At 42.9% G+C, this 57671-nt stretch carries 47 protein-coding genes and 1 pseudogene (2 of these 48 cut by a window edge); 23 read left to right on the top strand and 25 right to left on the bottom strand.

Annotated elements, in window-relative coordinates; all coding sequences use genetic code 11:
• The 10 genes from clpA to ACT3TH_RS01565 all read left to right on the top strand — a co-directional run.
• Window positions 1-1228 carry the 3' end of an ATP-dependent Clp protease ATP-binding subunit ClpA gene (clpA, locus tag ACT3TH_RS01610; RefSeq protein ID WP_444754103.1) on the top strand. The gene continues 1340 nt to the left of window position 1, outside the view, so only the last 1228 of its 2568 coding nucleotides appear in the window; its start codon lies beyond the left edge, outside the window; it ends in the stop codon at window positions 1226-1228.
• A gap of 113 nt (window positions 1229-1341) precedes the next feature.
• Window positions 1342-2079 carry a uracil-DNA glycosylase gene (locus tag ACT3TH_RS01605; RefSeq protein ID WP_444754102.1) on the top strand — a complete coding sequence of 246 codons (738 nt, stop codon included), beginning with the start codon at window positions 1342-1344 and terminating at the stop codon, window positions 2077-2079.
• A 3-nt stretch (window positions 2080-2082) separates the two neighbouring features.
• On the top strand, window positions 2083-2655 hold the full coding sequence (tadA, locus tag ACT3TH_RS01600; protein WP_444754101.1) for a tRNA adenosine(34) deaminase TadA: 573 nt from the start codon (window positions 2083-2085) through the stop codon (window positions 2653-2655).
• A 171-nt stretch (window positions 2656-2826) separates the two neighbouring features.
• A complete protein-coding gene (gene cmk / locus ACT3TH_RS01595) occupies window positions 2827-3594 on the top strand; it encodes a (d)CMP kinase (RefSeq protein ID WP_444754100.1) in 768 nt (255 codons plus the stop codon).
• A gap of 312 nt (window positions 3595-3906) precedes the next feature.
• A complete protein-coding gene (gene rpsA, locus ACT3TH_RS01590) occupies window positions 3907-5595 on the top strand; it encodes a 30S ribosomal protein S1 (RefSeq protein WP_444754099.1) in 1689 nt (562 codons plus the stop codon).
• A 346-nt stretch (window positions 5596-5941) separates the two neighbouring features.
• Window positions 5942-6247 carry an integration host factor subunit beta gene (locus ACT3TH_RS01585; protein WP_444754098.1) on the top strand — a complete coding sequence of 102 codons (306 nt, stop codon included), beginning with the start codon at window positions 5942-5944 and terminating at the stop codon, window positions 6245-6247.
• A 117-nt stretch (window positions 6248-6364) separates the two neighbouring features.
• Entirely contained in the window at window positions 6365-6769 is a 405-nt protein-coding gene (locus ACT3TH_RS01580) for a lipopolysaccharide assembly protein LapA domain-containing protein (RefSeq protein ID WP_444754097.1), read from the top strand.
• A 75-nt stretch (window positions 6770-6844) separates the two neighbouring features.
• Entirely contained in the window at window positions 6845-7543 is a 699-nt protein-coding gene (pyrF, locus tag ACT3TH_RS01575) for an orotidine-5'-phosphate decarboxylase (RefSeq protein WP_444754096.1), read from the top strand.
• Window positions 7544-7765: 222 nt separating this feature from the next.
• Window positions 7766-8563, top strand: coding sequence for a metallophosphoesterase (locus ACT3TH_RS01570; protein ID WP_444754095.1), 798 nt, complete (start codon window positions 7766-7768; stop codon window positions 8561-8563).
• Window positions 8564-8726: 163 nt separating this feature from the next.
• The gene (locus tag ACT3TH_RS01565) at window positions 8727-9530 is read left to right on the top strand and encodes a histidine phosphatase family protein (protein ID WP_444754094.1); all 804 of its coding nucleotides are present in this window, start codon (window positions 8727-8729) and stop codon (window positions 9528-9530) included.
• Between the two features lie 110 nt (window positions 9531-9640).
• Here the strand turns inward: ACT3TH_RS01565 and rpsT are convergent, their stop codons facing one another.
• Window positions 9641-9907 (bottom strand): 30S ribosomal protein S20, encoded by a 267-nt coding sequence (rpsT, locus tag ACT3TH_RS01560; RefSeq protein ID WP_010200097.1) that lies wholly within the window; start codon window positions 9905-9907, stop codon window positions 9641-9643.
• 619 nt (window positions 9908-10526) lie between these two features.
• Between rpsT and ACT3TH_RS01555 the strand changes: the two genes are divergently transcribed.
• The 5 genes from ACT3TH_RS01555 to ACT3TH_RS01535 all read left to right on the top strand — a co-directional run bounded on the left by ACT3TH_RS01555 (window position 10527) and on the right by ACT3TH_RS01535 (window position 18241).
• A complete protein-coding gene (locus tag ACT3TH_RS01555) occupies window positions 10527-11228 on the top strand; it encodes an NAD-dependent epimerase/dehydratase family protein (protein WP_444754093.1) in 702 nt (233 codons plus the stop codon).
• A gap of 94 nt (window positions 11229-11322) precedes the next feature.
• Window positions 11323-11856 (top strand): ribonuclease E activity regulator RraA, encoded by a 534-nt coding sequence (gene rraA / locus ACT3TH_RS01550; protein ID WP_444754092.1) that lies wholly within the window; start codon window positions 11323-11325, stop codon window positions 11854-11856.
• 293 nt (window positions 11857-12149) lie between these two features.
• Window positions 12150-15854, top strand: a complete 3705-nt coding sequence (mfd, locus tag ACT3TH_RS01545) for a transcription-repair coupling factor (protein ID WP_444754091.1) — start codon at window positions 12150-12152, stop codon at window positions 15852-15854.
• Window positions 15855-16079: 225 nt separating this feature from the next.
• Window positions 16080-16511: an HIT domain-containing protein gene (locus tag ACT3TH_RS01540; protein ID WP_444754090.1), complete on the top strand. Its 432-nt coding sequence runs from the start codon at window positions 16080-16082 to the stop codon at window positions 16509-16511.
• 311 nt (window positions 16512-16822) lie between these two features.
• Window positions 16823-18241: an adenylate/guanylate cyclase domain-containing protein gene (locus ACT3TH_RS01535; protein ID WP_444754089.1), complete on the top strand. Its 1419-nt coding sequence runs from the start codon at window positions 16823-16825 to the stop codon at window positions 18239-18241.
• A gap of 106 nt (window positions 18242-18347) precedes the next feature.
• Here ACT3TH_RS01535 and fdx read toward each other — a convergent pair whose 3' ends face one another.
• From fdx to ACT3TH_RS01495, 8 genes are all read right to left on the bottom strand, one after another.
• Window positions 18348-18686: an ISC system 2Fe-2S type ferredoxin gene (fdx, locus tag ACT3TH_RS01530; protein ID WP_444754088.1), complete on the bottom strand. Its 339-nt coding sequence runs from the start codon at window positions 18684-18686 to the stop codon at window positions 18348-18350.
• A gap of 82 nt (window positions 18687-18768) precedes the next feature.
• Entirely contained in the window at window positions 18769-20649 is a 1881-nt protein-coding gene (hscA, locus tag ACT3TH_RS01525; protein ID WP_444754087.1) for a Fe-S protein assembly chaperone HscA, read from the bottom strand.
• 213 nt (window positions 20650-20862) lie between these two features.
• Entirely contained in the window at window positions 20863-21444 is a 582-nt protein-coding gene (gene hscB / locus ACT3TH_RS01520; protein WP_444754086.1) for a Fe-S protein assembly co-chaperone HscB, read from the bottom strand.
• 111 nt (window positions 21445-21555) lie between these two features.
• Entirely contained in the window at window positions 21556-21876 is a 321-nt protein-coding gene (gene iscA / locus ACT3TH_RS01515; RefSeq protein ID WP_058024184.1) for an iron-sulfur cluster assembly protein IscA, read from the bottom strand.
• 204 nt (window positions 21877-22080) lie between these two features.
• On the bottom strand, window positions 22081-22485 hold the full coding sequence (iscU, locus tag ACT3TH_RS01510) for a Fe-S cluster assembly scaffold IscU (protein WP_444754085.1): 405 nt from the start codon (window positions 22483-22485) through the stop codon (window positions 22081-22083).
• Window positions 22486-22670: 185 nt separating this feature from the next.
• The gene (locus tag ACT3TH_RS01505; protein ID WP_444754084.1) at window positions 22671-23897 is read right to left on the bottom strand and encodes an IscS subfamily cysteine desulfurase; all 1227 of its coding nucleotides are present in this window, start codon (window positions 23895-23897) and stop codon (window positions 22671-22673) included.
• Window positions 23894-24403 carry an Rrf2 family transcriptional regulator gene (locus ACT3TH_RS01500; protein WP_444754083.1) on the bottom strand — a complete coding sequence of 170 codons (510 nt, stop codon included), beginning with the start codon at window positions 24401-24403 and terminating at the stop codon, window positions 23894-23896. Before ACT3TH_RS01500 ends, ACT3TH_RS01505 begins: the two co-directional genes overlap by 4 nt.
• A 428-nt stretch (window positions 24404-24831) precedes the next feature.
• Complete coding sequence (locus ACT3TH_RS01495; protein ID WP_444754082.1) at window positions 24832-25476, bottom strand: hypothetical protein; 645 nt, start codon at window positions 25474-25476, stop codon at window positions 24832-24834.
• A gap of 520 nt (window positions 25477-25996) precedes the next feature.
• Between ACT3TH_RS01495 and ACT3TH_RS01490 the strand changes: the two genes are divergently transcribed.
• Window positions 25997-26269, top strand: coding sequence for an HU family DNA-binding protein (locus tag ACT3TH_RS01490; protein WP_045445077.1), 273 nt, complete (start codon window positions 25997-25999; stop codon window positions 26267-26269).
• A gap of 391 nt (window positions 26270-26660) precedes the next feature.
• Window positions 26661-28535 carry a SurA N-terminal domain-containing protein gene (locus tag ACT3TH_RS01485; RefSeq protein ID WP_444754081.1) on the top strand — a complete coding sequence of 625 codons (1875 nt, stop codon included), beginning with the start codon at window positions 26661-26663 and terminating at the stop codon, window positions 28533-28535.
• A gap of 156 nt (window positions 28536-28691) precedes the next feature.
• Here ACT3TH_RS01485 and purH read toward each other — a convergent pair whose 3' ends face one another.
• The 6 genes from purH to mrcB all read right to left on the bottom strand — a co-directional run bounded on the left by purH (window position 28692) and on the right by mrcB (window position 36739).
• Window positions 28692-30272, bottom strand: coding sequence for a bifunctional phosphoribosylaminoimidazolecarboxamide formyltransferase/IMP cyclohydrolase (gene purH, locus ACT3TH_RS01480; protein ID WP_444754080.1), 1581 nt, complete (start codon window positions 30270-30272; stop codon window positions 28692-28694).
• 152 nt (window positions 30273-30424) lie between these two features.
• Window positions 30425-30787, bottom strand: a complete 363-nt coding sequence (fis, locus tag ACT3TH_RS01475; protein ID WP_444754079.1) for a DNA-binding transcriptional regulator Fis — start codon at window positions 30785-30787, stop codon at window positions 30425-30427.
• 189 nt (window positions 30788-30976) lie between these two features.
• The gene (locus ACT3TH_RS01470; protein WP_444754078.1) at window positions 30977-32170 is read right to left on the bottom strand and encodes a DUF3426 domain-containing protein; all 1194 of its coding nucleotides are present in this window, start codon (window positions 32168-32170) and stop codon (window positions 30977-30979) included.
• Between the two features lie 182 nt (window positions 32171-32352).
• Complete coding sequence (prmA, locus tag ACT3TH_RS01465; RefSeq protein WP_444754077.1) at window positions 32353-33279, bottom strand: 50S ribosomal protein L11 methyltransferase; 927 nt, start codon at window positions 33277-33279, stop codon at window positions 32353-32355.
• Window positions 33280-33398: 119 nt separating this feature from the next.
• Window positions 33399-34226, bottom strand: a complete 828-nt coding sequence (locus ACT3TH_RS01460; RefSeq protein WP_444754076.1) for a tetratricopeptide repeat protein — start codon at window positions 34224-34226, stop codon at window positions 33399-33401.
• Between the two features lie 32 nt (window positions 34227-34258).
• Window positions 34259-36739 (bottom strand): penicillin-binding protein 1B, encoded by a 2481-nt coding sequence (gene mrcB / locus ACT3TH_RS01455; RefSeq protein WP_444754075.1) that lies wholly within the window; start codon window positions 36737-36739, stop codon window positions 34259-34261.
• Between the two features lie 372 nt (window positions 36740-37111).
• Between mrcB and ACT3TH_RS01450 the strand changes: the two genes are divergently transcribed.
• Window positions 37112-39925 (top strand): heavy metal translocating P-type ATPase, encoded by a 2814-nt coding sequence (locus tag ACT3TH_RS01450; protein WP_444754074.1) that lies wholly within the window; start codon window positions 37112-37114, stop codon window positions 39923-39925.
• A 142-nt stretch (window positions 39926-40067) separates the two neighbouring features.
• On the opposite strand, the gene ACT3TH_RS01445 is transcribed toward ACT3TH_RS01450, so the two are convergent.
• The gene (locus ACT3TH_RS01445; protein ID WP_444754073.1) at window positions 40068-40790 is read right to left on the bottom strand and encodes a Bax inhibitor-1/YccA family protein; all 723 of its coding nucleotides are present in this window, start codon (window positions 40788-40790) and stop codon (window positions 40068-40070) included.
• A 322-nt stretch (window positions 40791-41112) separates the two neighbouring features.
• On the opposite strand from ACT3TH_RS01445, the gene ACT3TH_RS01440 reads away from it, so the two are divergent.
• Entirely contained in the window at window positions 41113-42117 is a 1005-nt protein-coding gene (locus tag ACT3TH_RS01440) for an NAD(+) kinase (RefSeq protein WP_444754072.1), read from the top strand.
• Between the two features lie 40 nt (window positions 42118-42157).
• Complete coding sequence (locus tag ACT3TH_RS01435; RefSeq protein ID WP_444754071.1) at window positions 42158-42469, top strand: YeaC family protein; 312 nt, start codon at window positions 42158-42160, stop codon at window positions 42467-42469.
• A 212-nt stretch (window positions 42470-42681) separates the two neighbouring features.
• Here ACT3TH_RS01435 and ACT3TH_RS01430 read toward each other — a convergent pair whose 3' ends face one another.
• From ACT3TH_RS01430 to ACT3TH_RS01410, 5 genes and pseudogenes are all read right to left on the bottom strand, one after another.
• Complete coding sequence (locus tag ACT3TH_RS01430) at window positions 42682-43056, bottom strand: HopJ type III effector protein (RefSeq protein ID WP_010199421.1); 375 nt, start codon at window positions 43054-43056, stop codon at window positions 42682-42684.
• Between the two features lie 202 nt (window positions 43057-43258).
• Window positions 43259-43426, bottom strand: a pseudogene (gene csrA / locus ACT3TH_RS01425) (carbon storage regulator CsrA); the annotation flags it as partial.
• A 412-nt stretch (window positions 43427-43838) separates the two neighbouring features.
• Window positions 43839-45125 (bottom strand): aspartate kinase, encoded by a 1287-nt coding sequence (locus tag ACT3TH_RS01420; RefSeq protein WP_444754070.1) that lies wholly within the window; start codon window positions 45123-45125, stop codon window positions 43839-43841.
• Window positions 45126-45428: 303 nt separating this feature from the next.
• On the bottom strand, window positions 45429-48101 hold the full coding sequence (gene alaS, locus ACT3TH_RS01415) for an alanine--tRNA ligase (protein ID WP_444754069.1): 2673 nt from the start codon (window positions 48099-48101) through the stop codon (window positions 45429-45431).
• A 157-nt stretch (window positions 48102-48258) separates the two neighbouring features.
• Complete coding sequence (locus ACT3TH_RS01410) at window positions 48259-49842, bottom strand: TIGR00341 family protein (protein ID WP_444754068.1); 1584 nt, start codon at window positions 49840-49842, stop codon at window positions 48259-48261.
• Window positions 49843-50132: 290 nt separating this feature from the next.
• On the opposite strand from ACT3TH_RS01410, the gene ACT3TH_RS01405 reads away from it, so the two are divergent.
• Window positions 50133-50345 (top strand): hypothetical protein, encoded by a 213-nt coding sequence (locus ACT3TH_RS01405; RefSeq protein ID WP_444754067.1) that lies wholly within the window; start codon window positions 50133-50135, stop codon window positions 50343-50345.
• 98 nt (window positions 50346-50443) lie between these two features.
• On the opposite strand, the gene ACT3TH_RS01400 is transcribed toward ACT3TH_RS01405, so the two are convergent.
• The gene (locus tag ACT3TH_RS01400) at window positions 50444-51838 is read right to left on the bottom strand and encodes a L,D-transpeptidase family protein (RefSeq protein WP_444754066.1); all 1395 of its coding nucleotides are present in this window, start codon (window positions 51836-51838) and stop codon (window positions 50444-50446) included.
• Between the two features lie 383 nt (window positions 51839-52221).
• On the opposite strand from ACT3TH_RS01400, the gene prmB reads away from it, so the two are divergent.
• On the top strand, window positions 52222-53397 hold the full coding sequence (prmB, locus tag ACT3TH_RS01395; RefSeq protein WP_444754065.1) for a 50S ribosomal protein L3 N(5)-glutamine methyltransferase: 1176 nt from the start codon (window positions 52222-52224) through the stop codon (window positions 53395-53397).
• 99 nt (window positions 53398-53496) lie between these two features.
• Entirely contained in the window at window positions 53497-54600 is a 1104-nt protein-coding gene (aroC, locus tag ACT3TH_RS01390) for a chorismate synthase (protein WP_444754064.1), read from the top strand.
• A 136-nt stretch (window positions 54601-54736) separates the two neighbouring features.
• On the opposite strand, the gene ACT3TH_RS01385 is transcribed toward aroC, so the two are convergent.
• From ACT3TH_RS01385 to ACT3TH_RS01375, 3 genes are all read right to left on the bottom strand, one after another.
• Complete coding sequence (locus ACT3TH_RS01385; protein WP_444754063.1) at window positions 54737-54937, bottom strand: hypothetical protein; 201 nt, start codon at window positions 54935-54937, stop codon at window positions 54737-54739.
• A gap of 172 nt (window positions 54938-55109) precedes the next feature.
• On the bottom strand, window positions 55110-56855 hold the full coding sequence (creC, locus tag ACT3TH_RS01380) for a two-component system sensor histidine kinase CreC (RefSeq protein ID WP_444754062.1): 1746 nt from the start codon (window positions 56853-56855) through the stop codon (window positions 55110-55112).
• A 38-nt stretch (window positions 56856-56893) separates the two neighbouring features.
• Window positions 56894-57671: the 3' portion of a response regulator gene (locus ACT3TH_RS01375; RefSeq protein ID WP_444754061.1), read on the bottom strand. 11 nt of this gene lie beyond the right edge of the window; 778 of the gene's 789 nt are visible here — the last part of the coding sequence; its start codon lies off the right edge, out of view; the stop codon is at window positions 56894-56896.

Here is a 57671-nt window from a genome sequence, read left to right as displayed (position 1 = left end):
CGACACTGATAATGATGCCGTTGATAATGAAATGCAGGACGAAGCTGATACGGCAAAAGCTAATGATCGTGCCAAATCTTCTGATGATGGAAAAGCTACTAAAGGTAAGAAAAAGCCACCGATGAAAATCGATGTGGCAGATATCGAAGCCATTGTTGCAAAACTGGCACGTATTCCGCCCAAATCAGTATCGAGTGATGATAAGAGCATTCTTGAGCACTTAGATCGTGATCTTAAGCATCTAGTGTTTGGTCAAGATGAAGCCATTGAAACTTTGGCGGATGCTATTAAATTATCGCGTGCTGGTCTTAAAGCCCCAGACAAGCCCATTGGTTCGTTTATGTTTGCAGGTCCAACTGGGGTTGGTAAAACAGAAGTGTCGCGTCAATTGGCAAATTTACTAGGTGTAGAGTTGGTACGCTTTGATATGTCAGAGTACATGGAAGCGCATACAGCGTCACGTTTGATCGGTGCACCTCCAGGTTATGTTGGTTATGATCAAGGTGGTTTGCTTACTGAAAAAATCAACCAGCATCCACATTGCGTATTGCTGCTTGATGAAATCGAAAAAGCGCATCCTGATGTTTTCAACTTGTTACTGCAAGTGATGGATCATGGGACATTAACGGACAATAACGGTCGCGTGGCGATCTTTAAACAAGTCATCGTTATTATGACTACAAACGTTGGGGCCGATAGTATCAGTCGCTCTTCTATGGGCTTTACTCAGCAAGATCATAGTCGTGACAATACTGAATCACTCAAACGTGTCTTTACCCCTGAATTCCGCAACCGTTTGGATGCGATCATTCAGTTCAATCCATTGGATACCTCAGTGGTGGTATCAGTGGTTGATAAGTTCTTGGTTGAGCTACAAGTACAGCTTGATGATAAGCAGGTGACGTTAGAGATTGATGACGACGTACGCGACTATCTAGCAGAAAAAGGCTACGATCGTTTAATGGGTGCCCGTCCAATGCAACGCCTAATTCAAGATGAAATCAAAAAGCCGCTGGCCAGTATGATTTTATTCGGTGATTTGGTTAATGGTGGGGTAGTACATCTTACCTTGGAGCCAGAAGCTTCAGATTCGAAAGACGACGCAACTGTAAGCCTGAACAAAAGCAGTAGCAAGTCTTCAGATAAAGGCTCATCAGACAGTCGCATTGTTTTAACGGTCGTTGAAACTCATGCCCCGCATCCAGACTCTGAGTCGTTAGCCAGCTAAAGCATTTACTACCAATATTATAAGAACGGTTACCATGTTAGTGGGGTAGCCGTTTTTTTATTGTTATAATTCATAATTAAGCCAATAGCTATAACAAATATAAGGGATACATTATGGAATTGTTCGATGAGCAGCCAACAAAAACGCCAGAACAAAAACAGGCAATTTTAGACAACGTTCGCTTGCCAGATGATTGGAAAAAGGCACTGGCAGAAGAGTTAACGTCTGATAATATGGACAATCTAAGAGCCTTTTTAAAAAGTGCTTATCAATCAGATGAAAGCATTTATCCGCCTGCACCTCTGATGTTTAATGCTTTTAATTTGACGCCTTTATCACAGGTAAAAGTCGTTATCTTGGGACAGGATCCTTATCATCGTCCCGGACAGGCAATGGGGTTGTCGTTTTCTGTGCCCAAAGCTATTCCAAAGCCGCCTTCACTGAATAACTTATTAAAAGAGATGGCAGATGACATTGGTATTCGTCCCTCGAAGCATGGTGATTTGACGTATTGGGCAGAGCAAGGGGTGCTACTTTTGAACAGTTCACTGACTGTACGAGAGGGGGAGCCGAACAGTCATCAGAACAAAGGCTGGGAGCAGTTTACGGATGCCGTAATCGATGTGGTCAATGAACAAACTGAGCATACGGTATTTATATTATGGGGCAGTAAAGCTCAGCAAAAAGGCAAGTACATCAATACGGACAAACACCTTATTTTAACTGCTGTCCATCCTTCACCACTTGCTGCCAATCGTGGCGGGTTTTTCGGTACTCAGCCGTTTTCTAAGACCAATGACTATCTGGTGCAATACGGTCTAACACCGATTGATTGGCAGCTGCCACAATAAACGATGAATATTTATAATCTTGGATTACAACCGAATGTATTAATGGCTAGCCAGCTGGCAAGTGTAAAGCTTGAAACATGTGTATTTTGGTCATTACAAGACGTTAAATGGATGCAAGAAGCGCTAAAACTTGCTAGGCAAGGAGCAATGCTTGGTGAGGTGCCAGTCGGCGCCATACTGGTACATGATCAGCAAATTATCGGTCAGGGGTTCAATGAGCCGATTGGACGTCATGATGCGACTGCTCATGCTGAGATTGTTGCGCTAAGAGAAGCTTGCACCTTTTTAAAAAATTATCGCTTACCATTGCATACAACGTTATACGTGACGTTAGAGCCATGTACCATGTGTATTGGTGCACTGATTCATGCACGCGTTGATAAAGTAATATATGCGGCAAGCGAGCCAAGAGCGGGCATGGCGGGTAGTCAAATGAATTTGCCAGTACAGTCTTTTTATAATCACAGCATTCAAGTAAGTAATGGGCTGTGCCGTATATACAGCAGCCAAATGCTTAAAACGTTTTTTCGAGCACGTAGAAAAGCTGCAAAAAATAGAGACAATACAAGCAATTAACAAGATATCAGTCTTGTTGCTAGTGATAGTGTTGTTTCTTTGCTATAATATTGCCCTATTTGACTGCGAAACGATTGGGTCGCTGTCAAGCATTTGATAAATAAGTAAATGTTGCTTCGTTGCTAGTGCGTAATAAGCTACGTAGGTATTGACCATTATTAAGTGAGTATTATGACCGTCTCAACATCTGATCATTCTGTCCTTGATAACGATGCTAGCAAAGTGCCATCACCACGTTTTCCTGTTATTTGTATTGATGGGCCAAGTGGCGCAGGTAAAGGTACGGTTACATGGCGCTTAGCGCAAGCTTTAAACTATCAACTGCTTGACTCAGGTGCCTTATACCGTATTGTAGGACTCAAGGCCTTTGAAGCAGGATTGATTACTAAAGATACCAATCAAGTGATTGATGAGACAGCAATACTAGCGTTGACGCAAAGTTTAGAGATTGCTTTTGTGCCTAATAACGAGTCAGGCCGTGTCGATATCTTAGTGAATGGTGAGGCAATTGGTGAGCAAGTTCGTAACGAGACAGTTGGTGGCTATGCCTCACAGATAGCAGTGTTTCCAAAAGTACGCCAAGCACTACTTAAGCTGCAAAAAGACATGGCAACCCGATCAGGATTGGTGGCTGATGGTCGAGACATGGGAACAGTTGTATTCCCAGATGCCGATGTTAAAGTGTATTTAACAGCGAGTGCCGAAGCGCGTGCGGATCGCCGTGTTACGCAGTTGACAATGGCTGGTCAAATAGCAGATTTTGAGGCGATTTTGACGACTATTAAAGCGCGTGATGATCGCGATGAAAACCGTACGACAGCACCTTCAAAGCCTGCAGAAGATGCTTTATTACTCGATAGCTCAACATTGGATGCTGATACGGTCTATGAACAAGTCAAAAAACATTGCCAAGATAAAGGTATTTGTTTTAATAGCTAATAAAAACAACCGATTAAGTACCAAAAATTTTGCTATAAGGTTTGATTTTAGTATAAAATTGCCAAACTAAAAATTTATCGGTCTGATGAAGCTACAGAATTTACAAGCCGATAGGATTTCAGTAGATTAAATATAAAGGTCTTTTGAATAAGACAGTTGTTGCTAATGAGTGTGCTGCATAGTTTGCTTATTACCAACAAACGTTTTTTTATATGGCTGTATAAGATATAAAACCAGTATTCTCGTTTTATACACTCATAAATTTGATCCGTACTGTGCTGGACAGGATACGGCTATACAAAGGTAGACATAATGGAATCATTTGCTGAACTATTTGAAGCGAGCATTGAAGAACAGGGCCTTGATATCGAGCGTGGCTCGGTTATTACAGGTACTGTTGTGGCCATCGATAGCGATTGGATCACAGTAGATACTGGTCTTAAATCTGAAGGTATCGTCGCTCGTGAAGAGTTTTTAAGCGAAGAAGGCGAACTTGAAGTTGAAGTTGGCGATAGCGTTGATGTCGTGGTTGAAGCGGTTGATAATGGTATGGGTCAAACCTTACTATCACGCGAAAAAGCCAAGCGCGTCGAGACGTGGAATGTCCTTGAGAAAATCTATGACAACGATGAGATCGTAAAAGGTATCATTTCTAGCAAAGTAAAAGGCGGTTTTACAGTAGACGTGGGTTCAGTACGCGCGTTCTTACCAGGCTCATTGGTAGATGTACGTCCTATCCGCGATACGACGCATCTTGAAGGCAAAGAGTTAGAATTCAAAGTTATCAAACTTGACCAAAAGCGTAACAACGTTGTTGTTAGCCGTCGTGCAGTCATGGAAGCTGAGAATTCAGCTGAGCGTGAAGAGCTATTGAACAAGCTTGAAGAAGGTATTGAGATCGAAGGTATCGTTAAAAACCTTACTGATTACGGTGCTTTCGTTGACCTTGGTGGTATTGATGGTCTATTGCACATCACTGACATGGCATGGCGCCGTATCAAGCACCCATCAGAAGTTGTTGAAGTTGGCCAAGACCTAAAAGTAAAAGTACTGAAGTTTGACCGTGAGCGCAATCGTGTCAGCCTAGGTCTAAAACAACTAGGTACTGATCCTTGGGATAACGTTGGTGGCACTTACCCAGTGGGTAGTGTTGTAAAAGCACGTGTTACCAACTTGACAGATTATGGTTGTTTTGCTGAGATTTCTGAAGGTATTGAAGGTCTAGTACACGTATCTGAAATGGATCACACCAACAAAAACATCCACCCATCAAAAGTGGTACAAGTGGGCGATGAAGTTGAAGTGATGATTCTTGATATCGACGAAGAGCGTCGCCGTATTAGCCTAGGTATCAAACAAACTCTAGCCAATCCATGGGATGAGTTTGATAAGAAGCATGAGCGCGGTGATAAAATCACTGGTACGATCAAATCAATCACTGACTTCGGTATCTTTATCGGTCTAGACGGTGGTATTGATGGTCTTGTTCATCTTTCTGATATCTCTTGGAACGAAACTGGCGAAGATGCTATCCGTAACTACAACAAAGGTGACACCGTAGAAGCAATGGTATTGTCTGTAGATGCAGAAGCAAACCGTATCAGCTTAGGCGTTAAGCAGTTAAGCTCTGATCCATTCAACGAGTACCTAGTTGGTAACGACCGCGGTGCTATCGTAAATGGTAAAGTAAAAGAAGTTGACGCTAAAGGCGCGACTATTGAACTTGCTGACGAAGTTGAAGCTTACCTACGTGCCTCTGAAATCCAGCGTGACCGCGTTGAAGATGCGACTAAGCATCTAAGCGTTGGTGATGACGTAGAAGCGAAAATCATCAGTGTTGATCGTAAAACACGTAGCATCAACTTGTCTATCAAAGCAAAAGACGAAGCTGAAGAGCGTCAAGCGATTAAAGATCTTGGTAGCACAGCCACTACTGCTGCTCCAGGTTCTGATGCACAGCCAAAAACAATTGGTGATTTGATCAAAGAGCAAATGCAGTAAGTTGTACGTTCTTGATATAAAAGTAATATAAAAAAAGCGACTCCGGTCGCTTTTTTTTATAATTAAACTTCGGGTTTGCTATCCCTTAATAAGGTTTTTGTTTAAACAGGCAAACTCTTGTTTTCATTTACTATAATATCCGCTATCATTTGCAGCATTGAGTAACGAGATGTGAATCATGGCTTATTCAATATCACAGTATTGACTGAGTCGTCATGTTTTTCGATATGATGAGAAAGGCCTTTTAAATATCACTGTTTGGAAGTCGCTATTATCAATTAGCAGGCGCAAGCAATAGTCTGATTCATAATCATCTTATCCATTAATTTACAAGGCAAGCGTAATAATGCAGCAAGCAATTAACAAATCAGAATTTATTAGTAATTTGAGTGCAAACTGTGACACTATGACTGATACAGTGGTCGATGATGCAGTGCGTGAGATATTAAATTTGATGACCGATACTTTATCTAACGATGGTCGAGTAGAGGTTCGTGGATTTGGCAGTTTTTGTCTACATCATCGCCGCGCTCGTATGGGTCGTAATCCAAAAACTGGGGAAAGTGTACCAGTACCGGCGAAAGCCATTCCGCATTTTAAACCAGGCAAAGCACTACGTGAAGCGGTCAATGATAAAGTGGCAAATAGCTAATAGTCATTACAGAATGCTGATTGAATAAAAATTTCTAATGAAATAATGTGATAGCAGATTTTGTTAGAACGCTATGTTCAAAATATCAATGACATTCCAAACCGAGGTATACGTCTCATGCGAATTTTACTTTTTGTCTTATTATTTTTAAGCTTTGCTTATGCGCTCGGTTTGGTATTGGCAAACAATACCGAGATTGGGGTAAATTTATTATTCTCACAAGCGCCGACCATGAATCTAGGGTTGCTACTAATCCTTTGCCTCATACTTGGCATTGTTATCGGTATGTTATTGGCTTTGCTTATATTCCGTGTATTACAGAATAAATGGGAGATATCCCGTCTGCAAAAGGAAAATATTCACTTGCAAGAGCAATTGACGCAAGCCAATGTGGTTATCGATCGTCAAGCGAATTCGCCAACGGTAGAAGAAGCGGTTTATGGTTCAGGAGCGACTACTCCAAATACGGCCGCGCTTACTGTAGACAAAGAGCCTTTGCTCTCAAAACATAAAAGAGATTAAATCGGCAAGCAATAAGTTTGTGATTAAATCTTGTATCTTGTGCTTTAACAATTTTGATATCAATATGGCAAAACCATGAATAATATACCTCAGTCTCCAGTCGTTGTTGCTTTAGATAATATGAGCATGGAGGCATCTTTAACACTAGCTGATCAACTAGATCCTACATTGTGTCGATTAAAAGTGGGTAAAGAGTTATTTACTCGCTGCGGTCCTAGCATTGTCCAAGCATTACATCAGCGTGATTTTGACGTATTTTTAGATTTAAAATTTCATGATATTCCTAATACCACAGCACAGGCTGTATTGGCAGCGGCTGATCTTGGTATATGGATGGTGAATGTTCATGCAAGTGCTGGATTGGAAGCAATGTCACTCTCAAAACAGCGTTTACTAGATAATGGTTTTGACACTTTATTGATTGCTGTTACTGTCCTAACTTCTATGAATGATGAAGCGCTGAGACAAACAGGGGTTGCTGTAAGCTTGAATGAGCAAGTCAGTCAATTGGCAAGTCTCACCAAGCAAGCTGGTCTTGATGGTGTGGTTTGTTCAGCACAAGAAGCCAAAGTGCTTAAAGCACTATGCGGTCAGGATTTTAAATTGGTCACGCCTGGTATTCGCTTGCCAGAAGACAACGCAGATGATCAAAAGCGTATTTGTACGCCGAAACAAGCGTTAAATGATGGTTCTGATTACTTGGTGATCGGTCGATCTATCACGCAAGAAGCAGACCCCGCTGCTAAATTACAAAAAATACTTCAAAGTATTTAAGGTTTTATATTTGTAGCCACAAGTTGATAAAAAGACAGCCTAATTCGCTGTCTTTTTTACTTTTTGCGAGTAGAGGAAAAGTGCTACACTGTTCAAACTTGGGTTTATACCGTTCCCAAAATCATCCTTAAATGTAGCAAATTTACTCGGTTTACTACAGATAGTAATTTATACCAATCTTGTGTATCACTCAATTTTTTTTAAATAATATTATTGGACAATATGAAATTACAGATATTAAGTGACTTACATATCGATAGTTATGCCCGTCAATCACATCCTGTGGGACATATTCCTAAGACGGATGCTGATGTGGTGCTAGTAGCAGGAGACACTGCCAATAGTGATAGTGGCATGCCTTGGCTACAACTGCAAGCAGAGCGCCTACAAGTGCCCTTGATTACAATCGCAGGCAATCATGAGTATTTTAATGAGGATGTGCTGGAGTTTGATAAGAAGCTCGCCACTTGGGACAATTACAGTGACAATTTGAAGCGGGGCGTCAAAGTATTACAATGTCAACATATAGATATTGGTGAAGTACGAATTTTAGGCTGCACGCTGTGGACGGACTATCAATATCAGGCCAGTGATGAAACTATGTCTGCTGCCAGACACTTTATGCGTGACTATAAGCAAATATATGCAGGTAGCAAGCTGTTCTCACCGGAAGTATCAATACGAATCCATACTGAGCAGCGTCAATGGCTTCAGCAAGCGCTAATAACGGCAAAAGCGCTTGGCAAAAAAACCATTGTAATGAGTCATCATAGTGTTAGCCCATTATCAGTGTCTGAAAAGTATGCCAACTTGCCCAGCAATGCTGCTTTTGTCAGTGATCTATCGGGATGGATGCATGAAGATTGGGCACCTATGCTTTGGGTACATGGACATACTCATGAAGCGTTCGATTACCGTATTGGTAATACACGTGTGATTGTGAATCCTCGCGCTTATCCTAACGAGGTAAGTAGTACCGCTTTGGCATTCGCTTGGGACAAAGTAATTGAGATTGATTGATGAAGGGTAAGCATCTTTATTATAAATGTTGCAAACCTCTTGTCATGATTGCTTTAACAGATCAAGTTATTATGATGGGAGCTTTTATCACGACTGAATAGATATTTTATTCATTCTTATTAAAAAATCTGCTACGCTTGTTGTTATGTGTAAAAACCAAACTATGTCCTTATCTAAATTGTCCGCTGAGAAACTGGCGTGCCATACTCCAAGTGCGCCAGCACCCTCGCACCTACCTGATAGTATGATCGCTTCGGTCAAGTTATTGCCTGAAGGTAAGCGGTTAATTTTGTTTACCAGACACTCGTTGCGCGAGCGCTCTGATGGTAATGGTTTTGCCAGTTATCAGCTACCACTGACCCCCAAAGGCCGCATATTAGCGAAATCTTGGGGACGTTGGTTGGCAGGGCATCTACCATATTCACTCGATGTCGATAGTATCTCAAGTCCAATTGGTCGTTGTATTGACACGGCGCAGCTGATGCAAGAAGGGGCAGGGCTTAGACGTGATATTGCACACCAATCGTTGTTGGTAGAACCTGGTAGCTTAGTCACTGAACCTGATATTGCCAATCCAATATTTAAGGAAATTGGCGTTCTCAATTTTATCAATCGCTTCTTGCAAGGCAATCTTGAAGGGACTAAAAATGCTTATCAAGGTGGTCTCGACATTTTGTCGCTTCTCTATCAAAATCAGCCTCAGCATGGACATTTAATGCTTGCCGTCAGTCATGATACTTTGCTGTCTGCATTTTTGGCAGTGATGTTTGATGTGGTTGAAATTGATTGGAATGATTGGCCAAAAATGATGGAAGGGGTGTTCTTATGGTTTGATGACAAGCCCTTTGAGCAAGCAAAGGCACATTTTGTGTGGCGTGGTGAGGTATATAGTCGTCCCATAAGTACTTTGTTAGACGGCTACCATGCAGCGGGCTTTCATGCCAGCACCTTATTATTGCCACCTTAAGTACCGTTTTTCGAGCACACATAAAAAAACCTTGCCCCAGTATTAGAACTAATGGCAAGGTTTTAGTCATCACGCTATCGATGCATGATGCGGTCTAAACGGTACAAATCTTAAGCTTGTAAGCCTTTGATTGTTTTGTTTAGGCGGCTCTTACGACGAGCAGCTTTATTCTTGTGAATAATACCTTTGTCAGCCATACGATCAAGAACTGGTACCGCTTTTTTATAAGCTTCGGTAGCCGCGTCATAATCTTTAGCTGCGATAGCCGCATCAACACGTTTTAAGTAAGTACGAACCATAGAGCGTTGTGACGCAGAGTTCTGACGACGTTTGGTGTTTTGACGGGCGCGTTTACGAGCTTGTGCAGTATTAGCCACGCGTATCTCCTTGATAAAGACAGATAAAATATGAATGTTGATTGCAATAATGGGTTTAACAATCATTGGTGACGAGCAGCCGTCTCGTCAAACATGATGTCGATGTCTGATATTAAAGTATCTAATATTAATAGATCATCGCAAGCGCCAGAACTGTTTGGAATAATTAAACAGCGTTGACGTGTAAAGCCGGTTATCTTATCAAATTATTGTGCTTAGGACAATATATTTGATGATTAATGCCTAAAGAAGTTATGATATTACATGGATCACTGGCATTTTAAGTGGTTTATAAAGGTGTTTATTAAAATTGTTTGTTTAAAATATAGTGTATGGTTTGTCTGATACAGCAGAGTAAAGCTCTACATTTGCACTATAGCTATGCGTTATTCTTGTTAACAGCGCATCATATCAGACAGTAGCAATAAAAATTTTTTGTATCATTAGTAGGATGTTTTTTTGATGGAATCAACTATAGCTGACAAAATCTCTTACAATAAATCCTATAGAATAACGTCAGTGATTCATTAATTTAGGTATGATACTAAAAAGATGCGTTTTTGAAATACCCGTTATTTCATCATCATAAATTTTCCAACCGTATATAAGTAGATAGGATATGCAGCGAAAAGCAATTGTAATTGGTGCGACAGGACTGGTAGGACAGCATCTTGTTAAGCAGCTCAGTGAGCTTTATGACACGTTAATTGTGATTGCACGGCGTCCACCACGCTATATTAATGCCAGCATGCGTTTTTATCAGGTCAATGATTTTGATAATTTGGCTGAGGTATTTGCAAGTGTTGGCGCTGATCGCAAAACAGATGCATTTACCTGCCTTGGTACTACCAAAAAACAGGCAGGCAGTAGTGAGGCTTTTCGAAAAATCGATCATGATTATAACGTGGGTTTTGCCAGACTTTGCCAGCAAAAAGGCGTTGAAAACTTCTTTTTATTGTCTTCTATGAACGCAGATATTGACAGTCGTTTTTCATACAATCGGGTGAAAGCTGAAACTGAGCAGTCTATTATGGCGTTAGATTTCGCACATCTCTTCATTTTTCGCCCTTCGTTGTTGCTTGGCAAACATCAAGGTCGTCCTCTTGAGAGTATCGGCCAAAAAGCGTTTAAACTGATCTCGCCTTTGGTATCAGAGTCGTTATCACTACATCCTATTTCTGCTAAGCGCGTTGCCAGTGCCATGGCAATGAGCGCACATGACATTTACGAGCGTAGCAAATATCGTACTGAGCCTATGACTAAGGCAATCCATATTATCGAAAATAAACAAATGTTAGCAATGACCAGAGTAAAACTCTAAACGGTAGATAACCTAGGATTGATAGTAGGTTCTATAATAAAAAGCAGGCTATCTGTTTACCACAACTTAAGAATCAAAGACAAGGAGTCTGACCATGACAGAATCAATGATGATGAATGAAGAAAACTTTGTAACTTGCGATTTGTTGGATGCCAATCCTGAATCGCAGGTATGCCTGCCTAATATTGAAGGTAAATCGTTTTATAGTTTTGGTGGTAAAGACAGATTTTGCGGTGAGGTTGTCACGGTAAAATGCTTTGAAGACAATAGTTTCGTTAAGTCATTATTGAACAGTGACGGTAAAGACAAACACGGCAAGGGTAAAGTGTTGGTCGTCGATGGCGGCGGTTCGATGCGTTGTGCGCTTTTAGGGGATATGATTGCACAGGCCGCGATAGATAATCATTGGGCTGGCGTCATCGTATATGGCTGTGTCCGTGATGTCGATGACATGGCTGAAATGGATATTGGTGTGATGGCTTTAGGTTGTATCCCGCGTAAGTCAACTCGCCGTGATGAGGGTCAAACGGATATCGAAATCAGCTTTGGTGATTTAACGTTACGCTCTGGCATGTTTGTTTATGCGGACAACAACGGCATCATCGCCAGCGATAAACCTTTGATCTAGCGCTGATTTCAGTAAATAAGCGCAATTGGAAACCTTTAAGACCTCAGCATCCTTATGTTCTGAGGTCTTTTATATTTATAAAAATGTTTTTAGCACAGTATCTTTTGTTTACTTATCTTCTGGTGCCCTTAAAAAATGTGAGTGTCACTGCTAAGACATTACCGAATAACAATGCTAAGTGATGCTAAGTAAGGTTATGGTACTAAGTGACAAACCGTTACGGCATAAGTTTTGGCAATTGCTTAAATATTCGTATAATAGCTATCTGACTCTTAACTTCGATCCTACTCTCTATGCCTATCACTGCTTTGACTGACGCATTTGACCCTATTAACCAACAGTTATTTCCCATTCAAAACGCACAGCGTCGCTGGCTTGCGCCTGTACATGGTGCTGTCAGTAGTTTGTGGCTGGCAAGTTTGGTGCAAGCACCGATATGGGAGGTTGCTGACCGTCTTAAAGTAGTGGTAACTCGTGATCAAAACCAGCTCAATCAGATAGAAACAGAATTGGCATTTTGCGGAGTCGATGCCTATGTGTTTCCTGATTGGGAGACGTTAACTTATGATGAACTGTCACCGCATCAGGATATAGTGAGCGAACGTATCAATCTGCTGACTGACATGCCAACCTCAGGGGTACTACTGATTTCAGTACAAGCATTGATGCACCGTGTGGCACCGCCAAGTTGGTTGATAGGACAACATTTTGATTTGAGCGTTGGTGATCGATTTGATATCAATACTCAGCGTGGGCTACTGGCAAAGGCAGGTTATCGTGCGGTCGAAAACGTTTTTGAGCCGGGTGAATTCGCTGTTCGTGGTAGTATCATTGATATCTTTGCGATGGGTCAGCCGTTTCCGCTGCGTCTTGATTTGTTCGATGATGAGATTGAAACGATTCGATTTTTTAACCCTCAAACTCAGCGTACGTTGACCGTTGAAGACCTTAATGCCATGATGACGGGCAATGATAGTAGCATGGCAAAAGAGTCATTATCTCTACTACATAAATTGCCTGACATCTCAAAACCTATTGAGCAGTTTCAAATCTTGCCTGCAAAAGAGTTTCCGCTCGATGAAGGGCGTGAGACTTTTCGCACCAATTTTGCTACCATGTTTCCTAATGCTAGTAGCCGCAAGTTTGAGCTGCATAAAGATGTGATGGCAGGTATTGCTAGCAGTGGACTTGAGTACTATCAGCCGCTGTTTTTTGATGCAAAGGAGTGGACGGCTGAGAGCAGTTTGTTTGCCTATCTGCCAAGCGATGCGCTTTTCATCACTGATGAATTGATTCATGAAAAGCAGGCAGATTATTGGTCGCAAATCCAGCGTCGCTACGAAGAGCGTCGTCATGATATCGATAAGCCTATTGTCGCTCCTGAATTACTATATCTGTTATCAAATACTTTTAATGAGCATCTTAATCATTATCCACGAGTTATATTAAGTGCGCGTGATGAATTGGCCACGATGACTGATGTCGCCGCGATGGATGAGGAAAATTCACCATTAGAAAGCCTGATACCCAGTAAACAACAGGGACTGGTGACTCTTAGCGCTCAAGAGCCGCCGTCATTGGCTGTGAATCATCAAAAGGCTGAGCCTTTAACTGAGTTGCTCGATTTTTTAAGCATACAAGCGCAAACAGGGACGCCAGTATTAATCGTTGCTGAAACAGCAGGTCGTCGCGAGATTTTGATAGAGCTGTTTAAAGGCAAGATCGATGTCAAAGCTTATGACAGTTTTAAAGCATTTTTGGCAGCAGATAAAACAAAGGGTTCTGACGATAATCAGCTACCACAGGTCGGGTTAACGGTGGCTCCTATTGAGCGCGGAGTTTATGTCCCTGAGTGTTTGGTATTGATCAGTGAGACACAATTATTTGGTCGGCAAGTACTGCAAACGCGTCGTCACCGTTCAAGTGGGGTGTCAGAAGAGTTCTTGGTCAAGAGTGTTACCGAAATTACTGAAGGCAGTCCAGTCGTTCATATTGAGCACGGAATTGGTCGTTATAACGGCCTTATCACCTTAGACGTAGGTGACGGTGAGCAAGAGTTTATTCACTTAAAGTATGCCGATGATGCCAGCATCTATGTGCCAGTTGCCAACTTGCAGATGATCAATCGCTATAGTGGTGGTGATCCAGCGCTGGCACCTCTGCACAAGATTGGAAGTGGTAAATGGGATAAGGCAAAACAAAAAGCGTTAGAGCAAATTCATGACGTAGCAGCTGAGCTATTAAATATGCAGGCACGGCGCGAAGCCAAGGTTGGTATTCATTTTAAAATAGATAGCTCACAATATGAGCTATTTGCTAGTCAATTTGCGTTTGAAGAAACACCCGACCAAGCAAATGCGATCCATGCAGTGATGGAAGATATGAGACAGAACCAGCCGATGGATCGTCTCATCTGTGGGGACGTGGGTTTTGGTAAAACGGAAGTTGCTATGCGAGCCGCTTTTATTGCAGTGAGTGCAGGTTATCAAGTTGCCGTGTTGGTCCCTACGACATTACTGGCAGGTCAGCATGAAGACAATTTTCGTGACCGTTTTGCAGATTGGCCAGTACGTATCGAGACCTTATCACGCTTTGGCGGCAAAAAACATCAGGATACGGTACTGGCTGATTTGGCAGCTGGCAAGGTTGATATCGTCATTGGTACGCATAAGCTTTTACAGCCGGATGTTAAGTTTTCGAATTTAGGTTTGATGATTGTTGATGAAGAACACCGCTTTGGTGTGCGTCATAAAGAGCGTATTAAAGCCATTCAAACCGATGTCGATAGTATGTCAATGACAGCCACTCCAATCCCTAGAACGCTCAATATGGCGTTGTCAGGTATGCGTGATATGTCGATTATTGCCACACCGCCGGCTCGTCGTTTGGCAATTAAAACCTTTGTGATGCAAAAAACAGATGCTCTGCTAAAAGAAGCCATTCTGCGCGAGTTACTGCGGGGTGGACAGGTGTACCTACTGCATAATGATGTGGCCAGTATCGAGCGTATGGCAGAGACTGTCCGTGAGCTCGTTCCTGAAGCACGAGTAGGTGTCGCTCATGGTCAGATGCAAGAGCGTCAACTTGAACAAGTAATGCAGCAGTTTTATCACAAAAAGTTCAACGTGTTGATATGCTCGACCATTATCGAAACTGGCATTGATGTCCCTAATGCCAATACTATTATCATTGAGCGCGCTGATAAATTTGGTTTGGCGCAATTGCATCAGTTGCGAGGGCGTGTGGGTCGTAGTCATCACCAAGCTTATTGCTACCTACTTGTCCCTTCTATTAAAGGTCTCAAAGGCGACGCCAAACGCCGATTACATGCTATTGAACGTGCCAATACGCTAGGTGCAGGATTCATGTTGGCAAGTGAGGACTTGGAGATTCGCGGTGCTGGTGAGATACTAGGAAAGCAGCAAAGCGGTAATATGCAAGCGATTGGATTTAGCTTGTATATGGACATGCTTGAACGTGCTACTAAAGCGATTAAAGCAGGCAGGGAGCCTGATTTAAGCACACCATTGTCATTGACTAGCGAGATCAATTTACATAGTTCAGCACTTATTCCAGAAGAGTACTTACATGATGTACATCAGCGTTTGTTGTTTTATAAACGCATTAGCAATGCTGACGATAAAGAGGCGCTGACAGACATTCGTACTGAAATGATTGACCGTTTTGGGATACTGCCCGATCAAACCAAGCAGCTATTTGCTGTACATGGGTTACGTTTACAAGCTGAGCCGCTAAAAATTAATAAAATTGATGCCAATAGTAGTAGTATGACGCTTGAATTTGCACCAGATACACCAGTTGAGGCAATGGCTATTATTAAACTGATTCAGACAGATGGCCAGCGTTATCGCATGAATGGGGCCTCAGGTATTCGTTATCAGGATGATAAGAAACTGGTAACACCGCAGCAGCGTGTCACTGTGATCCAAGAGCTGTTACGCTATTTTGGCGACCACGTGGTAGGTGAGCCGGCATAGCTTAATTTGATGATGACAAGATGTGTGCTAGAGTGGCTCATTGGGTTAGACAAGAAGTGTCGAGGCAAAAAGCTTGTCCAATAAGTGATGATGCTATTTTATCGGATGGATACCTGATAAAATAGCGACACTGTATTTTTAACCTAGTATTTTTAGCCAATTTTATTTTGTCCTTATATATTTCATCGCCGTTTATCTAAGTGCCATAACAAGAGAACCGTCATTATGTTCCAACTTCATCATAAACTTGCTGCCGACAGTTTTTTAGTGGGTGATTTTCCGTTATCTACTTGTCGTTTAATTAATGACTGTCAGTTTCCATGGTTGATATTAGTGCCGCGTGTATCAGGTATTAAAGAGCTGTATGAATTGTCTGAGGCAGATCAAGCACAGTTTTTACGTGAGTCAAGCTGGTTATCAAGCCAGCTTGCCAAGACTTTTCAAGCAGATAAAATGAATGTGGCAGCGCTTGGTAATCAAGTGTCACAGTTGCATTTTCATCATATTGTCCGCTATCAAAATGACATGCAATGGCCAAACCCAGTGTGGGGTGTACCTGCGGTTCCTTATACCAAAGAAGTATTGGCTCAGATGCAGCAAACATTGATGATGGCGTTACGCGGTCATCATCAAATGCCATTTGATTGGCAAATGTAAGACAGAGCCTCAAACTAATACTGATGGCTTTCGAAAACAAAAAGAGACCAGATACTAATAAGTATCTGGTCTCTTTTATAGTAGTACATCCAAATATTGCTGGTGAACCCTATAGTAAAGTAGTAATTCAAATAACTGACAAAAGAGGATTCTTTGGTTGCCGACGACCCACACTTTGTTTCATTTGAAAAATATAATATATTGTTAGGTAGCTTTATAACTAAACGGTTATAACAACCAATAGCGTAAAAGGTAATATTTTTCCTCTCTTAGTTTTTTCGATCTTCTGTTAGATAAAGTGACCACTTCTTATGCCCTTCTTAGACATGCTGAAACCGAAGCTCCCGTCAAATAATAAGGGAACCTACCGATTTGATTATCCAGAAGTTTTTGTATTAATCCTTACTGTCGTACTGCTTGCTCTTTATTATGATTTTCGTCCTACCTCAATGGCATTATTAGTCACCACTACCTTGCCTGGCTTGATGATTCTTATTTATAATTATCGACGCCAAACCAGCTTTTGGACGTCGAATATTGTCATTATTTTATTGTCTGCAGTCATTGGAACGCTACAGCTCTGCATGATGATGTCACTCAGCTTGGCCGCTCTAATCGGTGTACGCATTATTATCGATCCGAGAAACCATTTAAGACTGATTACAGTGGCATTGGTGACGACCGTTATCTTTTATTATGTGAGTACCATTTTAGATGGCTCTAATGTGGCCTGTATCGAGGGGTGGGTACCACCTGTGGTATTACTATCCAGTGTCACAGTTATCTTATATCAGTTTCGCCATATCCACCAAGAATATACCGTTTATAAAGCGCGAGCGGATCAGGCGACAGGACGTCTTAGTACGATGGTGTCGATCATCAACAAATTGACACGTTTTGTGCCGCCACAGATTTGGGAACCAATTGTGAGAGCAGACAGTCCCGTTAGTGTATTTAACAAACGGGCGAAGTTAACCATTATGTTTTCAGACATCGTGGGTTTTACCGAATTGTCTGATAGCCTAAGTGCTGACAATTTAGCCGATATTTTGAATACTTATATGGAGCGTATGACTTTGATTGCCAATAAGCATGGGGCAGTGCTTGATAAGTTCATCGGTGATGGGATGGTATGCTTCTTTGGTGAGCCCAATAGCCGTGGTTCGCGCCAAGATGCGCTAGACTGTGTGGCAATGGCTATAGACATGCGCCGTGAAATGCGCACATTGAGACAAAAGTGGCGATTGATGGGTTTTGAAGGGTTGTACATACGCATTGGTATCACCACAGGCTATTGCCACGTTGGTAATTTTGGTAGCAATAATCGACTTAGCTATACACTGATTGGTAAAGAGGCCAACTTGGCAGCAAGACTTGAGTCCAGTGCTGGTAAGGGCATGATACTAGTTAGTGAAAGCACTTACGATTACATCTGCCACAATTATGAGTGCCAACCTGCTGGCGCGTTTCAACTAAAAGGTTTTGATAATAAGGTGAATGCGTGGCAAGTATTGGATCCTGACGCTAATGACAGTCACCAATCAAAATGGGTAGATCATACGTTACCTGGTTTTAACTTGCATCTAAACTTTAAGGATATGAAAGATCACGATTATCAAGATATTATGGCGCGCTTAAGTCTGGCGCTTGAACGCATTGAGCAGGAGAAAGAAAAAGTAGCAAAGAGCATAGTAGCAGAAAGTAAACGTAACGATACCCATCTTAAATAAAGATTTAAAAAAGAACACTCTTTAATATTGGCACTAAAAAAGCCAGCTATGATAAAAATAGCTGGCTTTTCTAATACGACGATAAGGTAGTATTTGATGCTAATATTTAGTGATTTTCTTTTGCATGATTGAGCGTATATTTAGGAATCTCGATAGTCAAATCGGTTTCTTCGAGCATTACTTGGCATGACAAACGTGAGTCAGGCTCCAAGCCCCAAGCGCGATCCAGTAAGTCAGCCTCGATGTCATCCATCTCATCCAAACTATTAAAGCCTTTGCGTACAACCACATGACAGGTGGTACATGCTTTTGACATCTCACAAGCGTGCTCAATCTTAATGCCTTTTTCTAATAGCGCTTTACATAAGTTCTGGCCCGCTTCCAATTCAACTTCAGTGCCTTCAGGGCAAATCTCGTGATGGGGTAGTACGGTAATCTTTGGCATAAATTGTCTTTCCGCTAATCGATTTAAAAAATAAGAAATCCGCTGAATATAACTTTTTAAGTTATATCGCTAAATATATCTGCTACCAGTCTTGGGCACTGGTACCTGCCATACTAGCTTTGACACTCTGATTCATAATGCGCGCAGCAAAAGCGTCACTATGCGGCTTAAGTTGTGCTTGTTTTGCCTCAATCAATGCCAAGTCGTCAGTATCAAGCACTGTTTGTAACGCCTGTATTTGCTCAGCTAAAGAGCTCTGCTCTTCATTTGTCAGTAATGCTGCAAATTCTTTTAGGGCTGACTGTAGTGCCAATACTTCACGTTCGGCTTCTACTTTGGTTTCAATCAGAGAACGCATGTTTTTGTCTTCTTCTGCGTGCCTAAATCCTGAAACAAGTAGATGTTCTTTTTGTTCGTCGGACAATCCGTACGAAGGCACAATTTCAATCTTACTTTCAGTTTTAGTTGTGGTTTCTTGCGCACTGACGGTTAGCTGACCATTGGCGTCGATACTGAAGGTCACCTCGATACGAGCAAACCCAGCCTTCATCGGTGGAATACCATATAATTCAAAACGACCCAGTGAACGGCAGTTTTCTACTGTCTCACGCTCACCTTGTACCACATGAATCACCATGCCAGTTTGACCATCTTGATAAGTAGTAAAGACTTGGCGCTTCTTGACAGGGATGGGAGTGTTGCGCGGGATAAGCACTTCTATCAAACCACCCATGGTTTCAAGACCGAGTGACAGAGGCGTCACGTCCAGTAGTAAAAGGTTGTTATTGCTATCACCATTAACAAGCTGATGGGCTGTTTGTGCGGCACCTAAGGCAACTACTTCGTCTGGATTCAGGCGGCAAAGTGGTTGTTTGGCAAAAAAATCAGTGACAACTTGCTGTATAGCAGGCATACGAGTAGAGCCACCAACTAAGATAACTTCGTCTAAATCAGTACTCGATAATTTAGCATCACGCAGTACTTGTTCACATACGCTTAATGTACGGCGACTCACTGGTTCTACGATGGTCAATAAGTCTTCACGGCGTAATATACCTTGATAAGACTGCTCATTTATGATGATATCAATCTCAACTTGTTCGGCATCTGTCAATGCTTGCTTATAAGCTTTGGCTCGTTGCGCCAGTATCGACTTGTCGTGAAGGCTCACGTCTTTAGGGTCGATACTCAGTTGTTTGATCAGCCAGTTGGTTATCAAGCGGTCAATATCGTCGCCACCTAGAGCACTATTACCACCAGTTGCCAATACTTCAAATACACCATCTGTCAGTTTTAAGATAGAGACATCAAATGTGCCGCCACCCAGATCATAAATTAGATAATAGCTTTCAGTATTGTTCTCTTGCGTAGACTGATCTAGACCATAAGCCACCGCTGCAGCGGTCGGCTCATTTAATAGGCGCAGGACATTGATACCCGCTGCTTGCGCGGCATCTTTGGTTGCTTGACGCTGAGCTTCATCAAAATAAGCTGGAACCGTAATCACGGCGCCCTCAATACTGTCTGCTGGTAAGGCGCTTGCTGCCCGCTGTTCAAGCGCGGCTAAAATACGTGCTGAAACTTCAACAGGTGACACATCACCTTGGGCAGTAACGAAGGTTGGCATATCATCCTTGCTACCACTTAGCTCATAAGGATGAGAAAACTTAATGTCCGCTTGGCTACGACCCATAAAACGTTTGGCCGAGACAATCGTATTTTTTGGATCGTCTGCTAAGTGAGAAAGAGCCTCATTACCAACCAGAGGGTTGCCTGTGCTTGGATAATAGACAACAGAAGGCAACAACGTATCGTTGCTTGAAAGAGCTTCTAAAACTTGCGCCTTGCCTGAGCGTACTACAGCGACCAATGAGCGCGTGGTACCAAGATCAATTCCTAGGCCAAAACGATGCTGATGAGGTTGGGCGCTTTGATTGGGTTCGGCAATTTGCAATAAAGACATAAGATAACTCAGAAATAGAATGAATAAGTGAAATAAAGCAAATACAACATACGCCCGCCTGTATCCTTATGGCTTCTATTCTGCTCTAAAACCAGAGTGGCAAAGCAATTGGGCGTGCTTGAAACAAGAGATTATACGGTATCGTTAAAACTATTTTAACCATGATGGTTAAATAAGCGTCATAAATTAAAGATGCTCATGCTTATCAGGTATTTAGACGTATAAGTCATCATCATCTGACTGCTCAGCCGTCGCTACTTCATCAAGACCAGTAGTAACATCTGCATTTAATTTTACTAAGAATTTTAGTTTTTGTGTGGCATCAATGGCAGTTTGCCAGTCTTTATTTTGATACGCGTCGTCAAAACGCTCAGACTGTTTGGCGAGGCGCTCTATAATTTGCGGGTGTAACTGCTGTAATGCCGGAAGATCTTTATCATCAATAGCATCATCCAAATCCATACGCATTTGCATAGCATCTTCTAAGAAGTCTAAATCTGCAATCGAATGCTCTAAATTCTGTGCTTGACCCGCCATCTCTAGCAGATAGCTGGCACGGCTATCAGGTGCGCTTAGCGTTTGATACGCTTGATTGATAAGAGCTGATGCTTGCTCAGAATGCTGCTTAGCTTGGGCTGTGTCGGTCAGATTTTTTGCTACATTGTCAGGATGATAACGCTTTTGAAGCAGACGTAGGTGTTGATCGAGGCTGTCTTGATGAACTTCAAATTGTACAGGTTGCTCAAATAGGGCAAAGAAGTTATCAAACTGTGCTTCTGGAGTAATGTCTGTCATATCATACGCCTTGCTTTTTTATTGATTTTTAACGTTCTTTTGACTAAGATAAATTTTGTAGAAACAATAAGTACAACCGCAATGCTTTACCAGTATCTAAATCTCAAAGCCTTAAACGGTAAAAGATTCACCGCAGCCGCATTCACCTTTCTGGTTTGGATTGGTAAATTTAAAGCCTTCATTTAACCCTTCTTTTTCATAATCCATCAACAAGCCGTCCAAATAGACCAAGCTTTTCGGATCGATAAAAATACTGACGCCACGGCTTTCATAGCGCGTGTCATTTTCGTCAGGTATATCAACAAACTCTAAAACATAAGCCAAACCTGAGCAGCCCGCTGTACGTATGCCTACTCGAATACCTTCACCTTTACCGCGATTGTCCAAAAAGTCTCGAACATGCTGAGCGGCGCGTTCTGTCATTTCAATCATGCCAACTCCCATTGACTATCAATAATAACTATCAATAAAACGTTATATAAACTGCCAGCTATAATATTAAACTTGCCAACAACGTTTAGAAAATAAAAGGTGACAATTGCATAAGCGTTATTGTCACCCCTTTAGCGTTAGTCGCTATTTAACGTACTGCCACCAAAGCCTTGCTAATAAATAATAGCAAACATGCAAAAAAGGTTAGCTAGCAGCTTCTTCGACAGCTGCGTTATGCTTGCCTTTATAGTCGCTAATAGCAGCTTTAATGGCGTCTTCTGCAAGTACAGAACAATGCACTTTTACTGGCGGTAGTGCCAATTCTTGAGCAATGTCGTTGTTCTTAATTTCGCCAGCTTGTTCTAAGCTTTTGCCTTTGAGCCACTCAGTAACAAGTGAGCTTGATGCAATTGCCGAACCGCAGCCATAAGTCTTAAAGCGTGCATCTTCGATGATACCATTGTCATCAACTTGGATCTGTAGGCGCATTACATCGCCACAAGCTGGGGCACCGACCATACCAGTACCAACGTTTTTGGCATTTTTGTCAAGATTGCCGACGTTGCGTGGATTTTCGTAATGATCAATAACTTGGTCACTATAGGCCATAGGGTTTTCTCCTAGTTAGATGATGAGCAGTAGCCGATTAAACTTAAAGCACTACTGACTCATCGATAATTGGGGTCAAACTTGTTATTTATAAAAACAGTGTTTATAAAAACTGGATATATAATTGTCTGATTCATTGTTTAATGGCTATATTCCATAACCATATTGTGCTTCGATATAAAGTATTAGTGCTCAGACCATTCGACTGAATTTAAATCCACACCTTCTTGATACATATCCCAAAGTGGCGATAGAGCACGCAGTTTTTCAACCGCTTCATGCATCTGCTTAATGATGGTATCGATGTCTTCTTCTGTCGTGTAACGACCAAAGCTAAATCGGATTGAGCTGTGTGCCAATTCATCTGGGCGACCGATCGCGCGTAATACATATGATGGCTCAAGTGTCGCTGACGTACAGGCCGAACCTGATGATACTGCCAAATCTTTTAGAGACATCATCAGCGATTCACCTTCAACGAAGTTAAAGCTGATATTTACGATATTGGGTACGCTGTTCTCTAAATCACCGTTTAGATAAATCTCTTCGATGTCCTGCAAGCCGTCCCACAGTTTTTGGCGCAATTTCGCTGCATGGGCATGGTCTGCCTCATAACTCTCATTGGCTAGGGCAAATGCGGCACCAAGACCAACGATTTGATGCGTTGGTAAGGTTCCAGAACGCATACCGCGCTCATGACCACCACCATGCTGTTCAGCTTTTAGGCGGATACGAGGTTTGCGACGAACGAATAGCGCGCCGATACCTTTAGGGCCGTATGCTTTATGACCTGAGAAACTCATCAAATCGATTTTCATCTCTTCAAGGTTAATCAATACTTTACCAACAGACTGGGCACCATCGACATGAAACACGATACCAGCTTCACGAGTGATTTCGCCAATAGCAGCAACATCCGTAATGGTACCAAGCTCATTGTTGACCATCATTAATGACACTAAAATTGTGTCTTCACGTAGGGCAGCTTTGACTTGCTCAGGTAATATAAGACCAGTGCTTGGTTGCGGTTCAAGATAAGTAATCTCAAAACCTTCTTGCTCAAGCTCGCGGCACGTATCAAGTACGGCTTTATGCTCAATTTTGCTGGTAATAATGTGCTTACCACGAGACTGATAAAAATGCGCTGCGCCTTTAATAGCTAGGTTGTCAGATTCAGTCGCGCCAGAAGTAAAGACAATCTCACGTGGATCAGCATTGATGACTTCAGCCACTTGCTGACGGGCAGTTTCTACTGCTTCTTCTGCTTGCCAGCCGTAACCATGCGAGCGCGAGGCTGGGTTACCAAAGATGCCATCTACAGTCAGATACTCGCTCATCTTAGCAGCTACTGATTTAGCAACTGGTGTGGTGGCGGCATAATCTAAATATATAAGGTTGTTATGTTGGCTCATGCTGGGTTTGCCTCGCTGTTCGATAGTGTAATAGTATTGATGTCTTTTATGGAAATATCTTTGGTAGATAGGTGCTGACGTTCTGAAACAGATTGCACATTTTCCATGTCTAATAATTGCGCTAAAGTTATATTTTTCAAGTACTGCTCGATATGATTGGACAGTGCACACCACAAATCATGGGTTAAACACATTGTACCACCTTGACAGTCGCCGCGTCCTTCACACTGCATCGCATTCACTGATTCATCGACAGCGGAGATGATACTCATCACATCTATTTCATGTAATGGTTTTGCTAAAAGATAACCACCTGCCGCACCGCGAATACTAGTAACAAGGCCGCGCTTACGAAGCTTAGAGAATAACTGTTCGAGATAAGAGATAGAAATTGATTGTCGTTTGGCAATATCAGATAAGGACACTGCACTGTCTTGTTGGCTGGTTTGTAATGCCAAATCTAATAACGCAGTAACGGCGTATCTGCCTCGAGTAGTCAAACGCATGTGTTATCTCCAACTTGTTTGTCATGTTTATTTAACAACGGTCTTAGCAAAATGATGCTGATGGTAGCCAAAAATAAAAGCGCTACGCACTAAATTCAATATCAGCTAAGGTGTGTTTTATCGTTATTAAACAGCAGATGGTAGACCCGATGTGTGCAACGATTAAGCCAATTATACTTAATCCTGAGTAATTTAGTCAAGATTAAAGTGTGTTTGAATGGTTAATCTGTCTCATGACTCTGATTGATAAAAACAATGACGAATAAAAGAGCAAGTAGGAATGTATACGCATACATAAACGCTAACGGTTTTAATTTGGAATGCAAGCGCTGATATTTAAATCCTATTTAATAGGTAAAAAAAAGCGTTTAGCACCTGTCAATTGATAGGCACCAAACGCTGAGTAAATATCTGTCGTTTGATTTAAGCTAGTTCATTAAAAGCGCTATGATAGAACCAATCATAACGACAATAGCCACAACAGTGATAATCATCAGTGTCTTTTGCTTACTTTGTAATTCTTTGACTGTGGTTTCGAGTTCACGATTTTTGATAGTTAGCGTATTGATTTGGGTTTGCTGTTCTTTGATACGTAGCTTATAGCTGTCCTTTTTATCTGCCATTTCAGTTTCGGCAGCGTTATTTTTGTCCTTGCCACCTTTGATCTTTTTAATCAAACCTTTTACCAAGTTACCAACACCGAGCTGCATGATAAACTGCTTTACCAATTGCACTTGGACAGAATCGCCGCGCATTTGCAGTTTTTCAGTCGTCTCGCTATCGTGAGTGGTAATCGCATTGATGATTTGGATACTATAGGCATTGATGATGACATCAGGTTCACTACGTCCAACTGGTAACTGGTCATCCAATAAGACCCCTTTGGTACTAAAGGTTGCAAAAACCTCAACATGAGGTAAGTACAAACGTAGTGCCACGACTGTGCCTTGCTTGGCAAGTGGATAAGCCGCTTTACGCAGTTCCGGATCTAAACGCAACAAGAGTGTTAGCGCCGACTCGATGAACACCAAGATGATATTAAGGAAAGAGTGGGACAACGTAGAACGCTTCATGTAGATAATCCGTTTTTTATTTTGATAAATCAGAGGTAGAAAATAAACAAGATTTAAAATCGACCCAATAGATGCAATGGGCTTTTGCTTATAGTAACGCCTTTATAGTAAAAAGTAATGCTAGTTTCTGTCAGTTGGTGAATTATTACCTGACTACTTAGTAATACTACTTGGCAATCCTAATTAGTATTAAATAAAAATAGATATTGCTGGTTGAGCAGATAGTAGATAAGCTTAAACACGGGTTTTAATGACAAACTAAGCTATATTTTAGCTAAAATAACTGGCTAAGAGGGCAGTTGCAAAGGCTTTGCGTAACATTGGGTGTCAAATACGTAGTGCAGTGGACGAAAATATGTAAAATTGCTTGCGCTCCTTATGCTGCCTTGATATAAAGACGATAACAAAGCGACACCTGTTAATGCGCCAGTTAGGTAGTTTTTATTGCTTAAATGCTATGAGAGCGTTACAATACTTGGCTTGAGCGTTTATCATCCCTATTAAACTTGAAGGAAATTTTATGAATAAGTCAGAATTGATTGATAGCATCGCAGACAAAAGTGGTCTAAACAAAACCCAAGCTGGTGATGCATTAAATGCTGTAATGGAAAGTGTTGGCGAAGCGTTAGAAGCTGGCGATAGCATCTCACTAGTTGGTTTCGGTACTTTTAGCGTAAAAGACCGTAAAGCCCGTACAGGCCGTAACCCTAAGACTGGTGAAGAGCTTAGCATTCCAGCAAGTAAAGTACCTAGCTTCAAAGCTGGTAAAAACCTAAAAGAGCGCTTGAACTAAGCCACTTTTTTGAAACAGACGCTGCGTCATGATGTGATACACGAATGAAGACGGCGTTTGTTATTAGTAAAACCGTAGAATGTCGTTCATATTTTAGGTTATTGCCTGAGTTATAATTTGAGCGAAAAAAAGCACCTAGTTATTGGGTGCTTTTTTTATTGCGATAGTTTGTATCAGACAACGTGAATATTTTGAGTCTGTATCAAAAATCACGTATCATAGGGCGCGCGATAGATGCGTTGTTTAAACAAGGCTGCTTTAGATGGCCTTATTATTCTCCATTAAATGCACAGGTTCTTATTCTTACCATTGCCTGCTTAAATAGCATTGATATTAATAATAGTATTACAATGGTTTTTCATCAATATAGGTTAATAAAGCAGAGATAACTATGGATAAATTGCGCGATTTTTTGAAAAGCTGGCCAGGTCGCATTTTATTGATTTTATGCCTATCGCCACTCGCTCTATTGGGTGTCGAAAGCTATTTTGGTGGTGGGGTCGATCCCAACCAAATTGCTCAGGTGGGTGATGCAAGTGTAGGGTTGTCTGAGTATCAGACTGCCGTAAACAATCGTCGTTCCGAAATACTAGAGCAAGTTGATGATGTAAGCCTATTAAATGAAGATGTGCTACACGAGCAAGTACTGAAAGGTTTGATTGATCGTACGTTGTTAGAGCAGCAGGCTGGCAAGCTTGGCATGACAGTTTCTGATGACACTATTAATCGTTTGCTGCGTCAAGAAGAAATCTTTAAGGACGCTGAAGGCAATTTTTCTAATGATCAATTTGCAAACTTCTTGCGTCAGCGCGGTATGACCAAAGATCAGTTGTTTGCTGAGTTTCGCAATCAGCTCAGTCTCGATCAGCTTAATGCCAGTATCGTAGGTACGGCAGTGTATCCAATGCAGGCGGTCAGCCAACTGATTGATTTGCAACTTGAGTCACGCAATATCTGGTTGTATCGTTTTAAATGGCAAGATTATGCTGAACAGGTCAAATTGAGTAAAAACGACATACAAGCCTATTATGATGCCAATAAAGACACTCTGAAAAGTGAGTCAATGGTAGATTTGGCTTACTTACAACTCAGTCCTCAATCTATTCAAGTGAATGATGTGACGAAAGAAGACTTGCAGCAGCAGTACGAAGCTTATAAGCAAGGACAAGCAGTCACCGATGAGCGTAGAATCAGTCAAATTCTCTTGACAGGTAATGATGCCAAGACACGAGCAGATAAAGTTAAAGTACGTTTGAATAAAGGTGAGTCTTTTGTAGCATTGGCTAAGTCAGAGTCTGATGATCCATCAGGAGAGACTGGTGGCGATATTGGTCGATTTAATCCAACGGTATTTGGGAATGATGCGGCAGCAGTTGAGAAAGCGTTAGAGGGATTGAGTGTGGGTGATGTAACCGCGCCTATTAAAACCAGTTTTGGTTATCAGATATTTGCTGTGACTGAAGACAATGGTACTAAGATACCAAGTCTAGAAAGCATGCGTGACGAGTTAACAGCCAAAGCCAAAGAGTATAAGCGTCAAGAAATGTATGCAGATAAAGTGACTGCGATTAATGATTTGGCCGCTGATGGATTTAGCATCGAAGATATTGCTCAGCAAGAGAACGTAGCATTAAAGCGTATCAAAAACTATCCTAGAGAAAACAATCAATCAGTATTGTCTCAACCAGCCGTGATCAAACAAGCCTTTGATGAATTTACGATTCAAGATCAAGCAGTGACAGCTGGTATCGAGGTTGGTAATAGTACCGTATGGGTACAGCCAAGCAACTATCGTCCTACTAAAACGCTTACTTTGGCGGCTGCAACGCCAAAAATCACTCAGATTTTACGTCAGCAAAAAGCCACGGCATTGGCGCTCAAAGAAGCCAAAGCATTGGCCGCAAATATCAAGACGCCAGCTGATATCGCTAAGCAGCCAGTACGCCTTCAGTCATTGGGTGAAATCAACCGTCAAACGACTCGCTTGACAGAAAAAGAGCGTGGATTGGCATTTAGTCAGCAAGCGCCTGATAACGGTGTCGCTGCTATTGCTAGCGAAACTGAAGTAGGGGCAACCTTGCTGGTTGGCGATCGCATCAAGACAGAGCAACAGTCGCCATTGTCTGAGATGCAAAGAGCGCAGACCGCTACGATCATTCGTGATAATTTAGGGCAAGATCAGCTACAAGACTATTTAGATTATCTGCGTTTGATGTATAAAGTTGAGATCAATGAAGCCAATATGAAGAATGCGCAAGGACGTTAATTATTTTTCATAGACTGCTATAAAAGTAATAAATAAAAAAGCCACTGTATTGTTACAGTGGCTTTTTTTGGACCATGGGAATCAAATATATCCTACCAGCACGTTATTTTTCTATTGTGATTTGATAACCATAAATAATGGCAAATTAATGGCAAATTAATGGCGGAAATGACGCATACCTGTAAATACCATGGCGATACCATGCTCGTTTGCCGCAGCAATAGTCTCGTCATCACGCATAGAGCCACCTGGCTGGATAATCGCAGCAATACCTACTTCAGCAGCATTATCAATGCCATCACGGAATGGGAAGAAGGCGTCTGAGGCCATGACAGCGCCTTCAGTTACCAATCCAGCGTGCTCAGCTTTGATAGCAGCGATACGTGCTGAGTTGACGCGGCTCATTTGACCGGCGCCCACGCCGATGGTGCGCTGATCTTTTGCATAAACAATGGCATTTGATTTTACGTATTTTGCCACATTCCAGCTGAACAATAGATCAGCAATCTGCGCTTCTGTTGGCTGTACATCGGTGACGATTTTTAGATCACTAGCCGTAATTAAACCAAGATCTTGCTCTTGTACGAGTAAGCCACCGTTAACACGTTTATAATCAAGTTGGGTGTCACGCTGATCTGGAGTAGGTAAGTCGCCGCAGACTAAAACGCGTACGTTCTTCTTAGTAGCGGTTGCTTCAAGCACACCGTCTTCGACACTTGGTGCAATAATGACTTCTACAAATTGATTGTCAATAATGGCTTTAGCAGCAGCCAGCGTCAATGGACGGTTAAACGCAATAATCCCGCCAAAAGAAGATTCAGGATCAGTACTAAACGCAGTACGGTAAGCAGCTACTTGATTGTTATCTACTGCAACGCCGCAAGGATTGGCGTGCTTTACGATGACGCAAGCAGGGGCGCTGAAGGCTTTTACACATTCAAGGGCAGCATCTGTATCGGCGATATTGTTATAAGACAAGGCCTTGCCTTGTAACTGCTTGGCGGTTGCAATAGAAGCTTGCTTACTTCTTAATGGCTGGTTTTCAATATAAAACGCGGCGTTCTGATGAGGGTTCTCACCGTAACGTAGGTCTTGTGCTTTTTTAAGCTGCACATTGAATGTACGCGAGAAATTCTCAGGTTTTTGGCTTTCATTGACGCGGCTGCCTAAAAAGTTGGCAATCATACCGTCATATTGTGCTGTATGCTCAAAAGCTTTGACCGCCAAGTCATAGCGTAGGGCTGTTGTCAATTCGGTGCCATTACCCAAAGCTGCAAGTATGCGTTCATAATCTGAAGGGTCCGTCACGATACCCACATGAGCATGGTTTTTTGCGGCCGAACGTACCATAGTAGGGCCACCAATATCGATGTTTTCGATCGCGTCGTTCATGGTTACATCAGCACGAGCAATGGTTTCGGCAAAAGGATATAAGTTTACAACAACCAGATCAATGCGCTCAATCGCATGCTCACTCATCACTGCATCATCTTTACCTCGGCGTCCTAGAATGCCGCCGTGGATTTTAGGATGTAGCGTTTTGACACGGCCATCCATCATTTCAGGAAAACCTGTATAGTCTGATACTTCAGTGACGGCAATATTGTTTTCTGTGAGTAATCGATAAGTACCGCCAGTGGATAGTAAGCCAAAACCTGCTTTAATAAGGCCTTCTGCAAACTCAACGATATTAGATTTATCAGAGACTGATAAAAGGGCAAGTGGGGTTGTGCTCATAAAAAAATTCCATAAAAAAAGCCTGACGTAAACGTCTGGCAAGGTGATAATGACAATTACTGCAGACAATATCGCAAGCGATAAATTCATGAACAGAAAATTGCCATGCATAATGATAGTCAGTGAGAATAGGTGCTGTCATATAGCTTATGCTACATTAAGTCGTAAGTTTTGAGTTTTTTGCGTAAAGTACCGCGATTAAGACCAAGGATTTGTGCACACTTGGTTTGATTACCACGAGTTTGTTCGAGGACGACAGAGAGGAGTGGCTCTTCAACTTGTTTTAAAATCAGCTCATATAAGTCAGTAGGTATCTCGTTCCCTAACATCGCAAAATATTGCCTGACCACACGCTCAACATGTACGCGCAAAGGCTCATGTGTGTTGCTGGTATAGTTATCTAGGGAAGCGCCGAAATTGTGAGTCGAATGACGATAATCGTCTTTATCATAATCGGTAGGATGATCAGAGCTTTTGGCAAAATGATTGGCATGATGCTGTGCATGAGTTGCCATAAGATAATGTCCTTTAAAAAGAATCAAACCATGAAAGGGTAGGGTATTATATCAAACTAATTTTGTCTAGCGCTGTCAAATTGGTCGTTATCATTGCAGCGGGATTGCTGGTTAAACTCAGTTTATAAGTTTTAACATTTTAGTTTCTATGTTACTGATCAAGACCAATTTGGCTGATAAACAGTCGGTTTAATACAGCGGGCTTATGGTAATTTCCCGAATTTTTGTATTAGCAACTGGTATGGTAAATAGCAATTGTCTACCACTGTCAGCAGTCAGATGGTTTTGCTTGCTCACAAGATAGTCTTCTGGTGCTGCAATAAACTCTCCAATCATATCATTGGCACCATAGATACTAACCTTGAGATCTGGATACAGCTGTGCTTTTGCGCTTTGGTTATTTAACGTGGCACTGACATCGCTAAAGCTACCCGTTTTATCGACTTGACTGGATCGATGGTCAAGATTGGTAATTGTGAATGCGGTCAGATCAGCGCTAGGCAAACTACAAGCAGCGACTGAACATATCGCCTGAAGGCGTTGAGCATAAACAGGGTCTTTAACCAAATTTTCTAGATTGAAAATGACATATTGAGCAAAAAGTAACAGCGCCAATACCAAGCATCCAAGCGTCCATAATAACGATGCAATCCGCTGCTGCTCTTGTCGCTCTGAGGGCGTTCCAAACCTTGCTTGTGTTTGGGAGTGCCTAAGCTGGGCTTTAGAAGTTTGAGAGTCGCCTTTAAGAGGAACCCCCATATCAAGCAACAGTTTTGATAGATCTGTGTCGTCTTGCTGCGTATCTTCACGTTGATTCTGTTCTTTAAGCAGTTCTTCAAGCCATGAGTTGTCCGCAGTACGATCAATACTTGCATGAATGTCATTAGCCGCTACTGAACTGAGTATCGGTTGTGCTGTTGATGAATGCTTGGAAGCCGTAGTAGCTGTAGTAGCGATTGACGGTTTTACGGATGAACGGTTATCTTTACTGGTTACTTTAGAAGTATTATTTGATGGTTCGTTAATGACTGTAGAAGTATGACTGGCTTCTGTTAACCATGCGTCCATACTATCTAACGAGTCGTACTCTAAGACAGCTTCTGATGATTCATCGATATCCATGTCATCATAAATTAGGTCGTCATGGATTAGCGTATCAGACGATAAATCCTTTGTCTTTTGTGTATTGAGTGGTGAATTACGGTTACTTGAGCTATTTTTATGATGAGTATCAGACGTGACTGTATCACGCTGCTGCATGCCCAAAAGACTCTGCCCACAGTGTTCACACTTGATAGTGGCGTTCACTTTATTTATTTGAGTTTGTTGTACATTTAAAAGAGCTTGGCAGTGAGGACATTGAATGTTTATGGGCGTGGTCATAGGGTCGAATCCAAAAAAGTATGGTTATCAATACCGCTTAGCCACTCACTACAACTGCCCACACATTGCTCATACTGCTATTTAAACGCGCTAAAAATTCATCAGTCACGGGCAAGGACAGAGTGGCGTCAAACACATAACATTTGACTGCCCTCTATCGTAACAGATGTAATTAAATGTTGCTAGCCTGTAAATGTACCAGATAACCGTTGCCAATGCTGTTCTTCTTGCGCAGTGAATGCATGCTTTGGATCAAGAGCAAAATATGGCTGATAAGCTGCCGTTACTTGCTCTGTTTGTGACTCTATTAGACCTGCCAACACGATACGGCCTTTTGGTGCAATCAAGGTAGCAAAATAGGGGGCTAAACCGATAAGTGGCTTGGCCAAAATGTTGGCAACGATGACATCGACAGCCGGAATATCATGTTGTGAGCAGTAATCGGTAAACGCCTCTGGCAAAAACGCTTGCAAACGGTCACCAACATGATTGCGTTCTGCATTTTGATTGGTTGCAAGCACCGCTTGAGGATCGATATCGACCGCGTACACTTGGTGTGCGCCCAGTAACAATGCGGCAATGCCCAAAATACCAGAACCACAGCCATAATCAATGACTACTTTATCGGTTAAGTCTTGTTCCGTTAGCCAATCGAGACACAGTCGGGTGGTAGCATGATAGCCAGTACCAAAAGCCAGACCTGGGTCCATAATAATATTGGTTGCGTCAGGATTGGGCGGTGTTATCCAATTAGGTACAACCCATAAGTTATTGGCGCACTCGATGGGGTGATAGTTACTCATCCACTCACGCTCCCAGTCTTTGTCATCAACAGCACTCAGCCAAATACGCGTGGCCTGCACTTGGGCGGCAATTTCATGACTCAACTGCTCGACAGCTTGATAGCTACCTGTATCGGTGGTGGCATCGAACAAGCCTGTTAGAATAACGTCATCCCATAGTGGCGATTCGCCCGGTAATGGCTCAAACAAAGGCTGGTCGCCTGCGTCGTCAAGAGCAATTGACAAAGCCCCTGCTTCTAGTAGCAGTGCTTCAGCCAAATCGACGTTTGCTTTTTCACACTGTAAGTGTAGTTGTTGCCATGCCATAACGATAACCTTGAATAAAAATAAATATATGTGTGTGTTTCAGATGAACTATGAATGCATAGTGCTTAAAAAATTAATGCTATAAATTGCATGCGTAGAATGTGAAAACTCTATCGCTATTAGCGTAAAGCTTGCTTTGCTTCACTGACTACGCGCGAGTTGCCCTGCGCTTGTCCTGATTGTAAAACAATTTGCCATAGTGCTCGTCTGCGACCAGTGTCTTGCGAGACACTAAGACCACGTCTAGCCATCGCCTCTGCTTTACGAGGTTGATTCTTTTTCAATGCAACTTGTGCCAAATAAAAATATACCGCAGAAGATTTGGGTGCTAAGCGCTGCGCGCGGGTAAAGCTGTTCTCAGCATTGGTCAATTTACCAGCTTTGAGTTGTGCGATACCTGCTTGCATCAAATTGCGAAAAGCTGGCAAGTCACTGTTATTGCTTGTCGCCTTTTGTGTTCTTTGTTTTGAGTTTTTTCTAGCTTGTTCTAATAATTCATTGTGTGAAGGCGCCGATGGCTCAGAAATCATATAATCGTCACGAGAAGGCGTGATAATAATAGTGTCAGGTTGAGGCGATGTTGTAGAGCTAGACTGAGTGATTATAGGTGTTTCTTGCGTTAATGGATTCGACGAATCAGAAGGTTCGGAAGAAGCATAAGGCTCAATTGTCTCAACGCTTTCGATATCGGTTCGAACAATGGGCGCTTGGGTGACTGTTGTCACCGTCGTCGTGACTGTTTTCGGTGTTTGTGATGATGGAACAACAGTTGGGACGGGTGTGGTTCGCATCGCAGCAGGCAGATTGGGTGCAGTCTGGCACGCACTCAAACTCAACATGGCGATAAGTGCGCCACCTGCCAATAATGTGTTGGCAGGCTCGATAATTTTGCATCGCATGATCATAGCTTGCTTGCTTGGCACCGCTTGCTTTATAGATAACACCATGTTGAGACCCTTTTTAAATGTTAAAAACAATGTTAGAACCATTCAACAGCACGGTCATACCAAGTGTCAGCACGAGTTGCTGCATCATTCCCATTTTGTCCTTCACTGTCTTCTTGGCTAGCATCATCAACGGCTTCACCATTTGGGATATCTAGACCTTCACGGCGGCGCTGCTGATTGATAGCGCTTTGCTGATTTTGCTCAAGATTACGATCTTGTTGATATAAGCCGATAGCACAACTACTGGCTTCTTCTGGTAGATGTGCAGTCATCACAGGTAAGTATCGAGCATCGGCACAGCGTTCATTGGACAGCTTGCCTGAATTATTTTCAAGCCATAACCATTCAATGCCTTCAGGTTCTGGTAGGGCTACAGGCGTAAGTTTTAATCGTTTCATATAATCTACCCAAACTGGTAGTGCGCCAGTGCCACCGCTCAAACCGATAGGTTTATTGTCGTCACGGCCAACCCAAACGACACTGACATAGTTGCCGCTGTAACCAGCAAACCAAGCATCGCGGTAATCGTTGGTGGTACCTGTCTTGCCTGCGAGGTTTAGATTGCTGCCAAGCGATTGCACACGTTTGGCTGTACCGTTTGAAACCACTTGCTGTAGCGCATAGTTTGTCAAAAAGTTGGTTTCAGGCGGGATGCTACGCTGAGTATTCAATCCAGTACGTTGTAAAATACGGCCACGATCATCAATCACGGTACGGATACTATGAATAGGAGTGCGAAAGCCGCCAGTGGCAAATACTTGGTATACGCCTAGCATATCCATTGGGCTAAGATTCACTGAACCTAGTAGAGCAGAAGGATAAGGCGGGATCTTTTCTTTAACACCCATGCGCTGTAATTGTTTGGCAAAGGTATCTACCCCAAACTCCATGCCCAAGCGTACCGCGCTGTGGTTATATGATTGTGACAACGCTGTGGTCAGTGGTACATAGCCATGATCGCGATTGTCATAGTTTTTGGGGTTCCACTTGGTACCGTCGTGTAGATTTACAGTAATTGGTGAATCGTCTACTGAGCTGGCTAGATTGTAACGACCACTTTCAAGCGCTGTCATATAAATGATTGGCTTTAATAACGAACCCACTTGACGCTTGGCATCGACAGCACGGTTAAATCCTGTAAATTCACTGCCACTACCGACCACAGAGACGAGCTCGCCAGTTTCAGGATTGGCACTGACTAATGCCCCTTGTAGATTTTTGGTTTTGCTACTATTGCGACGCAGCTCGCCAAGTTTGGTATCAACTGCTTTGTCTGCTGCTAACTGAGCAATGGGGTCTAGAGTACTAATGATGATTAGACCTTCGTTTTTAAGGTCGTCAGAATAGTAGACCGTATTCAATTCGCGTTTAACGATGTCCAAAAAGTCAGGAAATTGACTCTTGCCTTCAACAGGCTTATCAACGACACCAAGCGACTGCGCTACTGCTTTGTCGTACTCTGTTTGACTGATTGAACCCACAGCCAGCATATTACTAAGCACTACGTCTCGGCGTGCTTTTGAGTCGTTTGGATGACGTCGTGGGTTATAAATACTAGGGCCTTTTGCCATACCTACGAGCATGGCTTGCTGATCCAAGCGCAGCTCATTAAGTGGCTTGTCAAAATAAAACTGTGACGCTAAGCCAAAACCATTGATAGAACGGTTGCCATTTTGACCCAAGTAAATCTCATTGAGATACGTTTGCAAAATTTCATCTTTGCTATAGTGCAGCTCAAGTAACACTGCCATCATTGCTTCATTGGCCTTGCGTTTTAGCGTACGGTCTGAATTAAGATAAAAGTTTTTGATCAGCTGCTGCGTGATGGTCGAGCCACCTTGTCGAGAGCCACCAGAGAAGTTATTCAGGACGGCGCGCGCGATGCCGCGTATCGACACCCCTTTATGCTCATAAAACGCGCGGTCTTCAGTGGCTATCAATGCATCAATCAGTGGTTGTGGTACATCATCTAAAGACACAACCAGACGATCTTCATTGCTGTCTGGATAAATACCACCGATATTTACAGGCTCTAAGCGAATAATGCCACTTTTGGCGGGTAAAGTGCTTTGGATCGACTCAATTTTGTTGTCAGCAATGGTCATTTTAATGACCTGCTCGGCGTCTATGTCGTTCGCGCTATAAGTAAAACCGCGCGTATGAACAAAGTAGGTATTACCCGAGCGATAATAACTACCGGTGCGATCATAAGCTTGGTTGCTTTGATAATTCAGCAACTCTAGCCATGTTTTCATCGTGTCTCTATCGACGTTGGCACCTTGATATAATTCAAGTGGCTGAGAATATACTTTGGCAGGAATGTCCCAACGCTTACCTTCAAATTTATGGGTAATGGTGCGATCAAGCTTCACTAAATATAGCGCCAATAACACCATACCAGCAATAATGATGATTAATATGAGACTACTGAATACCAAGCCGCGCTGTTGTGAGGGTAGCGTATGTTGAGCAGACTTAGAGGACCGTAATAGCTTGGAATTGGATTTTTGCACTGATGTCGCACCATTTTTGGATAAAAAACTGCCTCATAATGACGCAAATTGACAAATTTTTCAATCTATCATCATTAATACAAGCATTCATTGTTAGTAGACTGCAGGCAGTTATGCTGCTCACAGCACTGGCTTATAGTATAATTGGTGTAGAAACACCGATATCAATAATAAAGCGTTGAGCGCTTTTAATTGGGTTTATGAATGCCATATAAGATAGCAGTTTACGGTTGCTATCACGATGTATTTTCTATGAATCCGCTACTATTACAAACCGCTATCTTGAACACTATTAAGCATTATGAATGATAGCAAGTTTACTGAGAACGAATAGGGTTCGAGCAAACCTATATAAAGGAAGTAAGCGCGATTATGTCTAGTACTCCATCACCAGCGGCACCCACTATCAGCCATCATTACAAAGACAATTCTATCACCGAAGGTTTGGTGCTACCACTTGCAGGCCATTGTTTTCATTGCGGTGATCCAGTGCCGCAGCCGCCATTTCATGCTGAGATATTAGGCAAGTCACGTGAAATGTGCTGTATGGGCTGTCAACTGGCCTCACAAAGCATTGTGGAAGCAGGGCTTGAGCAGTATTATCTTGACCGCTCAGAAATTAACCGTACGGCGAGCTTGCCTACCCAGTTGACTCGCCTTGAAGTTTACGATCATGATGAGATAAAGTCGCAGTTTGTTTATGCGCAAGATGGACTGTCAGTGGCAGAATTGTCTGTCAATAACTTGCGCTGTGCTGCTTGTACGTGGCTGATTGAATCGCGTCTCGATGAATTAGACGGGATTAGCCAATGTCAGGTGAACTTGACCAACCAGCGTATGCGAGTGATTTGGGATGAGGACAAGTTACCCATTAGTCGCATTCTAGCAGTCATCAATGAGATCGGTTATGAAGCCAAGCCTTATCGGCAAGATACTCATGAAGCGATGTTGGCACGTCATAACAATCAGATGATATTGCGTTTGGGTATTGCTGCCTTAGGCTCTATGCAAGCAATGATGTACGCCGTCGCGCTTTATTTTGGCGAATATAGCGACATGTTGGTATTTCAGCGAGACTTTTTGCGCTGGGTATCGTTGTTTGTCAGCATACCTGTTTTCTTTTACGCTGGTGTGCCTTTTTTTACATCCGCTTGGTCAGCGATTCGCGTGCGTCAAGTCAATATGGATGTGCCCGTTAGTGTTGCTTTGATTATTACCTTTTTTGCCAGTCTTTATGCCACCGTTACTGGACAAGGAGAAACGTACTATGACTCGGTTAGTATGTTTATCTTCTTCTTATTGGCAGGACGTTACATTGAGCACAATGCCCGTCTTAAGGCTGCTACCATGGCCAATGACTTGGTGGTGGTTGAGCCTGTATTGGTACAAAAGGTTGCCGAAAACAAAGCGGCCGCTCAGCGGATTTTGCAGCAATTAGAAAAGAATGCGCTTAAACCAACCGCACTTGATAATGATGAGGCTATCAATCAGCAAGGTATCTCAAACTCTGCGCCCAACTTCATGCAAAGCATGGATGCTAACGTCCGGCAGTTAACCTCGCAAATCGCACGAGACTGGCAGCAGACACGCCATCAGCCATCAGTCCGATCACAATTAGAAACCAGCACTAAAGACTCTATAGAAGGTAGTAAAGAAGAGAAGCAAATGATGACTGCTCACAGTTTACAAGTGGGTGACATCATCATGGTCGAGGCAGGTTCTGAGATCATTAGTGATGGTATTTTACTCAGTCCAACCGCAACAGTTTCGCAAAGTTTGCTAACGGGTGAGGGCGATTTGATTCTCAAGACCCAAGGCGATTATATCGTGGGCGGTGCGCAAAATGACAGCCAACCGTTTGAGATGTTGGTCACCGCCTTGCCAGAAGACAGTCAAATTGGCTTAATTGATAGGCTCATGAACCGGGCCATGAGTGAAAAGCCAAAGCTTGCACAGCAAGCGGATAAGCTGGCACGTTGGTTTGTTGCACGAATTTTGGTACTGTCAGCTTTAGTATTTGTCGGCTGGTACACTGTTGAGCCGAGCCAAGCAATTTGGGCTACGGTCGCGGTATTGGTTGCGACATGTCCTTGTGCGCTTTCTTTAGCGACGCCAATCGCGCTGACAGTGGCGACCAATCGATTGGCAAGCTATGGCTTCTTAACAACGCGTGGGCATACCTTACAGACGCTTGCGGAGATCACTCATGTGGCTTTTGATAAAACGGGAACGCTGACTTATGGTAAGCCAAACTTACTCAATGTTGATCTGTTAGCACCCAATAGTGAAATAGCGTCCAGTCATGAGAAGGATACGTCATCTGAACAAAAAGATAGAGTACTGGCAATTGCTGCCGCACTAGAAGTGGGTAGTCGTCATCCCATTGCGCATGCCTTGCTGACCGCTGCTTATCAATTGCACCTACCGACGACGCAAGCATTGCAGCACTATCCAGCGGGCGGTGTGGAAGCTATGATTGATGGGGTGTTGTATCGAATTGGTCATATCGATTTTGCATTAGGTAGCATGGACAATGCCGAAGCAAGTGGTAGTTTTACAATTGATTTGGACGCTCACCGAGCCAGCTCAGCGGTGGTATTGTCTTGTCAGACAAAGGAGTCTGAATCTTGGCGAGCGCTGGCGTGTTTTTACTTTAATGACAAAGTGCGTGATAGTGCCAAGGCCATGCTTGATATGCTCAAAGGACAAGGCATTGAAGCGGTCATGCTGACAGGTGATCCGAGTCCCCAGGCTTTGGTTATGGCTGAAGGCCTAGGTATGCGATCTGCTTATAATGGTTTGTCGCCTACCGATAAGGTCGACCATATTCAACAGTTACAAGCCAAAGGAGCGGTCGTGCTGATGGTGGGCGATGGTATCAATGATGCGCCAGTATTGGCAGCAGCGGATGTCTCGACCTCTATTGCAGGGGCAGCGGATTTGGCACAAGTATCTAGCGACAGTATTATTCTAAATGGACAAATTGAGGCTATTACCGCTGCCAAACGTATTGCTAATAAAACAGAACGTATTATCAAACAAAACTTCCGCTGGGCACTTACCTACAATGGGATTGTATTGATACCAGCAGCGCTAGGTTACGTACCACCTTGGCTTGCAGCTATTGGAATGTCGCTAAGCTCATTGTTTGTCGTACTAAATGCGCTGCGCCTAAAGCGTGCTTGACACTGTCAAAAAGTTGTTAGGATAAATTCTTTATAGACTTTTAGACAGCGCTTAGCTTTGTACACAAAAAAACCGCCTTTTATTTAAGGCGGTTTTTTATTTAAAGCGACTATTCGACAAATTTTAGACTAATCTTTTATGATTAATCTTGCAGGTAGCTAAGCAGACGCATAAATTCAATGTACATCCATACTAATGTTGCAAGGATGCCGATACTGAATAACCACTCATAGTCTTCAGAAATACCCATTGCGACACCGCGATCGATATTATCAAAGTCTAATAGAAGCGTAAAAGAAGCGATAACGATTACAAATAGACTAAAGCCAATAGCGATAGCGCCACCTTCAAATAAAAACGGTAAGGTTGAGCCAAATGCTAAAGAAAGTACCCACTGTGCCACATAAACGAGCATGATAGCGATAACGGCTGAGGTCACGATTGAGCGGAATTTTTCAGTCACTTTGACCAAACCTGAGCGATACAGGCCAAGCATAACAGCTGCCGTCACAAACGTTGCACACATAGCTGTAACAGGAACAGTTGGATACATTCTCATGAAAAACAGAGAAATACCACCCAAAAATATACCTTCTAACAGTGCATAAGGTACTGCTAACGTCTTGGCTTTTTGCGGTTTAAAAGTAATAAAGAGAGCAAGACCGAAAGCGGCAAACATGCTACCAAAAGCCGCCATCGTAATAAAACCTTGTGATAATCCTGCCATAAGGGCATAAAAGAAAAAGCCCACACCAGTGATAGCGGATAAACCAAGTAATAGACTGGTCTTTTGAATGACGCCTTTGACCGTCATTGGAGTCCCGCCGATCGCAAGTTCTGCGCGACTGACAATAGGATTGGCCATACATGTATCCTTAATAATAAATTGTATAAATATCAGCTACTTTAGCAAAACCGCCATTATTGTCAACTGTGTTTGCGTGACAACTGTCAAGACTTGTCTCTACTCTGACCACGTTTCGAGGTTACTTTAGGTAGGCTTAGCCGCACTGAATGGCTAATAAAAATACTGAGCCGCCAAACCAATACGCACAGAGACAATTTGTAATTACTAATACCTAAGATTGATTACGACAGTTAACAACGATAATTCATAAACATGCTAGTCTAAGCGCTTATTTATCGCTATCATTGCCCTGTAATTCACCGTTATCCCGAGTCGTTTTATGGAAAACTCAGCGCAGTCAGAAAGATTGCCACATTTACATGAGTCAGAGCTGTTCCACGCTATCAAAAATCCAGCTTTTAGGCGCATTGGTTTGATGGGACGCGCGGGCAAGCGCAGTGTCACGCAAAGTTTGGTGCAGATTGCACAAACCATCAATGATATGAACCTTACTTTGATTATGGATGTGCAAACCGCGAATTTGCCTACCTTAAATCTCACTGAGGTTGAAAAGGTAAAAATCGTTAAACGCGGTTTGATTGGCGAGATTTGCGATTTGGTTATCGTCGTCGGTGGTGATGGCTCTATATTGCATGCTGCTGAGGCATTAGCACGTTACCGTGTACCTGTCTTGGGTGTCAACCGTGGCCGTCTTGGGTTTTTGGCGGATGTAAAACCTGATGAAGCAGCGTTCAAATTACGCCAAGTGTTAATGGGTGACTATCAATTGGATCATCGGTTTCTTTTGACTATGGAAATACGAGAAGGACGCAACATCATTCATGAAGATATGGCTCTCAATGATGTGGTGCTGCATGCGGGAAAATCGGTGCACATGATTGATTTTCAAATGAAAATCGATGGTCAAGATGTTTACAGACAGCACAGCGATGGCTTGATAGCAGCGACTCCGACTGGTTCGACCGCATATGCCTTATCTGGCGGTGGCCCTATTATTCATCCAAGTATGGATGCTATTTGTTTGGTGCCTATGCATCCTCATACGCTATCTAGTCGGCCGATCGTGGTGAGCGGCAATAGCGAGGTCTGTATTCGCATCCATGAAGACAATCGCACGCAGCCGATGGTCAGTGCAGATGGTAAGCCAAGCGTCCCACTGGAGCAAGAGCAGCGTCTTTATATTCGTAAGCATCCCGATAAACTAACGTTGCTGCACCCGCCTGGTTTTGACTTCTATGAAGCTTGTCGTACAAAGTTGCATTGGAATGTCCATGCAGAAGAATTCAGTCTGGATGGCGATGATGATATTATGGATGATGAATAAGCGCATCAGTGATATAAAACAGTAGTGGAGAGTAAGTAAGATGGATAAACAAACGATATTAGCAAGTCTGACGCCAGACGTGGTGGATAAATTTCGTATGGCGATTGAGCTGGGAAAATGGCCTGATGGTCGTAAAGTAACCGCTGAGCAACGCGAAACTTGTATGCAAGCAGTGATGGTTTGGGAGCATGAGCATCTACCGCCTGCTGAACGCACAGGTTTTATTCATAAGCCAGTGAAGGACAACGGCGACATTGTTGGTGCTGAATGTGAGGTTGAGCATGAGCAGCATTACCCGAATATGCCTAACCCTAAAGGCGCTGTGCAACCAATCAAATTTCGTAATAAATAGAGCCAATTACAATCAGTTTAGAATAAAACAGTGATACGGGAAAAGCGTTATGCTGGTATAAACTTCATCGCTTGTTGTGTCATTGCAGAAAGAGGTTTTGATAAATTCATACCAGCAATACTGTATTTTTAAATTGAGTCAGTTACATTAATATTGAGCTGTAATAAAAAAGCCACGCTATATAGCGTGGCTTTTTTGTGTTTGATAAATAATTAAAGCGCAGTCGTATCAACACTGGGACGTACAGTCAGCGGATTCTTTTGCATCAAAAACCCTTGCCAACCCCAATGTAAAAAGTTGCGAATATTGGCATGATCAGTACCGTTAGGAGTAGCTTGAACTTTGGCATAATGCTCGCCAAAGAGTTTTAACGTATCCAGCTGGTTTAGACCGTGATGCTTGGCAAAGCCAAAAATTTTCGCACTACCTTCGTTTTCACCAGCTGCATTATGTACCATGCCATTCACAAAAGGGGCAGGTGCATAACGATAAAAATCATCGATAAAGCTGATGACATCATTGAATCCAATGGCTTTTTTATTCAAACCATTAAGTAGAGCCGATACATCTGATTGGCGAATACTCATAAATAAATGACCTCAGAGCAGATTAAAAAAGCAAAAACATAGTATATATAATATTTATAAAAATATAATGATGATATTTGCTTAATAATGATTAATGGTTAAGCGTTAAATACTACAGATCGGATTAGCGATTAAAATAGTCTTCGTCATCGAATGAAGGCGCAAAACTGCCTTGCTCAAGATGCTGCATTTGCGACTGTACAGAACGCTCATGCTGAATACGTTGGTAAATCTCTTCGCGGTGTACGGCAATATCTTTAGGTGCATTTACACCGATACGTACTTGATTGCCTTTGACGCCTAGGACAGTCACACTGACCTCATCCCCAATCATTAGCGTTTCGCCCACGCGGCGTGTCAAAATTAACATGCGTCACACTCCTTATGTCGCATCAACAAATTATTACTCATTAGATCACTTCTCAATTGCAGGACATCACCGCAGCACTAAACGCGCAATGTATCGATAATAACCACAGTACTGAACGTTGTGCCAATAGCGGCGATGATAGGTAGATTCATTTAGCCCAAATGAAAGCCCATTATAGGGGGCATAACAGATACTGTCACGGATTTTCACAAAACTATTGGGTAAATACTTACCTTAGCAATAATAAAAAATAAAAATAGGATCTAAAAAGACCCTATTTAATGAACGTATTATCGACAGTAAGTAACAACCAATTGGTGAATAACCATGAAAATCAAATCTTTATTTCAAAGGTTTGAAACAGATGATAGTCCAGCGATGGTAAATATTGCTCTAGAGCCATCAATAAGTATTAAAGACCAGCGATTTTACTTTCGCCGTCTTCACGGTCAAGACCGAACGCTGTATGCAATGATTTAACTGCTTTTTCTAGATGTTGGTCTTGAATCAATACAGATACTTTGATTTCACTGGTGGAGATCATTTGGATATTAATGTTGTTTTCCGCCAAAGTTTGGAACATAAGGCTAGCAACACCTGCGTGTGAGCGCATGCCAACACCAACTAGGGAGACTTTAACCACTTCGCTATTGCCCAATACTTCTTTAGCACCAATCTCGTCTTTGACTTCTTCATTGAGCACTTTCATGGTTTTGTCTAAGTCAGAGCGATTGACGGTAAACGTAAAGTCTGTTGTTCCGTTGACTGATAGGTTTTGCACAATCATATCGATTTCGATATTGGCGCGACCAATCGGGCTTAAGATAGCAGAGGCAATACCAGGGTGATCAGGTACACCGCGCACTACAATTTTTGCTTCGTCTCGGTTAAAGGCGATACCTGAGATGATTGCCTGTTCCATATTGTCTCCTTCGTCAATCGTAATTAGGGTGCCAACGGTATCTTGAAATTCTTGGTCAAAGCTGCCGTCAGTATTTTCATCAAAGCTAGATAGTACACGCAAAGGCACACCATATTTACCAGCGAACTCTACTGAGCGAATCTGGAGAATTTTTGAGCCCAGACTGGCCATTTCGAGCATTTCTTCAAAAGTAATCTTTTCAAGTTTTTTGGCTTTTGAGGTCACCCGTGGGTCAGTGGTATAGACGCCATCGACATCGGTGTAGATTTGACACTCATCTGCGCCTAATGCTGCTGCAATAGCAACACCCGTTGTATCAGAGCCGCCGCGACCCAACGTAGTGGCATTACCGTCTTCATCAATACCTTGAAAGCCTGCCACGATGACGATATTACCAGCTTCTAGTTGTTCACGAATATTTTTGTCATCAATACTTTCGATACGCGCCTTATTGTGCGCGCTATCGGTTTTGATGGCCACTTGACGACCAGTAAATGAACGGGCACCAATGCCAAGCTCTTTAATTGCCATCGCAAGCAACGAGATAGAGACTTGCTCACCCGTTGAGACCATTTGGTCGTATTCACGGGGATCAGGCTGGTTGCTAATTTGGCGTGCCAGATCAATCAAACGGTTGGTTTCACCACTCATGGCAGACACGACAACGACTACTTGATGACCGTTGTCATGCCAGCGTTTGACGCGTTTAGCGACGTTTTTGATGCGGTCAATACTACCCATAGAGGTGCCGCCATATTTCTGTACTATTAACGCCATAAAAACCTACCTATTATTCATGAATGACCTTTCGTTATCATTGATTGAGAGTCAATACGACTTTTAATCAATGCTTACATAGATACAGCCGTATTATAAGAGCGCGCCCTATACTTTTTATCAATGTGCTACTGCTTGCCTTGCACTAAGCGGACAAGCAATGCGTTCAAGCGTTGACCTTTATATCATATCTGCGTCAGAACGTTAAGTAGCAGGGCGACTTAGATGTATGGCGATTGGTTATAGCCCTTATAACCAATCGCCCAACTTGCACGATAAAACCAAGCGTGCTTTCCTTCATTTTTAACCAAGCTGGCTTTCAATCCAAGCAGGTAACGCATCGATCACGGCTTTGCTATCATTAGACTTTGGCGCACCGCCTTGAGCATAGTCAGGCTTACCGCCGCCTTTACCGCCAAGCTTACCTGCCAAATGACGAATAATATCACCGGCTTTGATTTTGGCAGTGAGAGATTTGGCCACACTTGCCGCTAGTGCCAATTGGTCATCTTTATCGCCAATCAAGACGATGACGCTATCAGGCAGCTTGGATTTGATATCGTCCATAAGCGTGCGAATGGATTTGCCATCGATACCGCTTAAGGTACTCACCAGAACTGGCGTGCCAGCGATAGTCTGAACGTCATCAAGTAAATTGGCTGCTTGAGCACTGGCGATTTTTTGTTGTAAACGTTCGAGCTGTTTTTCTAAATCGCGCTGCTTGTCGGCCATAGTGCGTACACGCTGTGCCACTTCAGGACGTTTTACTTTTAGCTGACTTGCCAATTCGCTCAGCTGTTGTTCGCTTTGCTGAATATTTTTAACAGCATTCATACCAGTGACGGCTTCAATACGGCGAATACCAGCGGCGATACCTGACTCGCTAGTGATTTTGAGGACGCCGATATCACCAGTGCGCTGTACATGCAAACCGCCACATAGCTCAATAGAGAAAGGCTTGCGCTGACCATCTACGATGCTGTCCGTACCCATCGTCAACACACGAACTTCGCTGCCATACTTTTCGCCAAACAGTGCCATCGCACCTTGTTTCATCGCTTCATCAATAGACATGTGCTCGATGCGAGCTGGGGTATTGGCCTGAATTTGCTCATTGACTAGGCGTTCTACCCGTATAATTTCAGCAGGAGTGACAGGTCTGTCATACGAGAAGTCAAAACGCAGCACCTCACTTGATACCAATGAACCTTTTTGTGTGACTTCCTCGCCCAAAACTTCTCTTAGTGCGGCATGCAAAAGGTGAGTGGCCGAATGGTTTTTGGCACTTGCAGCACGGATGCTAGAGAGTACGTGAGCGTCCGCTGTTTGTTTGGTATTAATGTCACCCATGGTAACCACACCATGATGGATAATGGCCTGACCAGACTTCTTGGTGTCTTGAACCTCAAAAACGCCTGTTTCGGTGCGTATTTCACCCAGCTCTCCAACTTGACCACCACCTTCGGCATAAAACGGTGTGCGGTTAAGAACAACCACGCCTTCCATACCTTCAGTTAAGGTTTCGGTTGTACCGCCATCTTGATAAAGGGCGTCAACAATCACGCCTTCTTCTTCCAGCTGCTCATAGCCGATGAAAGTCGTTGGGTTTTCTACTTGAATAACGCTACTGTAATCGACATCGAATTTGCCTGCATCACGAGCGCGCTCACGTTGTGCTTGCATGTGTTCATCGAACTCAGCTTCATCAATAACGATGCCACGCTCGCGTGTGATGTCAGCAGTCAAATCAAGCGGGAAGCCGTAAGTATCATACAGCTTAAAGGCAGCTTCACCAGAGAGAGTATCGCCATCTTTTAAGCCTTCAAGCTCGCCGGCAAGCAAGCGCAATCCTTGAGCAAGTGTCTTGGCAAACTGTGCTTCTTCTTTTTGAATGGCGTTTTCGATGACGCTTTGTTTATCGGCCAGCTCAGAATAGGCTGTGCCCATTTCTGCAACCAGTGGTGCGACCATTTTATAAAAGAAATCACTGTCTGCGCCAAGCTTATTACCATGGCGAACGGCACGACGAATCACACGGCGCAACACATAGCCGCGACCTTCGTTACTTGGCGTTACCCCATCAGCGATCAAAAACGCAACGGCGCGAATGTGGTCAGCAATGACTTTTAGCGATGACTGTTGTTCATTTTTAATGTTTAAAATCTCAGCCGCAGCATCCATTAAGTGAGTGAACAAATCGATCTCGTAGTTGCCGTGGACGCCTTGCATGATGGCACTGATCCGCTCAAGCCCCATACCTGTATCAACACTTGGTGCAGGCAACGGTAGTAACGTCCCATCTTTTTGACGATTAAATTGCATGAATACGCAATTCCAAATCTCAATATAGCGATCGCCATCTTCTTCAGGTGTACCCGGCAAGCCGCCTTCGATATCAGCACCGTGGTCATAAAAGACTTCGGTACAAGGGCCACAAGGACCTGTATCGCCCATCGTCCAAAAGTTATCAGACGCGTAAGGTGCACCTTTATTATCACCAATGCGAATGATGCGCTCGCTTGGGATGCCTATATTTTTATTCCAAATCTCAAAGGCTTCATCATCGGTTTCGTAAATGGTCACATACAAACGGTCTTTATCAATCGCGAGCCACTTATCTGATGTCAAAAACTCCCAGATATATTCGATACCTCCCTGTTTAAAGTAATCTCCAAAAGAGAAGTTACCGAGCATTTCAAAAAATGTATGGTGACGCGCAGTATAGCCAACATTGTCTAAGTCATTGTGTTTGCCGCCAGCACGTACGCATTTTTGTGAAGTGACGGCACGTGTATAGTCACGCGTCTCCATACCCAAAAACGTCTCTTTGAATTGATTCATACCCGCGTTGGTAAACAACAATGTCGGATCATTGTGCGGAATCAAGCTGGACGATGGAACTGGGGTGTGCTGCTTGCTTATGAAAAAATCGATAAAGGCTTGGCGAATATCGGCTGAGCGAAATGGCTGGCTCACAGCGGCTCCTTACTGACGGATAGAATGGAATGAAATAATTTTGCATGCGATTTTAGCACAAACGCCCAAGCTCTTGGTACAAGAGTTACAACCGCTCGCGTATTATGAAAATAAAGCCAACATTTTTGTTTATTAACAATACTGGCTAGAGTAGAGGTTAATTGGTCAAAATCGTCGCATCGGTCTCATCAAGCTTATCTTGTATCAATGGATCGGCTTCAATCACTTGTACGGGCAAATAACGCAATTGCAGTTTAACCGGCAAGTAATTGGGGAAATTCTCTGCCATATCTTTGGTAATAGCGGATTCGATTTGACGCACGTCATATGAGGTAGGCGTTGTTTCACCACGAATAACAGCACGGATAACTTGATTCTTATCTATAGTGTCAAACTGAGTATTGGTTAAGACATTACCCTTATCAATAAAATAGGTATTGATGGCTTCTTTTACGTTATTCTCAAACGCCTGTTGCTTGGCGTTGGTCTGTAAGTTAATGGTCAAATACGTACCCAATCCGCCCAATAGCAATAGAGTGACGGCATTGCGCTGTAAAAACGTCAGATAAGTATTTGACTGATATTCTTCATCGACCAAGCGGCGAAAACCTAGAACCCATAGTACAAGCGCGTTGGTAAATTGAATAGCAATGATGTTGGTCACTGCCAACAAAAGAGCGCCAAAACCAAGCTGTATTTCACCATTGGCAAACAAAATACCACTAGCAGCAAGGGGTGGCACCAAAGCAGTGGCAACGGCCACACCTACCACCGCAACTGAGAGGTGCGGTGACACCATGGCATACGCACCAGCAGTACCACCCGCTAAAGCGATCATTAAATCCATGGACGTCGGCTGGGTACGCGATAATATTTCTGCCGTCAATGGCTGATCTTTATGCAACCACCCAATGATAAAACCTACCAGTATGACCAATGACACACCGATAAGTACGGTAATAATCGACCTGCGTAGCAGTGGCATACGATGATCAATAATCGCTAATGCTACGCCCGTGATAGGGCCTAGCATCATGGCAACTAGCATTGCTCCAATGACTACCGCCGCTGAATTGGTTACAAGTCCATAGCTTGCGATGATGGCAGAAAGTATGTTCATGATGAAATACATTTTGCTAGGCAGCGCGTTCGCCTCAATGGTCACTCTAACTTCTGGGTAATCGACTTTTTTATTGTTAAATTGCTCTGCCACAAATTGTTTATAAGACTCAAGTTTGGCTTCTTTTTTTTCTTTGACTTCTTCTTCCTCTTCTTTTTCATCGTCTTGTTGCGGTTCACGGCCTTGATCTGTTGTCGATGGATTACTTGCTAAATGCTCGCTTGTTGGTTCTGGCGCAATCAAATCCTGATCCTGTACTTGGGTTTGAGGCGTTTCTAATGCTTCATCATCTAGCGCTATGACTTCCTCATTTGAGGATGCTTGTTCTGAAAGCACTTGCGATTCGCTTTCAGGCAACCCCGTGTCTGAATCAGAAGTCTCTAATGAGGCAACCACCACATTAGGCGCAATAGATTCCATTTTGACTTTCGCTTTAGGTACTTTCGCGCAGGCCGTGTCTTCAACTGGCTCGTTTGGATCATCAACTACCATCTGCTTTAGAATAGAATCATCCGTTGTAGATTCAGTTAAAGAATTAGATTCGATGTTAGGCTCAGCAGCATCCACTGAGTCTTGTGCCATAATCGACTGATCAGAAGGCGATTTTTCGGATTTGGTCATAGCAGATAGCTTTATTGAAAGATAAAAGAGAGTCGATATTGTAATGATAAATAAGTAAAACAATAGGAGTTTTTTGCGAATAACCGGATGAATTAATAAGGTATAGATAGCAGCGATTCAAAAGACAGATGAATGAAACTGAAAGTATAGATAAAAAACCTTAATCGTAACAGGGTTTTAATTTTTAGTCATCCAATATAGGTAGACTTGAAAGTTATGATAAAACCTTAAAGATTTTGTGGGTTTAATGTATAAAGGTACTATATCCACAATAAAAATGAGGAATAGTTATGAACTGGCCATTATTCTCTGTCATCTATCTAATCGCAGCAACAGTCACGACGGGTATTTTTATAATTGTTGCCTTAGTCACAGGCCTTAACGAAATCGCTCATGTGCAAATAGCGGTAGTATTGGGTACTTTGGCTGCCATTCCTGGAGCGATGTTTTTTACCAAAAAAGTCGGCAGTATTACGGGTAATGAAGAACATTATAAGGTGTAAATTAGAAGACAGAAAGTATAAGAAAATAAAGCGTCTAAATATATTCGTCCATAAAAAAAGACCTTAATATCAAGGTCTTTTTTTAGAGTCATTATGGATTATTTAAGCTCGACAGTTGCACCATTTTCGATATTGGCATAAACCTCTAGCACGTCCCAGTTGGTCAAACGAACACAACCCGCTGATGCTTGGCGACTGATACCTTCAGGTTTTGGTGAGCCATGTAGACCGTACGAAGGCTTAGATAAGCCCATCCATACGACGCCAACAGGGTTGTTTGGACCTGGTGGTAGCATGAACACTTTTTTCTGAGCGCCTTCACCGACAGTGGCTTTATACCAAGGCATTTTTACTTTGTTAATGATTTTAAACGTACCTTGTGGAGAAGGGGTGGTGTCACTACCAATCGTGGTTGGATAGGTGGCAACCAACTTATCGCCGTTATAAGCGTAAAGTGTTTTTTCTGCCTTATTAGCAACAACACGGTTGATACGCTGATTCAATGGACCACGGGTATTGAGAACTGTGATTGTCTCGCCAGCTTTGTAGGTTTTGTTTGTATTCAACTTATCTAAGTAGCGCACGTCCATATGGAAGCGTTCGCCAAACATCTCTTTAATATCTTGATAATAAAGGCCTTTCATTTTTGACTTAGCTTCTGATGTAGCAGGCGTAGGTGCAAAGTTGGTATTGATATCATCTTCAGTGATGGTATAAGTGACCAATACAGGTTTATTCGCAGGAATGTTTTTAATCAATGCATCCCATGTTTTTTGATCCATTTTACCTGTAGCTGGCAAGCCCTTCATGGTTTGGAAGTTGATAAGTGCCTTTTTACTATTCATACCCCAGCCGCCGTCGATAGGACCAGGAGATGCATGGTTCCAGTCGAGCAACGCTTGCATCTTGATGGTCATCGCTGAGTTGACTTTCATGTTGGGTGACCAAGTAGCCTCATTGACTTGCTTAGCATAGTTTGACAAGTTCAGCGTGGTGTATCTTTTACCATCTTTGTCTTCAATATTTTTGATGGTAGGATCATCACTGAAGTCTTGACGTTTTTCACTGTCAGGCAGCTCAAAGGCTAGCGGATCGGAAGAATCAATAGATGAAACATCGCTAGGCGCAGCCACAGCTTGACCTTCACTGATATCATCTGTGCCGTCAGAGCGCTCATCTTTTAGAGTCAGTTCAGCAGCACTCATACTGTTTGCCGCAGCTGTTTTCGATTTCACTGATGCGTCTGTTTTCTGTTTTGAATCAATCAGCTGAGTCATACGGTCAGACGATTGAGGCTTGGCAGTAACTCGAGTATCTGCGGAGCTAGTACGGTTTTCTTGCACGTTGAGGCTAACTTTTTGAGCAAGACTAGGCTGTGAGTCAGCCGTACGTACTGGCACTGTACGAGTGTTATCGGCAGGAGCGGCAAGCGCGCTAACACTGGCACCAACAACGGCGATAGATATGGCAGTAATAATGGGCTTTATTTTCATAACATTGAGTCACTTGTAGTTGCTACTAATGCGGCTATTATGCGCATAATTTGACTGGTTCGCAAACTTTTGACACATCTTTTTTCACTTAAGGCTTGCTAAACGTCAACCGTTGACGTATTCACTACATTCTGGCAATAACGTAGCGCAGATGTATATAGCGTAATGCCTGATTCTTACTGATTTCGTCTGTCATCTGTACTCTTCGATAAAGGGAACAAAAACAGGGCAAGCGCAAATATTGGCGCTACTTCATGTTTGTGTCTATAATGGAAGATAGGATTTCTATTTAAAAAATCAGCTTTGAATAAAAAGCAATTTAACCCACTCGCATGTAGTCAGTGACCATTTAGTCAGTGATAATGCAATCAGTCAGGTGTGATATGTCAGAAGACCAAACAATGAGCGCAGAAGAGTTTCAAAATCAATACTTCAATGATGATCAATCTCAAGGATTAGAAGATGAGATAGAGTATGATTTAGAAACAGGTCTTATCGGTGAGCAGAGTGAATTTGCCAATTTGCATGCAGAGCTCGAAGAAGCGCGCGAGCAACTCGTCAGTATTCGCGATTTCATTCGTTTTTCGGTCACGCAGCTCCGTAATTATGATGTGGTTGTCGCCCAAGGTACCACCGATGAATTTGCTGAAGCCGCCGCCATTGTCTTGCATTCACTGTCTTTAGATTGGTCAGCGAATGAGCAAATTCTCGATTGTCGTTTGACCACGTCAGAGAAGCAGTTGGTGCTAAGCTTGTTAGAAGAGCGTATCGCTGAGCGTAAACCACTAAGTTACTTGATCAACTTGTCGTACTTCTGTGATTTGCCGTTTTATGTCGATGAACGTGTTTTGATCCCGCGCTCACCCATAGCGGAATTGATCCGTCAGCAGTTTCATCCGTACTTTGATGTCAATGAGTTGGCCAAACCGATTGGGATTGGTGCCAATGAAAAAACAGCCGTATTCTACGATCACGGTTTAGACGTTAAGCAGTTGTCACAGCCTGAACGTATTTTGGATTTATGTACCGGTTCAGGTTGTATTGCTATTGCCCTTGCGACACGTTTCGTTGATGCACTGGTCGATGCTGCTGATATTGATAAAGGCGCACTTGAAGTAGCAATGGTCAACGTCGACCATCATGATCTTGGTCATCAAGTGAATGTGATTGAGTCTGATCTGTTTGCCAAGATTCCTGCCGAAAATCAGTATGAGCTGATCGTTACCAATCCGCCTTATGTTGATGCGGCCATCATGGCAGACCTGCCACCTGAGTTTTTATACGAGCCTGAGCACGCGCTAGCAGCGGGTCAAGATGGGTTAGACTTGGTCCATCGTATCTTATTTGAAGCGCCAGATTATCTTAGCCCAGAAGGTCTGCTGATTTGTGAAGTGGGCGATAGTGAATGGGCGCTAAAACAAGCCTATCCTGAAATTCAGTTTGACTGGCTAAAATTTGCTCATGGGGGTCATGGCGTTTTTGCGATTACCTATGATGAGCTAATAGCAAATCGTCCGCTGTTTGCCGCTTTTGTACAGCAACTAGATGGCATCCAATAACCATGCCTGGATATTAAATAAGCATAAACAATATCATTCAAAAATCATAAATGATTGGTCAAATAAGCAGCAGTTGCAGTTACTTGTTTAAGGATAAATATGGCAGGCAATAGTATTGGGCAGGTTTTTACTGTCACCACTTGTGGCGAGTCGCATGGCGCAGGTCTTATGGCAATCGTCGATGGCGTGCCACCAGGCTTAGTGCTGTCTGAAACAGATTTGCAAATAGATTTGGATCGCCGCAAACCGGGGACGTCTAAATACTCGACCCAGCGCCGTGAATCCGATGAAGTTGAGATCATCTCTGGTGTATTCGAAGGTAAAACGACGGGTACTTCTATTGGTCTGTTGATTCGCAATACCAATCAAAAATCCAAAGACTATAGCGAAATCAAAGACACGTTTCGTCCGGGTCATGCCGATTATACTTATAGTATGAAGTATGGCTTTCGCGACTATCGTGGCGGTGGTCGCTCGTCGGCGCGTGAAACTGCGATGCGCGTCGCGGCTGGTGCTATTGCGAAAAAATACCTATTAGATCGCTTGGGTGTGCAAATCCATGGTCATGTCACCCAAATTGGTGATGAATATAGTCATGTACTAGATCCTAGTCAAATCGATTGGGCGTTCGTAAATAGCAATCCGTTCTTCTGTGCCGATAAAGAAGCTGTTGGTCGCTTTGAGACATTGATAGACAATCTTCGCCGTGAAGGCACAAGCTGCGGCGCTCGTCTTGAAGTTATCGCAAGTGGCGTCCCAGTCGGACTTGGTGAGCCAGTATTTGACCGTTTGGATGCGGATATTGCTCATGCAATGATGAGTATCAATGCCGTCAAAGGAGTTGAGATTGGTGATGGGATGGCAGTCGCTGGTCAATTTGGTCATCGTTCTCGTGACGAGCTGACGCCAGATGGTTTTACAGCCAATCATGCAGGCGGCATATTGGGCGGTATCTCATCGGGTCAAGACATCCGTGTGAATATCGCTCTTAAACCGACAGCTAGTATTACGACTGCTGGCAAAAGTATTAATACGCAAGGGGAGTCGGTGGATATGCTGACAAAAGGTCGTCATGATCCTTGTGTTGGTGTACGCGCCACGCCGATTGCAGAGGCTATGCTAGCAATTGTATTGCTTGACCATTATCTGCGTCATCGTGGTCAGAACGCGGATGTCGAACAGCCAGTAGAACCAATTATTTAGACAGTTTGTGGTAATGCTATTAGCCCTTTTTTATCTTTAACGACATATGATTAGAGGTAGCAAAGGGCTTTTTTATGGCTGTTTAAAAGAGTATTGATTGAGTAAATGTGACCTAATAAGGTTGTTGACAAAGGGTCTAAGCCGCTAGCTGGTAATCATCAATAGCTACGCATCGCTGATGTCGAAACACCAGAAGCAGCTGTTGACTGGGAATCGCTAGCCAATGTCCAAAAGAGACGATGTCAATGCCTTCACGCGATAAAGTCTGTAAACAATAATGACGGCTATGACCTAAAAGTTTCTCTATTATTTGGTTTTGCTCGATAAGATTTTGCATGGCTTTTCTATCCTTAGTCTTGATGACGAACTTTAATGACGTAATCGTATAATAAGCAGATAGAAAACCTATGAAGGAATGATGGAAAGTTAATGAACTGTTATTAAGAGTGCAGATTCTTATGATAAAAAAGTGAGTTTAGGCGGGCGCGTATTAATTTTTTCTAGAGGTCTTATGATCCATCCAAAGGTAACGTAATACTGACCATGACACCAGTAAGTTGATTAAGAGCAATATAGTTTTTATCATTGTCTGCGGTGACATTGGTGATAGCGACATGACCGCCGTGATGTTCAATCACTTGTTTCACTAAGGTTAGCCCAAGACCAGTGCCTTTTTTAATGGTGCTGGGAGATGGGTTCGGGTAGCCTGCTTCAAAGCTTTGATTCTGGCTCTGTGCCGAGTCTTTAACTGGCGAAGAGGTTGTTGAAGGATGAAGGGTTTGGCTGTGATGCGATAAGCTAAAGTAGCGATCAAAAGCTTTATCAACTGCATAGTCAGGGAGCAATTTGCCATCATTAAATATATCGATGGTCACCGTTTGTACAGTGCTATGCATATGTATAATGACTTTGTTTTTGGCAAAATGAATGGCATTGTCTAATACGTTTTGCAATACCTGCACCAACCAAAATTGGTCTGCAAATACGCTGGTGTTTGCTAGTAAATCTAGCGATGATAGTACGCTTTCAGTCATCTGCTTGTCATCAATATAGATGTCGATAGGTGGCAGGTGCTGCTGTTGTAATTTGGCACTATTGTCTTTGGCAAGATTTTGTAATAGCGGTAATAACGGCGTCAGCTGTCGATTAAGCTTAAAGGTCGGTTGCTCAACCTTGGCTAATAACAATAGGCGATCAATCAGCTGCTGCATTTTAATGCTTTGCTCACCGATGGTTTGGATAAGCATTTGCCGATCCTCTTCATCAAGCCCATTGTCTTCTAGTAGCTCACTGCTGGCACGAATTGCTGTCAAAGGGCTTTTGAGCTCGTGAGTGAGAGTGTGGACATACTCTGTGACATACGCTCGATTTTCTAACTGATGTTTCATAGACTCAATCGTATCTGTCAGACTATTGAGTTCATGACCTAAATAAAAATACGGTTTTTTGGTATCCTCCGCCAATGCACTGGTGTATTGAGTCACTAAGGTGATGCTCTGTTTGAGCCACCAGGCGACCAATCCTGCTAAGATAAGAGCGGCAATGCTCATGAGTAGTGCTGTGATAAACATGCGATTGCGAGTATTGTCCAAGTAGGGCAGCACGCTAGCGACCGGCTTACCGACGCTGACAACCCCGATTAGCGTACCTGCATCATTTTTTATAGGCTGCGCCACATACATAATTGTACCGTCACGCTGGTTGTGATTTTGTGTGGTGCTCCTTGCCCCGTACTGACCATTCAGGGTCAAATACACATCATTCCAGCGACTGTAGTCTTGCCCTTCGTCATTGTCAGGTTCGGGGAGTGAGTCGTAAATGACAACCCCTGTCTTATCTGTTACGTATACTCGAAAACTGCTGGAACTTTCGTGTTTATCTTCTGGTTTGATCGCAGTATCAGTGGTCGGTATGCCGATAAACGCAGTATCCAGTTTTGCTTGATAAAAATCATCGTATAACTGTCCTGAGGACAACGGTAACTGCAAATTTGCCGCAAGAAATTTACTGGTATCCAATAAAGTATCTTCGATAACCTGCTGCGCGGTTGGTTTGACATAACCAAACAATTGAGTAAAAACGACTACCCCGCAAATGATGAGAACCAAAGCCACGGCCAACCAAATTCTGAAAAAAATACTCAAATTTAGCAACCGTTTGGGTTTCGTCGTTTGCTGCGCGGTGCCTATGGGATGCAACTTTGCATACCAATTGCTTTGATTGGTGGGAGGGGTATGGTCAGCTTTGTGATTCATATTTTATAAAGGCTATTAAAAGTAATGGAGTGACAGCACTATGCAGGGCATAACGCGTATCCTAAGCCGCGATGTGTATGAATGACATCAACACTAGAGTCAATGATCGCCAGCTGCTTACGGATTGACTTAACATGGCTGTCTATGGTTCGTGCTAAACGATGATCAGGGTAGTCGCTCACTGCGTTTAATAGCTGTTCACGGCTAAAAACTTGATTAGGTGCTTTTAATAAAGCCAGTAAAATTTTGCGCTCTGTGTTACTCAGTTCAAGCTTTTGCCCTTGCCACATTAGTGAATAATTAAGCGGCTGATAGTGCCAAACACCAGATTGACACTCAAAGGTTAAAGCTTGCTCCGACATATTGTTAGAAAGGGTGTCGTTAATCGTATTGTCTGTGGACGTAGTATGAGTAGACTGCTGAGAAAGTAATTGCTCACGTCGCCAAATGGCTTTTAGACGAGCGACTAATTCTCGAGGACTAAAGGGCTTGGCACAATAATCATCACCGCCCATCTCTAAACCTAAAATACGATCAACTTCCTCACTACGAGCCGTTAAAAATACGATAGGAATGTCTTTTAGAGTATCGATATCTGTTGTATGGCGTATTTGTTGGCACAGGCTCAAGCCATCGCCATCTGGTAATCCAACATCTAAAATAATGGCTGATAAATCTCTTGCCTCATCACGATGTAACATCGGCAAGACACTACTTGCATTGTCTAACCATGTTATGCGCCAGCCTTCACGCTTACAGGTCACCTTAAGCGACATCGCGATAGCAGGATCATCTTCTACCAATAAAATATGCGGG

Origin of the sequence: Psychrobacter sp. AOP22-C1-C5, assembly GCF_052378885.1 — a bacterium.
Taxonomy (GTDB): domain Bacteria; phylum Pseudomonadota; class Gammaproteobacteria; order Pseudomonadales; family Moraxellaceae; genus Psychrobacter.
The sequence above is the reverse complement of the archived record's forward strand: the minus strand, read 5'-3'. Positions and strand labels throughout refer to the sequence as shown.

Coding starts and splice junctions, on each gene's coding strand:
- aroC (WP_444754064.1), top strand. CDS start 53,497: ATGGCAGGCAATAGTATTGGGCAGGTTTTTACTGTCACCACTTGTGGC.
- ACT3TH_RS01535 (WP_444754089.1), top strand. CDS start 16,823: ATGCCCTTCTTAGACATGCTGAAACCGAAGCTCCCGTCAAATAATAAG.
- hscA (WP_444754087.1), bottom strand. CDS start 20,649: ATGTCTTTATTGCAAATTGCCGAACCCAATCAAAGCGCCCAACCTCAT.
- ACT3TH_RS01500 (WP_444754083.1), bottom strand. CDS start 24,403: ATGCGTTTGACTACTCGAGGCAGATACGCCGTTACTGCGTTATTAGAT.
- prmA (WP_444754077.1), bottom strand. CDS start 33,279: ATGGCATGGCAACAACTACACTTACAGTGTGAAAAAGCAAACGTCGAT.
- fis (WP_444754079.1), bottom strand. CDS start 30,787: ATGGCAACTCATGCACAGCATCATGCCAATCATTTTGCCAAAAGCTCT.
- iscU (WP_444754085.1), bottom strand. CDS start 22,485: ATGGCCTATAGTGACCAAGTTATTGATCATTACGAAAATCCACGCAAC.
- pyrF (WP_444754096.1), top strand. CDS start 6,845: ATGAATAATATACCTCAGTCTCCAGTCGTTGTTGCTTTAGATAATATG.
- fdx (WP_444754088.1), bottom strand. CDS start 18,686: ATGCCAAAGATTACCGTACTACCCCATCACGAGATTTGCCCTGAAGGC.
- ACT3TH_RS01460 (WP_444754076.1), bottom strand. CDS start 34,226: ATGGTGTTATCTATAAAGCAAGCGGTGCCAAGCAAGCAAGCTATGATC.
- rpsA (WP_444754099.1), top strand. CDS start 3,907: ATGGAATCATTTGCTGAACTATTTGAAGCGAGCATTGAAGAACAGGGC.
- ACT3TH_RS01490 (WP_045445077.1), top strand. CDS start 25,997: ATGAATAAGTCAGAATTGATTGATAGCATCGCAGACAAAAGTGGTCTA.
- ACT3TH_RS01565 (WP_444754094.1), top strand. CDS start 8,727: ATGTCCTTATCTAAATTGTCCGCTGAGAAACTGGCGTGCCATACTCCA.
- ACT3TH_RS01570 (WP_444754095.1), top strand. CDS start 7,766: ATGAAATTACAGATATTAAGTGACTTACATATCGATAGTTATGCCCGT.
- ACT3TH_RS01495 (WP_444754082.1), bottom strand. CDS start 25,476: ATGAAGCGTTCTACGTTGTCCCACTCTTTCCTTAATATCATCTTGGTG.
- purH (WP_444754080.1), bottom strand. CDS start 30,272: ATGAGCACAACCCCACTTGCCCTTTTATCAGTCTCTGATAAATCTAAT.
- ACT3TH_RS01580 (WP_444754097.1), top strand. CDS start 6,365: ATGCGAATTTTACTTTTTGTCTTATTATTTTTAAGCTTTGCTTATGCG.
- iscA (WP_058024184.1), bottom strand. CDS start 21,876: ATGATTGAAATGACAGAACGCGCCGCTCAGCATGTTCGAGACTTTTTG.
- ACT3TH_RS01485 (WP_444754081.1), top strand. CDS start 26,661: ATGGATAAATTGCGCGATTTTTTGAAAAGCTGGCCAGGTCGCATTTTA.
- cmk (WP_444754100.1), top strand. CDS start 2,827: ATGACCGTCTCAACATCTGATCATTCTGTCCTTGATAACGATGCTAGC.
- ACT3TH_RS01430 (WP_010199421.1), bottom strand. CDS start 43,056: ATGAGTATTCGCCAATCAGATGTATCGGCTCTACTTAATGGTTTGAAT.
- ACT3TH_RS01555 (WP_444754093.1), top strand. CDS start 10,527: ATGCAGCGAAAAGCAATTGTAATTGGTGCGACAGGACTGGTAGGACAG.
- ACT3TH_RS01450 (WP_444754074.1), top strand. CDS start 37,112: ATGTCTAGTACTCCATCACCAGCGGCACCCACTATCAGCCATCATTAC.
- tadA (WP_444754101.1), top strand. CDS start 2,083: ATGAATATTTATAATCTTGGATTACAACCGAATGTATTAATGGCTAGC.
- ACT3TH_RS01410 (WP_444754068.1), bottom strand. CDS start 49,842: ATGACCAAATCCGAAAAATCGCCTTCTGATCAGTCGATTATGGCACAA.
- ACT3TH_RS01435 (WP_444754071.1), top strand. CDS start 42,158: ATGGATAAACAAACGATATTAGCAAGTCTGACGCCAGACGTGGTGGAT.
- ACT3TH_RS01440 (WP_444754072.1), top strand. CDS start 41,113: ATGGAAAACTCAGCGCAGTCAGAAAGATTGCCACATTTACATGAGTCA.
- prmB (WP_444754065.1), top strand. CDS start 52,222: ATGTCAGAAGACCAAACAATGAGCGCAGAAGAGTTTCAAAATCAATAC.
- rraA (WP_444754092.1), top strand. CDS start 11,323: ATGACAGAATCAATGATGATGAATGAAGAAAACTTTGTAACTTGCGAT.
- ACT3TH_RS01540 (WP_444754090.1), top strand. CDS start 16,080: ATGTTCCAACTTCATCATAAACTTGCTGCCGACAGTTTTTTAGTGGGT.
- ACT3TH_RS01385 (WP_444754063.1), bottom strand. CDS start 54,937: ATGCAAAATCTTATCGAGCAAAACCAAATAATAGAGAAACTTTTAGGT.
- ACT3TH_RS01405 (WP_444754067.1), top strand. CDS start 50,133: ATGAACTGGCCATTATTCTCTGTCATCTATCTAATCGCAGCAACAGTC.
- ACT3TH_RS01585 (WP_444754098.1), top strand. CDS start 5,942: ATGCAGCAAGCAATTAACAAATCAGAATTTATTAGTAATTTGAGTGCA.
- ACT3TH_RS01470 (WP_444754078.1), bottom strand. CDS start 32,170: ATGACCACGCCCATAAACATTCAATGTCCTCACTGCCAAGCTCTTTTA.
- ACT3TH_RS01505 (WP_444754084.1), bottom strand. CDS start 23,897: ATGAGCCAACATAACAACCTTATATATTTAGATTATGCCGCCACCACA.
- ACT3TH_RS01400 (WP_444754066.1), bottom strand. CDS start 51,838: ATGAAAATAAAGCCCATTATTACTGCCATATCTATCGCCGTTGTTGGT.
- ACT3TH_RS01605 (WP_444754102.1), top strand. CDS start 1,342: ATGGAATTGTTCGATGAGCAGCCAACAAAAACGCCAGAACAAAAACAG.
- ACT3TH_RS01445 (WP_444754073.1), bottom strand. CDS start 40,790: ATGGCCAATCCTATTGTCAGTCGCGCAGAACTTGCGATCGGCGGGACT.
- mfd (WP_444754091.1), top strand. CDS start 12,150: ATGCCTATCACTGCTTTGACTGACGCATTTGACCCTATTAACCAACAG.
- ACT3TH_RS01420 (WP_444754070.1), bottom strand. CDS start 45,125: ATGGCGTTAATAGTACAGAAATATGGCGGCACCTCTATGGGTAGTATT.
- creC (WP_444754062.1), bottom strand. CDS start 56,855: ATGAATCACAAAGCTGACCATACCCCTCCCACCAATCAAAGCAATTGG.
- hscB (WP_444754086.1), bottom strand. CDS start 21,444: ATGACAGACATTACTCCAGAAGCACAGTTTGATAACTTCTTTGCCCTA.